The organism is Pseudomonas faucium, assembly GCF_021602585.1.
Classification (GTDB): Bacteria; Pseudomonadota; Gammaproteobacteria; order Pseudomonadales; family Pseudomonadaceae; genus Aquipseudomonas; species Aquipseudomonas faucium.
In genome coordinates this window covers 395,497-451,425 of sequence record NZ_BQIP01000001.1, presented here as the reverse complement: position 1 = coordinate 451,425, position 55,929 = coordinate 395,497, and the positions used below count along the sequence as shown (strand labels likewise).

General features: G+C 52.7%; 53 protein-coding genes and 5 pseudogenes (2 of these 58 cut by a window edge). 28 read left to right on the top strand and 30 right to left on the bottom strand.

The features are described from left to right. From L6D75_RS02155 to L6D75_RS02140, 4 genes and pseudogenes are all read left to right on the top strand, one after another. Positions 1-32, top strand: the 3' end of a protein-coding gene (locus L6D75_RS02155; RefSeq protein ID WP_176515425.1) for a hypothetical protein. 172 nt of this gene lie to the left of the window's left edge; the window shows 32 of its 204 coding nt (coding positions 173-204); its start codon lies beyond the left edge, outside the window; its stop codon occupies positions 30-32. Positions 33-49: 17 nt separating this feature from the next. Next, positions 50-274 carry a DUF2188 domain-containing protein gene (locus L6D75_RS02150; RefSeq protein WP_176515443.1) on the top strand — a complete coding sequence of 75 codons (225 nt, stop codon included), beginning with the start codon at positions 50-52 and terminating at the stop codon, positions 272-274. Beyond that, a pseudogene (locus tag L6D75_RS02145) lies at positions 271-704 on the top strand (HhH-GDP family DNA glycosylase). The gene L6D75_RS02150 and the pseudogene L6D75_RS02145 overlap by 4 nt, the downstream one beginning before the upstream one ends. An 83-nt stretch (positions 705-787) precedes the next feature. Next, positions 788-1,222 carry a response regulator gene (locus tag L6D75_RS02140; RefSeq protein ID WP_176515441.1) on the top strand — a complete coding sequence of 145 codons (435 nt, stop codon included), beginning with the start codon at positions 788-790 and terminating at the stop codon, positions 1,220-1,222. On the opposite strand, the pseudogene L6D75_RS02135 reads toward L6D75_RS02140, so the two are convergent. After that, a pseudogene (locus L6D75_RS02135) lies at positions 1,219-1,607 on the bottom strand (low affinity iron permease family protein). The gene L6D75_RS02140 and the pseudogene L6D75_RS02135 sit on opposite strands and share 4 nt — an antisense overlap. Here L6D75_RS02135 and L6D75_RS27410 point away from each other — a divergent pair. After that, positions 1,590-1,706, top strand: a pseudogene (locus tag L6D75_RS27410) (hypothetical protein); the annotation flags it as partial. The pseudogenes L6D75_RS02135 and L6D75_RS27410 overlap by 18 nt on opposite strands. Positions 1,707-1,721: 15 nt before the next feature. On the opposite strand, the gene L6D75_RS02130 reads toward L6D75_RS27410, so the two are convergent. Continuing rightward, positions 1,722-2,102, bottom strand: a complete 381-nt coding sequence (locus L6D75_RS02130) for a response regulator (RefSeq protein WP_176515439.1) — start codon at positions 2,100-2,102, stop codon at positions 1,722-1,724. Positions 2,103-2,284: 182 nt separating this feature from the next. On the opposite strand from L6D75_RS02130, the gene L6D75_RS02125 reads away from it, so the two are divergent. Further along, entirely contained in the window at positions 2,285-3,832 is a 1,548-nt protein-coding gene (locus L6D75_RS02125) for a sensor histidine kinase (RefSeq protein ID WP_176515437.1), read from the top strand. 452 nt (positions 3,833-4,284) lie between these two features. On the opposite strand, the gene L6D75_RS02120 is transcribed toward L6D75_RS02125, so the two are convergent. Beyond that, positions 4,285-4,668: an NUDIX domain-containing protein gene (locus L6D75_RS02120; RefSeq protein WP_176515435.1), complete on the bottom strand. Its 384-nt coding sequence runs from the start codon at positions 4,666-4,668 to the stop codon at positions 4,285-4,287. A gap of 218 nt (positions 4,669-4,886) precedes the next feature. Here L6D75_RS02120 and L6D75_RS02115 point away from each other — a divergent pair, with 218 nt between their 5' ends. Next, the gene (locus tag L6D75_RS02115; protein WP_176515433.1) at positions 4,887-5,276 is read left to right on the top strand and encodes an NUDIX hydrolase; all 390 of its coding nucleotides are present in this window, start codon (positions 4,887-4,889) and stop codon (positions 5,274-5,276) included. A 69-nt stretch (positions 5,277-5,345) separates the two neighbouring features. Here L6D75_RS02115 and L6D75_RS02110 read toward each other — a convergent pair whose 3' ends face one another. Beyond that, on the bottom strand, positions 5,346-5,504 hold the full coding sequence (locus L6D75_RS02110; RefSeq protein WP_176515431.1) for a hypothetical protein: 159 nt from the start codon (positions 5,502-5,504) through the stop codon (positions 5,346-5,348). Between the two features lie 204 nt (positions 5,505-5,708). Here L6D75_RS02110 and L6D75_RS02105 point away from each other — a divergent pair, with 204 nt between their 5' ends. Further along, complete coding sequence (locus L6D75_RS02105; protein WP_176515429.1) at positions 5,709-6,473, top strand: DUF72 domain-containing protein; 765 nt, start codon at positions 5,709-5,711, stop codon at positions 6,471-6,473. A gap of 42 nt (positions 6,474-6,515) precedes the next feature. On the opposite strand, the gene L6D75_RS02100 is transcribed toward L6D75_RS02105, so the two are convergent. Further along, positions 6,516-7,025 carry an acyloxyacyl hydrolase gene (locus L6D75_RS02100; RefSeq protein ID WP_176515427.1) on the bottom strand — a complete coding sequence of 170 codons (510 nt, stop codon included), beginning with the start codon at positions 7,023-7,025 and terminating at the stop codon, positions 6,516-6,518. A gap of 1,020 nt (positions 7,026-8,045) precedes the next feature. On the opposite strand from L6D75_RS02100, the gene L6D75_RS02095 reads away from it, so the two are divergent. Both L6D75_RS02095 and L6D75_RS02090 read left to right on the top strand, forming a co-directional pair. Next, positions 8,046-8,336, top strand: coding sequence for a hypothetical protein (locus L6D75_RS02095; protein ID WP_236193380.1), 291 nt, complete (start codon positions 8,046-8,048; stop codon positions 8,334-8,336). Between the two features lie 699 nt (positions 8,337-9,035). Next, positions 9,036-9,273, top strand: a pseudogene (locus tag L6D75_RS02090) (MarR family transcriptional regulator); the annotation flags it as partial. Positions 9,274-9,792: 519 nt separating this feature from the next. On the opposite strand, the gene L6D75_RS02085 reads toward L6D75_RS02090, so the two are convergent. Genes L6D75_RS02085 through L6D75_RS02075 form a run of 3 tightly spaced genes read right to left on the bottom strand, consistent with a single transcriptional unit; the run spans position 9,793 to position 12,169 of the window. Then, positions 9,793-10,431, bottom strand: coding sequence for an RraA family protein (locus L6D75_RS02085; RefSeq protein ID WP_176511280.1), 639 nt, complete (start codon positions 10,429-10,431; stop codon positions 9,793-9,795). Positions 10,432-10,458: 27 nt separating this feature from the next. Further along, positions 10,459-11,433: a hydroxyacid dehydrogenase gene (locus L6D75_RS02080; RefSeq protein WP_176511279.1), complete on the bottom strand. Its 975-nt coding sequence runs from the start codon at positions 11,431-11,433 to the stop codon at positions 10,459-10,461. Between the two features lie 10 nt (positions 11,434-11,443). Then, positions 11,444-12,169 carry an MFS transporter gene (locus L6D75_RS02075; protein ID WP_276574723.1) on the bottom strand — a complete coding sequence of 242 codons (726 nt, stop codon included), beginning with the start codon at positions 12,167-12,169 and terminating at the stop codon, positions 11,444-11,446. 5 nt (positions 12,170-12,174) lie between these two features. On the opposite strand from L6D75_RS02075, the gene L6D75_RS27405 reads away from it, so the two are divergent. Continuing rightward, complete coding sequence (locus L6D75_RS27405; RefSeq protein WP_176511278.1) at positions 12,175-12,684, top strand: helix-turn-helix transcriptional regulator; 510 nt, start codon at positions 12,175-12,177, stop codon at positions 12,682-12,684. 116 nt (positions 12,685-12,800) lie between these two features. Here L6D75_RS27405 and L6D75_RS02070 read toward each other — a convergent pair whose 3' ends face one another. Then, entirely contained in the window at positions 12,801-13,277 is a 477-nt protein-coding gene (locus L6D75_RS02070) for a hypothetical protein (protein WP_236193376.1), read from the bottom strand. A 176-nt stretch (positions 13,278-13,453) separates the two neighbouring features. Continuing rightward, entirely contained in the window at positions 13,454-13,960 is a 507-nt protein-coding gene (locus L6D75_RS02065; protein ID WP_176511276.1) for a DUF3015 domain-containing protein, read from the bottom strand. Between the two features lie 800 nt (positions 13,961-14,760). On the opposite strand from L6D75_RS02065, the gene L6D75_RS02060 reads away from it, so the two are divergent. Beyond that, positions 14,761-14,940, top strand: coding sequence for a hypothetical protein (locus L6D75_RS02060; RefSeq protein WP_236193375.1), 180 nt, complete (start codon positions 14,761-14,763; stop codon positions 14,938-14,940). A 325-nt stretch (positions 14,941-15,265) separates the two neighbouring features. On the opposite strand, the gene L6D75_RS02055 is transcribed toward L6D75_RS02060, so the two are convergent. The 3 genes from L6D75_RS02055 to L6D75_RS02045 all read right to left on the bottom strand — a co-directional run bounded on the left by L6D75_RS02055 (position 15,266) and on the right by L6D75_RS02045 (position 17,021). After that, positions 15,266-16,063, bottom strand: a complete 798-nt coding sequence (locus tag L6D75_RS02055) for a carboxymuconolactone decarboxylase family protein (RefSeq protein WP_176511275.1) — start codon at positions 16,061-16,063, stop codon at positions 15,266-15,268. Next, entirely contained in the window at positions 16,032-16,406 is a 375-nt protein-coding gene (locus tag L6D75_RS02050; protein ID WP_236193401.1) for a (R)-mandelonitrile lyase, read from the bottom strand. The genes L6D75_RS02055 and L6D75_RS02050 overlap by 32 nt, the downstream gene beginning before the upstream one ends. Positions 16,407-16,577: 171 nt before the next feature. Continuing rightward, the gene (locus tag L6D75_RS02045) at positions 16,578-17,021 is read right to left on the bottom strand and encodes a (R)-mandelonitrile lyase (RefSeq protein ID WP_176511273.1); all 444 of its coding nucleotides are present in this window, start codon (positions 17,019-17,021) and stop codon (positions 16,578-16,580) included. Positions 17,022-17,124: 103 nt separating this feature from the next. On the opposite strand from L6D75_RS02045, the gene L6D75_RS02040 reads away from it, so the two are divergent. Next, on the top strand, positions 17,125-18,015 hold the full coding sequence (locus L6D75_RS02040; protein ID WP_176511272.1) for a LysR family transcriptional regulator: 891 nt from the start codon (positions 17,125-17,127) through the stop codon (positions 18,013-18,015). Between the two features lie 82 nt (positions 18,016-18,097). Here L6D75_RS02040 and L6D75_RS02035 read toward each other — a convergent pair whose 3' ends face one another. Together L6D75_RS02035 and L6D75_RS02030 are read right to left on the bottom strand one after the other, a co-directional pair. Further along, positions 18,098-18,382 carry a cyclophilin-like fold protein gene (locus L6D75_RS02035; protein ID WP_236193400.1) on the bottom strand — a complete coding sequence of 95 codons (285 nt, stop codon included), beginning with the start codon at positions 18,380-18,382 and terminating at the stop codon, positions 18,098-18,100. 251 nt (positions 18,383-18,633) lie between these two features. Then, a complete protein-coding gene (locus L6D75_RS02030; protein ID WP_176511271.1) occupies positions 18,634-19,581 on the bottom strand; it encodes an AraC family transcriptional regulator in 948 nt (315 codons plus the stop codon). Between the two features lie 223 nt (positions 19,582-19,804). Between L6D75_RS02030 and L6D75_RS02025 the strand changes: the two genes are divergently transcribed. Together L6D75_RS02025 and L6D75_RS02020 are read left to right on the top strand one after the other, a co-directional pair. Then, positions 19,805-20,833, top strand: coding sequence for an alpha/beta hydrolase (locus L6D75_RS02025; RefSeq protein WP_176511270.1), 1,029 nt, complete (start codon positions 19,805-19,807; stop codon positions 20,831-20,833). 79 nt (positions 20,834-20,912) lie between these two features. Continuing rightward, complete coding sequence (locus L6D75_RS02020) at positions 20,913-22,106, top strand: MFS transporter (protein WP_176511269.1); 1,194 nt, start codon at positions 20,913-20,915, stop codon at positions 22,104-22,106. Between the two features lie 220 nt (positions 22,107-22,326). Here the strand turns inward: L6D75_RS02020 and L6D75_RS02015 are convergent, their stop codons facing one another. Further along, positions 22,327-23,019: a DUF421 domain-containing protein gene (locus tag L6D75_RS02015; RefSeq protein ID WP_176511268.1), complete on the bottom strand. Its 693-nt coding sequence runs from the start codon at positions 23,017-23,019 to the stop codon at positions 22,327-22,329. 293 nt (positions 23,020-23,312) lie between these two features. On the opposite strand from L6D75_RS02015, the gene L6D75_RS02010 reads away from it, so the two are divergent. After that, positions 23,313-23,681 (top strand): histone-like nucleoid-structuring protein, MvaT/MvaU family, encoded by a 369-nt coding sequence (locus L6D75_RS02010; RefSeq protein WP_176511267.1) that lies wholly within the window; start codon positions 23,313-23,315, stop codon positions 23,679-23,681. Between the two features lie 197 nt (positions 23,682-23,878). Here L6D75_RS02010 and L6D75_RS02005 read toward each other — a convergent pair whose 3' ends face one another. From L6D75_RS02005 to L6D75_RS01990, 4 genes are all read right to left on the bottom strand, one after another. Then, complete coding sequence (locus L6D75_RS02005) at positions 23,879-26,290, bottom strand: AAA family ATPase (RefSeq protein ID WP_176511266.1); 2,412 nt, start codon at positions 26,288-26,290, stop codon at positions 23,879-23,881. Then, positions 26,287-26,991 (bottom strand): ABC-three component system middle component 1, encoded by a 705-nt coding sequence (locus L6D75_RS02000; RefSeq protein WP_176511265.1) that lies wholly within the window; start codon positions 26,989-26,991, stop codon positions 26,287-26,289. Before L6D75_RS02000 ends, L6D75_RS02005 begins: the two co-directional genes overlap by 4 nt. Beyond that, positions 26,988-28,421 (bottom strand): ABC-three component system protein, encoded by a 1,434-nt coding sequence (locus L6D75_RS01995; RefSeq protein WP_176511264.1) that lies wholly within the window; start codon positions 28,419-28,421, stop codon positions 26,988-26,990. The genes L6D75_RS02000 and L6D75_RS01995 overlap by 4 nt, the downstream gene beginning before the upstream one ends. Before the next feature lie 378 nt (positions 28,422-28,799). After that, positions 28,800-29,018: a hypothetical protein gene (locus L6D75_RS01990; RefSeq protein ID WP_176511263.1), complete on the bottom strand. Its 219-nt coding sequence runs from the start codon at positions 29,016-29,018 to the stop codon at positions 28,800-28,802. A 371-nt stretch (positions 29,019-29,389) separates the two neighbouring features. Here L6D75_RS01990 and L6D75_RS01985 point away from each other — a divergent pair, with 371 nt between their 5' ends. Beyond that, positions 29,390-29,578, top strand: a complete 189-nt coding sequence (locus L6D75_RS01985) for a hypothetical protein (protein WP_236193395.1) — start codon at positions 29,390-29,392, stop codon at positions 29,576-29,578. 60 nt (positions 29,579-29,638) lie between these two features. Beyond that, the gene (locus tag L6D75_RS01980) at positions 29,639-30,322 is read left to right on the top strand and encodes a metallophosphoesterase family protein (RefSeq protein WP_176511262.1); all 684 of its coding nucleotides are present in this window, start codon (positions 29,639-29,641) and stop codon (positions 30,320-30,322) included. A gap of 283 nt (positions 30,323-30,605) precedes the next feature. Here L6D75_RS01980 and L6D75_RS01975 read toward each other — a convergent pair whose 3' ends face one another. Further along, the gene (locus L6D75_RS01975) at positions 30,606-31,535 is read right to left on the bottom strand and encodes a HEPN domain-containing protein (RefSeq protein WP_176511261.1); all 930 of its coding nucleotides are present in this window, start codon (positions 31,533-31,535) and stop codon (positions 30,606-30,608) included. Between the two features lie 197 nt (positions 31,536-31,732). On the opposite strand from L6D75_RS01975, the gene L6D75_RS01970 reads away from it, so the two are divergent. After that, the gene (locus tag L6D75_RS01970; protein ID WP_236193374.1) at positions 31,733-33,568 is read left to right on the top strand and encodes a DUF4209 domain-containing protein; all 1,836 of its coding nucleotides are present in this window, start codon (positions 31,733-31,735) and stop codon (positions 33,566-33,568) included. 49 nt (positions 33,569-33,617) lie between these two features. Here the strand turns inward: L6D75_RS01970 and L6D75_RS01965 are convergent, their stop codons facing one another. Continuing rightward, positions 33,618-34,313, bottom strand: a complete 696-nt coding sequence (locus L6D75_RS01965) for a DUF4145 domain-containing protein (RefSeq protein ID WP_176511260.1) — start codon at positions 34,311-34,313, stop codon at positions 33,618-33,620. Positions 34,314-34,626: 313 nt separating this feature from the next. Between L6D75_RS01965 and L6D75_RS01960 the strand changes: the two genes are divergently transcribed. The 4 genes from L6D75_RS01960 to L6D75_RS01945 all read left to right on the top strand — a co-directional run bounded on the left by L6D75_RS01960 (position 34,627) and on the right by L6D75_RS01945 (position 37,995). Further along, positions 34,627-35,052 carry a hypothetical protein gene (locus tag L6D75_RS01960; protein WP_236193373.1) on the top strand — a complete coding sequence of 142 codons (426 nt, stop codon included), beginning with the start codon at positions 34,627-34,629 and terminating at the stop codon, positions 35,050-35,052. Then, positions 35,037-35,996 (top strand): MvdC/MvdD family ATP grasp protein, encoded by a 960-nt coding sequence (locus tag L6D75_RS01955; RefSeq protein ID WP_176511259.1) that lies wholly within the window; start codon positions 35,037-35,039, stop codon positions 35,994-35,996. Before L6D75_RS01960 ends, L6D75_RS01955 begins: the two co-directional genes overlap by 16 nt. Next, positions 35,983-36,663: a UbiA prenyltransferase family protein gene (locus L6D75_RS01950; RefSeq protein ID WP_236193372.1), complete on the top strand. Its 681-nt coding sequence runs from the start codon at positions 35,983-35,985 to the stop codon at positions 36,661-36,663. The genes L6D75_RS01955 and L6D75_RS01950 overlap by 14 nt, the downstream gene beginning before the upstream one ends. A gap of 117 nt (positions 36,664-36,780) precedes the next feature. Continuing rightward, entirely contained in the window at positions 36,781-37,995 is a 1,215-nt protein-coding gene (locus L6D75_RS01945) for a HEPN-associated N-terminal domain-containing protein (protein WP_236193371.1), read from the top strand. A gap of 247 nt (positions 37,996-38,242) precedes the next feature. Here L6D75_RS01945 and L6D75_RS01940 read toward each other — a convergent pair whose 3' ends face one another. Beyond that, positions 38,243-39,184, bottom strand: coding sequence for a tyrosine-type recombinase/integrase (locus tag L6D75_RS01940; protein ID WP_176511257.1), 942 nt, complete (start codon positions 39,182-39,184; stop codon positions 38,243-38,245). A 205-nt stretch (positions 39,185-39,389) separates the two neighbouring features. On the opposite strand from L6D75_RS01940, the gene L6D75_RS01935 reads away from it, so the two are divergent. The 3 genes from L6D75_RS01935 (at position 39,390) to L6D75_RS01925 (ending at position 43,548) form a co-directional block, all read left to right on the top strand. Then, complete coding sequence (locus tag L6D75_RS01935) at positions 39,390-40,376, top strand: DNA-binding protein (protein WP_176511256.1); 987 nt, start codon at positions 39,390-39,392, stop codon at positions 40,374-40,376. A gap of 241 nt (positions 40,377-40,617) precedes the next feature. Continuing rightward, positions 40,618-41,448 (top strand): hypothetical protein, encoded by an 831-nt coding sequence (locus L6D75_RS01930; RefSeq protein ID WP_176511255.1) that lies wholly within the window; start codon positions 40,618-40,620, stop codon positions 41,446-41,448. 117 nt (positions 41,449-41,565) lie between these two features. After that, the gene (locus L6D75_RS01925) at positions 41,566-43,548 is read left to right on the top strand and encodes an ATP-binding protein (protein WP_176511254.1); all 1,983 of its coding nucleotides are present in this window, start codon (positions 41,566-41,568) and stop codon (positions 43,546-43,548) included. A 152-nt stretch (positions 43,549-43,700) separates the two neighbouring features. Here the strand turns inward: L6D75_RS01925 and L6D75_RS01920 are convergent, their stop codons facing one another. Further along, positions 43,701-45,869, bottom strand: coding sequence for a KAP family P-loop NTPase fold protein (locus L6D75_RS01920; protein WP_176511253.1), 2,169 nt, complete (start codon positions 45,867-45,869; stop codon positions 43,701-43,703). Positions 45,870-46,301: 432 nt separating this feature from the next. Here L6D75_RS01920 and L6D75_RS01915 point away from each other — a divergent pair, with 432 nt between their 5' ends. Continuing rightward, complete coding sequence (locus tag L6D75_RS01915; protein WP_176511252.1) at positions 46,302-47,297, top strand: hypothetical protein; 996 nt, start codon at positions 46,302-46,304, stop codon at positions 47,295-47,297. Positions 47,298-47,775: 478 nt separating this feature from the next. Here the strand turns inward: L6D75_RS01915 and L6D75_RS01910 are convergent, their stop codons facing one another. From L6D75_RS01910 to L6D75_RS01885, 6 genes and pseudogenes are all read right to left on the bottom strand, one after another. Further along, positions 47,776-49,146 (bottom strand): hypothetical protein, encoded by a 1,371-nt coding sequence (locus L6D75_RS01910; RefSeq protein WP_176511251.1) that lies wholly within the window; start codon positions 49,144-49,146, stop codon positions 47,776-47,778. A 246-nt stretch (positions 49,147-49,392) separates the two neighbouring features. Beyond that, positions 49,393-50,247: pseudogene (locus L6D75_RS01905) on the bottom strand (IS5 family transposase). A gap of 561 nt (positions 50,248-50,808) precedes the next feature. Beyond that, positions 50,809-51,738, bottom strand: a complete 930-nt coding sequence (locus L6D75_RS01900) for a hypothetical protein (protein WP_176511250.1) — start codon at positions 51,736-51,738, stop codon at positions 50,809-50,811. Further along, positions 51,722-52,552: an ATP-binding protein gene (locus tag L6D75_RS01895; protein WP_176511249.1), complete on the bottom strand. Its 831-nt coding sequence runs from the start codon at positions 52,550-52,552 to the stop codon at positions 51,722-51,724. Before L6D75_RS01895 ends, L6D75_RS01900 begins: the two co-directional genes overlap by 17 nt. A 14-nt stretch (positions 52,553-52,566) precedes the next feature. Beyond that, positions 52,567-53,472, bottom strand: a complete 906-nt coding sequence (locus L6D75_RS01890; protein ID WP_176511248.1) for a TniB family NTP-binding protein — start codon at positions 53,470-53,472, stop codon at positions 52,567-52,569. A 105-nt stretch (positions 53,473-53,577) separates the two neighbouring features. After that, the gene (locus L6D75_RS01885) at positions 53,578-55,410 is read right to left on the bottom strand and encodes a Mu transposase C-terminal domain-containing protein (RefSeq protein WP_176511247.1); all 1,833 of its coding nucleotides are present in this window, start codon (positions 55,408-55,410) and stop codon (positions 53,578-53,580) included. Between the two features lie 285 nt (positions 55,411-55,695). Between L6D75_RS01885 and L6D75_RS01880 the strand changes: the two genes are divergently transcribed. Next, a protein-coding gene (locus L6D75_RS01880) for a hypothetical protein (RefSeq protein ID WP_176511246.1) crosses the window boundary here: on the top strand, positions 55,696-55,929 show its start. 555 nt of this gene lie beyond the right edge of the window; only the first 234 of its 789 coding nucleotides appear in the window; it begins with the start codon at positions 55,696-55,698; its stop codon lies off the right edge, out of view.

The window sequence follows — 55,929 nt, the reverse complement described above, 5'->3', positions numbered from 1 at the left end:
AAGATATCGAGGATGACGGCCAATCCATTTAAGCCGGAAGGAGCACACGATGGACAACTACCACCTTAGCCCGACATCGGATGGCTGGGAGCTGAAGAAAGCCGGTGCCGAACGGGCGTCCAAACGAGCTGCGACGAAGCAGGAACTGGTCAGTGCCCTTGCAGATTTCTTTGATGGCAAGACAGCGTCTGTGAAGATACACAAAGCGGACGGCACCCTCGAAGAGGAACGCACCTACCCACGCTCAGCTGACCCGCGCCGTAGTATAGGTTGAAGACCGTAACTGCCTGTGATCTCGGCATCGAGGTTACGGATGTCGGAGGTGTGTTCAGATGGTTGCTGGCCAGCTTTCTCATGGGCAAGCGCATACGTTCTTCGGTCGCCCTGAGGGCGTATCGGATACTTGTCGATGAGCAGGAGCTAGATACGCCGCAAAAGCTTGCGCAGGCTCCTCATGCGACTCTTGTGAGTTTTCTCGGCCAAGCTGGATATGCGCGATACGATGAATCCACTGCCCTACGATTGCATGCCCTTGGCAAGAAGGTAGACGCGGAACTGGGTGGTCAACTTGAGGCGCTGCGGGAAGACCCAGGTGGTGAAAGCTTCAAGCGCTGGCTGCTAAGCTTCGAGGTATAGGCCCTAAGACGGTGGAGATTTTCATGCGAGAGGCACTTGTCTATTTGTCTGTGTCGGGCAGCCATTGAGCGAATGATGGCCATTGGCTTCCGTCGACGCGCGTCCAGATGAGTGGAACACTCGAAAAATCAGTTATGGACTGGAGAGGGTGATGAAGCTCGACATCGAGGGTTTGTCGCTGTCAGGGAAGACAGTAGTTGTCGTGGAAGATGATCCAACGCTTCAAACCCTGCTGGTGGATATCCTGATCGAGTTGGGCGCTGCCTGCGATGCGTTCGATAACGCCGAAGACGCCTTGATTCACCTGATGGGGCTCAAGAGCAACTGTTCGTTGATCGTTGTCGATCACGGTGTTCCTGGAAGTATCAAAGGCATGGAGTTCATCTCCATGGCCCACGAAAGGTGGCCTGGACTGCCCGCCATCCTGACCTCTGGTTACCAGCTTGATGCTTCTCAGGTCACACCACCAGTTGCCTACCTTTTCAAGCCATGGTCAATAGACGAGCTCGCTCAAGCTATTGGCCAGGCGCTTCACCATGCCAATGTACCTTCTACTCTCCCGCCGTTCGACCAACAAGGTCTCTAGCGCTGGTAGTTATCCCGAGCAGCATCGTCCGTCTCTTGCTTACGAGGCGTCTGGTGGCGAGTGTCGTATTCGCTGCCCATCGCCTGATACTCCTTGCGAAGTTTAGGATTGCTCGGTTGTCGAGCGCTTCGAGATCGAGTACCGACTGCTCTGCTGATTTCGTAGCGCGGATGAGTTCGTCGAGCTTGACGTGAATGATGTCATTGTCCCGGTTCTGGGTGTTCTGGATCAGGAAAACCATCAGGAATGTGATGATGGTGGTCGACGTATTAACGATGAGTTGCCAGGTGTCGTTGTAGTGAAACCAAGGCTCGGATGCAGCCCATATGGCAATCAGTACCATGGCGATTAGAAAGGTACTCGGTTTCCCACCTTGGCCGCACAGAGCATTAGCTTGGTTTTGTCGGTGGTGGCGTTGAGCATTCTGCTACATGGATTGAGCGTTCAAACGCTGCTAGCCAAATACGAAGCATGGACGGGGTAGGCAGTGTTCTTTGGATCAAGCTTCTACTTGCGGCGGGAGCGTTACTAATTTGTTGATCAGCGAGGCGAGATCAGAAATCTCCCAAGGTTTGGGGAGAAATGCTGTCCGAGCAGGCAGCAAACCGGTGTCGATTACTGCGTCGCCCGAAGTCAGAATCACTGGCAGGGTAGGCCATCGACGCCAAATCTCATGTGCAAGGCCAAAACCGTCCATGCTTCCAGGCATATGGATATCGGTCATCACCAAGCTAGGGACTTCCTTATTGCAAAGGTAATGCAACGCCTCGTCAGCATTTGCGCAGCACGTCATAGCAACGGCGTAGAGTGACGAGAGGCTTTCGGCAGTTAGGTCTCTTAGGAGGTCGTCGTCTTCCACAATGAGGATGGTTTTCGGCATGTAGGGTTTGCTCGCGGGTCATATGCATTAGGGCTCTGGGCCTCAACGCCGTTGCTCCGGAGCGATGAGTGGTGCGCTAGGCGCCGTCATGGATTAGCGGCTATGGTAGGAAACGGTAAGCGAACCGCCTGTACGCCCTGAAAGGATTCTGGGCGTTTCCCATTAATCCGGAAGGGAAGACTATGCAGCAGCTACCAGTGGACGAAACAATCCGAGCGGCCTTGAAGAAAACTCATGCGCGCTTGCACCGCCAACATGAGCTCGTGGTCGAGTTTGGCGTAGAGTCCCTGAAGGCTGCGGACTTAGATCTGTTGCTGACCCGTGCATGTGAAGTAGTCGCTGAAGGGATGAGCACTCGTTTTTCCAAGGTGCTCCAGCCAGCAGAGGACGGGGAAGGCTTTGTTCTGACCCACGGCGTTGGCTGGGATGCTTCTGACATCGGGCAGGCAACCGTGGGCGGCGATGTGGCTAGTCCCGCTGGCTATGCATTGGCCACCTACAGGCCTGTACTCTCGAATCATTTGGGTATGGAAAACCGCTTCCGTACGCCGGAGCTGCTGAAAAAATATGGAATCGAACGGGCCATCAATGTCCCGATCCGGGGTGTGCTGAGTCCGTTTGGTGTACTGGAAGCCGACAGCAGCAACGGGGACGATTTTGTAGAGAGCGATCTGGTATTTCTGGAAGGCATCTCGAACGTCATTTCCATGGCTGTCGAAAGAATATCTGCAGGCGTGGATGTTCCAGTTCCCGACCCTTATTCCGAGACGATTCTGAACGCAAGCCCTGATTGGGTGGACATCCTGGCCCCGAGCGGTGAGATCGAGTTCATGAATGAAGCCGGGCTGACATTCCTGAATACCCAACTGACCAGTGTTAAAGGTCAGCGATGGTATGACTTGTGGCCTGAGGAGTCGCGATCCCTTGTTTGGGAGGCGGTAGCTAAAGTTAGCGCTGGCGAAACCATGAGGTTCGAATCGTACTGCCCAATCGCTCCCGATGAACCCAAATGGTGGGACGTGACTGTCGCACCGATCATGGGCTCAGATGGCCAGGTGGAACGGATCATAGCTGTATCGCGGGATATCACTGAGCGGCACCAGTACGAAGCTCAACTGCTTTCCCTCATCGATGCACAGAACACAAAGCAAAGCCGGAGCGACTTATATCTCGAAGAAATCCACCATCGCGTCAAAAATAGCCTTCACCTGGTAAATACACTGCTGTTACTTCAGGCCAATCTCACGCCAGATACGGCAGTGAAGTTACAGCTTGAAACTGCCGCAGGACGCGTGGTGACCATTGCCAGTGTTCACGAGCGGCTTTATCAGGCCGCCGAAGACCAAGAGGTTCGCGCTCGCGATTACCTGAATGCTCTGTTGGGTGATCTGGGCAAGGCCTTGGCCGACCGACAAATTCAATTGGAGGCTGACGACTTCGTCCTGCCACCAGAAAGAATGGCGCCTTTGGGGTTAGTGATCTCCGAGTTGATCACCAACTCCCTTAAGTACGGCAAAGGCTCCATCGACGTGATCGTCAAGCATGTCGGCGATCATGCTCAGCTTACCGTCAGGGATGAGGGCGACGGCTTTCCTGATCATTACCCTAAGCCGACAGGAACTGGGCTTGGCATGCGATTGGTCAAAAGTTATTCCGGTTACGGCAGCGCGGCAGTAGTGGTTGATCGCCAAGATAGTAAAAGCTGCATCCATGTCCGCTTTAAGCTCTAGTCGCGAGAGGGGCCGATGGCACTTTGCCAAATGCGTATGGTCTCGTATCAAGTCGAATTGATCTCGAGTATCAACATTGAGGAGTCGGGGATGCGAACCTTGGGTTGGCTTATGACTGCTTTGGGCTGTGCTGGGCTTTTCGGAGCGTTAGCCTTGATGGTCGTTGTGGCTTTAGGGTTACATGATCGCTTAGGGATGAGCCTCATCCTAACAGTTGTTTCATCTACGCTAATGTTTATCGGTGGGCGGCTACGAGCGAGAGGCAAACCTTTGTTGCCCATTTTGCTGTCTCCCTGAGACAGCTCGACTCGTCCGGAATCATAGGCTTAGCGAAGTCTTTGGCTCGCCCAACCAGCGCTCAAACTTTCATGGGTGCTTATTGAGGATGGGCGGTCGTTGTTCCGGTAAAGCAGGTGGAACCCTCATTTTGGCAATGCTACTGACTCGGGCAACTATCTGTTGGCGGCAATAAATCCCTCCCGCCTGAGCAGTTCTATGTTCGTAGGTTTTATCAAAATGCGGGAGATCTCATGGGGCGCGAACCAGCGACACTCGACTATTTCGTGCGAAGGGCGGGGTATCGTAGGGTCAGCTAACGCCATCCGATACAGCCAGTGCTCTTCAGCTTGAAGAACGTGATGCCCTAGGAACTGCGCGTCGATGAGCGCCAGGCTGGTTTCTTCCTGTAGCTCACGACGTGCCGCGTCAAGTTGAGTTTCGCCTGGATCAATTTTGCCGCCAGGGAGAGACCACTCTGGGGCCTCCTTTCGCACAAGCAATACCTTGCCAGCCTGCAGGCAGATGACGGTGGAATGAAGCTCTCTCGATGGATTCATCACGTGTCCTCCCTTTGACGGAAGGCTCTCATGATCTGATGAAGTTCACTTGAGGCGTCGAAAGGCGTTCGACCTACCCGAGCAGGGTATTACACGATTCGGCCCCGATAACTTGAACGTTGCCATCGTTATGCTGGTCATCTAACCGACACAAGGACGATCTAATCTCGGAAAGGAACCTGCCGGATCTAGGCCAGCCAATTACAAAAGGGCAGCGCATGAAGGCAATGGACACTGCTACAGCCAAACGCAAAGGCATCAAATTGCGCGCAACGGTGATCTACCGCAAAGACGGTGAGGTATTGTTTGTTCGCAAACGCAACGCCAAGTGGAACTTGCCAGGGGGACGCGTTGAGCGAGACGAGACGCCGCTCGAAGCGGCAATGCGAGAGATGGCCGAGGAAACTGGCCTCGCGTTCGATGAGCTTCGCTACCTGACAATGTACCGGGAAGACAAGGTCATCCACTACCTGTTCGAAGCTCGCAAGGCCTACGACAAGCCGCGCCCCCGAAACGAGATCGAGTCTTGCCGTTGGATCAAGGCCCGAGATGTTTCAAAGCGCCGGGTGCGGCGTCCGATCAAAACTATCCTCAAGCGCTGCGCCTGATCAGAGCAAGGCCAGCTTACCCTCGGCCAGAGAGTCGACTGGGCTGCAGTCTCCTCGTGTCACGAAATCTCATTCAGCTTTTTCGTCATGGGTATTTACGTCTGGCTTCTGCATTTGCAGCGAAGCTTTGCTGCGGTTGGTGTCTTCATCGACATGCTTAGGCTCATCAAAACAACCCTGCAGGAGCAGAAGGCTCAAACTCAGTAGAAGAGGGCGACCGAATGTCATGGGTGTTTCCTCCTGTCGATCAGGCGAGGGTGCCTGATACAAGCAGAGGCAACCGACCTTAGCGCGAAGTTCACCCGAGTTCGCTTATTGGTGGCCGTGTCCAACTGGAACCTTCCCTCAAGACGCTTTCTCGAAGGGTTTAAGACCGATTGGATATCTTCCGGCTGACTAAACCCGAGTGCTAGGTGCGACAGGAGAAACGCAATGATGTACCTCGGCTGCGCTGGCTGGAGCGTGCCACGCCCCTACGTCCAAGACTTTCCGCACCTCGGCAGCCACTTGCAGCGTTATGCCGTCCGCTTTGGCGCGGTAGAAATCACCAGTTCATTCTATCGACCACATCGGCCTCAGACATATGCTCGCTGGGCTGCTTCGGTGCCCGAGGGGTTCAGATTTGCGGTCAAACTGCCGCAGGCCATCACACACGAATGTCGTTTGAGCGGATGTGAAGCACTGTTGGATGCGTTCCTTGAACAATGCGGCCAGCTACAAGCTCGCCTCGGTTGCCTGCTGGTGCAGTTGCCCACATCGCTGGAATACGAGGAAAAAGTCGCCCAGCATTTTTTTGAATCCCTGCGTATACGCTATCCAGGGCCTGTGGCAATTGAGCCAAGGCATTCATCTTGGCGGGCAGCACATTCCATGCTTGTGGAATTTCAAATAGCCCAGGTAGCCGCTAGCCCGTCACGTTTCGAAGTCGATGCGCTGCCGGGTGGCTGGCCAGGGCTGGTTTATTGGCGGTTGCATGGCGTGCCCCGCATTTATTACAGCGCCTATTCCGAAGAGTATCTTCACCGTCTGGCAGCACAGCTCGAGGTTAGCATCACCAACAACGTGCCCGTCTGGTGCATTTTCGACAACACCGCTTCAGGCGCTGCGCTCGGGAACGCCCTAGCTATACAGAGCTACCTCATGCAGCGAACTCAATTTGCTCCGCATCACATTGAGGTAGACCCTATGAGTGACTAAGACGATAAGGTGCGGCTGTTGCCAACCGCACCTGTTCCAAACTTAGATCTGATGGCTATAGAAGAGTGCATAGGACTCAATGCCCTCGTTCGGCTGTTTGATACCAGCGTTGGAATAGTGGATTGCCCGAATTCCTACACGCTGTCCCTCGCCGATCTTCAGGCCAACCCCAATGCGATCCTCGAAGTTGAACGATGACCCCAGTTCCTGATCTCCGGCTTTGGTGCCTGAGAAGAGGGCAATGCCGATACCCGCCTCAATAAAGGGCTTAACATCGCCACCGGTAAATTCATACACGAACACAGGCGAGAACGAAATGGAATGAGCTCCGCCTGCAGCGTCACCAGCTTCCCAATAGGTATAACCGGCATCCCAGTAACCGGTTAGCTTTCCAGTGCTCGACTCCCACCAGCTTTTATTCCAATCTAGCGCCATTCCGAGCCTAGCTGTAAGCCCGCCTTGGCTCGTCGCGCCGATAGAGCCTGATATCTCCGCAGCTGACGCTGCGACTGCCGAAAGTGAAAGCAGGGCACCAAGAAATATGTGCTTCATGTTGTGTAGTCCAAGGTTGTTATTTGTTAGCAACCTATGAGAAGCAAAGTGATATCAAATCGTTCCCAGCCTCCGCCCATTTTTTGTTAGTGATGTCCATCAGCCGGCCCGGAACTCGGTCAGGAGCGAGCTGTTCACCCACTTAAGGAAGGTCAAGACATCGTTTAGGATATCGCGCGTTGGTCAGGTAGGATCGTCATGAACGTCATCAGAATGCCTCGGGCAGCTCCGCGCAGCTGAACGGCGACTTTCGTTAATGCGACAACAGTCGCCCTAAAAATTTTAGAAATGCGACAGTTCACAACTATTTTTTGTATATGCCCCTTGAATTTTTTTTTCCGAAACGGAGTATATTATTTGAAATCAAAAATTAAGCAGCAATCCTCCTCGCCTAGCTGCCTAGCTGCCTAGCTGCCTAGCTGCCTAGCTGCCTAGCTGCCTAGCTGCCTAGCTGCCTAGCTGCCTAGCTGCCTAGCTGCTACCGCTTCTGTCTGGAATCATTTTCTTCCCGTGAATTGTCTAAGGGTTGAGGGCTTATGAGCTAGCTCAGGAGATTATGCCTAGGCATAAAGTCGTTTTTTCGGCCGCCAGGCCGGCTTGCTCTTTTTGGCAGTGAAATATTGAGCTGCCGCCATTTTTTCCAAGTATCACCACTACACCTCGTTCTGAGTAACCTCCACTGATGAATCACTGCGCTGCTGGCAAATTCGTGTGCACGGTCATGGGGTTCAGCTCGGGAAATTCACCTACCCAATGCTGAGGAGGCGAGCTTGCTCCTGGCGGGGGAGCCGAGAACTGTGATGAGAAAGCGCGGGCGGCAAGTGGAGCTGGATCCTGCCAGGCCCAGATCACATGGAGCGCTGATTACACCTGGTAGGTGGGTCGCTTCTCCCTTTTCACCACAATTCACATCCCGTCATATTTCGGATTCATAATCCGCTCGGCGGTGGTTTCGTCCCCGCTTAGCTACGCTATGGTAGAGGCACCCCATATATAAGACTAAAGTCGTAGGAGGGCGGCATGCGGATTCGCGGTGATGTGTTTTGGAAATGGGCAGATCCATCGCTCCACCATAGAACTCACGATGAAACCCTGGACGACGGCACGACCATGGATATCCAGGTGCGGCTGTCGCGAACGGGCCATACACAGTTATTCATTGGCGTCTACGCCGGCTCAGGGATGGCTATTCATGAAGTGGCCTACGACTCTCGCCCCGGTGAGTCGATGACTCGTGCGTTGGCCTGGGGGGTAGGGCGCGCCAGATGCCTGGCGACCGAGCAGCGCCCTGCCCAAAAGCGTGTAGCGTAGAGGCTATACAACGGATTGGTGGTCGCTGGCAGTAGTATCAGCGACCTCCACCGTGATGAATCCACGCTGCATATGCCAACTTCAACGCTTGGGGAAGGTGGGGGAGCTCCCGCTTCAATTCTGCCTGTCCGTCAGGGCCTGGTGCCCACTCCGTTAGCCACGCGATCAGCATTGGCCGAGTAACAGGGCAGATAGCTACTTGGCGTTCGAGCTCGTCGGCGATCTGACCCAGCCGCTCGAACTCAGCGTCCAGCTGCATGATCGGATCTATCATGAGAGTCCCTCCGTCGATCTAAGCAGTGCCTACTTTGCTGCTTTTGTAGCCTGTTTCAGCGAGTGTCCGACCTCTGCTAGCGCCCCACACCATTGCTCAAGTTACTGTTTCCCCGCTTTGAGTAGGCCTCCTCAATACGGGCCAAGCCAAGTAGCTCATAGAGTCCAATGAAAACCCTACTTGGATATCTATCCGAGCTCCGATCTGCCTAAGCCCGAAATACTGCTCCTCGATGACGCATCCTTACCCTAGTCACATCTCCATGCTGCAAGCCTAGCTCGTTTCATCTACTCCGGAGCTTTCAAACGCTTCGAGAAATGTCAAAGCCGCTAGAAATTCGATCTGTCGATGTAGCGGTCGGAACCGACTTCAATCCGTCAGGTCATCCATTTATGGAAGTTCACATCAGCGTTCAGGATGTCGCGCGTCGGGGCGGGGTGCATCAGAGGATCGTCTTGTTCATAGCCCGGTACCCGAACCTCAACGCCATACAACTGCTGGCACTGCTCGGCGTGACCAAGCGGGTGCTGAGCATACCGTTGTGGCAATCGGTAGAAATGGGACTGGTGGATAGCGTGGCGTCGCACAACGACAAACGCATGCTTCAGCTGACCAAAGAAGGCTCGCGAGGAAATGCTGCGGTGTGAGCAAGCAAAGTTGCTTTAACGGGCATTTAGTGAGGCCGGAGTAGCAGCGTTATGGGGGTGGCTGTCAATTCGGCATTGGGGAAGTTCCAGAACTCAGCGTGAACCTCAATGCTCGAAAGTAGGCTCTTTAGAAGCGACTTCACCACGAGCATGGGCATGGCGAAAGCCACCCAGGCCAGAGCTGATTATCCGCTAAGGGCCAATGTTGTCGGTCGTGGATGGCGCTTTCGACCCATCGCGGCATCTGGCGTTGGTCAGCAATCGGCCTCCTGCGCCAATGATCAGTGCCTGGATTTCAGTGACCTTGTGGACACTCAAGGCCGACAAAACCGGGGGCGATTCACCGCCCTCAGGTGAGCGTGGTTTACGACCTGTTTGATGTGGTAACTAAATAAGATCGTGTCGGGATCGACCGGGCAATTTCTCGTTATCGAAAGCTGATTCACTCAGCAGAGACCGAGGGTGTAGATAGCGGCCACTCGGAGCGAAAATGCCGAGGCGTGGGAGGCCGCTATCTACGAAGGGCTATGTGCGTTTAGCGCACGCTTGCCCGCACTTTCTCGCGGAAGCTGTTTTCGTAGCCGTCCTGGAGTTTCACCCTCTCGGCCAAGCTTGGCAGGAGGCTGCGAGCAACTACGATGATGCCATCGCGGTCACCGATAATGGCATCACCTGGATAGCAAACGACATTACCGCAGGCGACTGGAACGCCGACCTGGCCTGGGCCCCATTTTGAGGGGCCTGCTGGGTTTACTGCACGGGCGTAGATAGGCAGCCCCATGCTATCGAGTTCTTCAATGTCACGTACCGCGCCATCAATGACGACCGCTGCAACTTTCTTCGCGAGGCAGATCTCACCGAGCAGATCACCGAACACGGAGCGGTTCACTTCACTGTTGCCGTTGATGACCAGCACATCCCCTGGCTGCGCCTCGTCCAAGGCACGATGGATAGCGAGGTTGTCACCCTCGCGAGTGTTCAGCGGCAAGATGGTGCCGAAGAACGTAGATTTGCCAGCGGTGTGGCGAATAGCCGAAGCCATCATCCCCATGCGATTTAGTACGTCGCCGATGAGTGCCACTGGGTAGTGCGAGATTTCCTCGATCAACGCCAGGTCAGCTCGCTCCCAAATGGCGTTAACGCTGACCGACTCATCGGATACATTGATGAACATTGGATACCTCCAGTTTCGGAAAAAGGCTTAGCTGTACGATTTCGGCACAGGCTGGTTGACTGGGTGGGCAGGTGCCTCGCCATTGAGTACGGCGGTAATCGCCTCCAGTGCGCTCATGCCTACGCGCATCAGCGACTCATCGGTCTGGCCGGCGACGTGGGCCGTGACGATCAGGTTGGGCGTGTTCGCGATGTCCGGCGTGGCATGGTCGAACGGCTTGATCATGTCGATGTTCTCGGCAGCGAGTACATCAGCCCCCGCGCCAGCCAGCTTTCCGCTTTTGAGGGCGTCGACCAGTGCTTGCTCGTCGACAACACCACCACGACTGGTGTTAATCAGCACTGCGCCGTCTTTCATTCTGGCGAACTCAGGTGCCCCGATCAGGTTGCGAGTGGTTTCCAGCAGAGGGACATGCAGGCTCACGACATCAGCCGTAGACAGGAGGGTGTCGAAATCTACCCAGCGGCTGTCTGAGCTCGGGTCGATGGCGGGGTCGGTAAATATCACTTTCATGCCGAAGGCTTCAGCAACAGGTGCAACGCTGGAGCCGATGTTGCCGAACCCCACAAGGCCCAAAGTGCGTCCTTCGAGTTCGATACCGGTCAGCGAAAGGCGGTCTTCTGTCCAGACCCGATTGCGGGTTTGTTCGGATGCCAGCTGCAGCTTGCGGCACAGCGACAAGAGCAACGCGAAGACATGCTCAATCACGCTGCGCTGGTTTGCACCTGGAGTGTTCGTGACCCAAACCCCGTGGTCGGCGGCTGCTTTGTAGTCGACGTTGTCATAGCCGGCGCCATGGCGAGCAACAATCCGCAGCTTGGGCGAGGCAGCGATCATTTCAGCGCTGATGTGGCCGCCACGCAAAAACACGGCATCCACCTGATTACGGATTTCTTCATACCCAACGGCATTAGGGCCGTAGCCGAGACGCATCTCCCCGACATCCGAAAGTCGGCTGAGGATTGTTTCGTGAATGGGGCTGGTGACGTAGATGAGAGGCATGCGGTTGTACTCAGGCGAATTGATGTTTTTTGTCGTCGGCAGCTGCTTGGCTGCGGACAGTCCACAGCACGATCAGGCCCAGAACTCCGGCACCGCTCAGGATGAAAGCGGGAGCCGTCTGGTTGCCGGTGGCGCCGATCAGCCAGGTCGCCATGAAAGGCCCAATGCCGCCGCCGATAACGGCACCGACGCTGTGGCCAAAGGCGACCCCGGTGTGGCGAACGTGGGTAGGGAAGAACTCAGGCATGACCGAGTAGGTGCCGGCCAGGCAAAGCGCGTAAGGAATCATTCCCAAGGCCAGACCGGCCATGGCCATGCTTACCTGGCCTTGCTGCATCAGCAGGAACGATGGAACGGAAAGAACGGCGTAGCCGAGATAAGCAAGGTGGAGCACGGCTTTACTGCCAATGATCGACCCGAGGTGACCTGCTAACGGAATCATCAGGGCTGCAAAGCTGACAGCCACCAGAACGATGGTGGAAGCCTGTCCCTTCGAGTAGCCGAGGATTGAGCTGAAGTACGCTGCGATGAAAACGGTGCCGATGTAGGTGCCGATGTTCTGCACCAGGGAGATCATCATGACCTTGGTGAGCGGGCGCATGTAGTCGCGCACGAGCTCAGCGAAAGGGCAATTGCGAATAGGCGTTCTGTGAGCGTAGCTTTGTGCAAAGCCGGGTGGTCGATTGCGGATGGTAGCTATCGACACAGCGAGGCCCGCCGAAATGACCGCTTGCATTCCATATGAGTGACATTCTCAAAAATCCTGTCTTTACTGTCAAAGATAAATTCCAGGATGAGATCGCACCACGGCGACTAGGAGTCTTACCGGTGTGTAAATTGCTTACAGATAGGTCTGAGATCGTCACTTATGCTCCGCCAGATTTGGCGATTCGTCCGCTCGACGGGATCGGTTTAGATTTTTCGCCCGAGAATTCGCTGAGTCAAAAGGTTATAGGTTGTATCAATAACCTACTTTCGGAAAATCGCTGCACTTTAATACTTGTTGCAGATCGATTAAGTATTCACCCTAGGACTCTTCAGAGGCATTTGGCAAAACTCGGGCTTGAGTACGAGGAATGCGTGACTAATGTTAGACGTTCCCGGGCAAGGTTGCTTCTTTGTGAGTCTGAATTGACGATTAGTGAGATCGCCAGAGAATTGGGCTATCTCCGTGTTACCTCATTTTGCCGTGCTCACCAGCGTTGGTTTGGGATTTCTCCGCTTGAGCACCGGCTCCGATTAAAGAGCTGAACGTCCACTGGAGTCGATAGCTGCTCTTTACCAACGCACTATGGATCCGAAGCTGACGATCAGCCCTGTTGGGATTGGCCACGGCCACCGGGGAAATCAGCATCGTCTAGGAAGCTTTAACGTTGCATTGGCGGGAGAGGGCCTATGAACATTACCTTCAGTCGATCGCGTCCAATAACACGTGCCAACTCGGCGATGATGCAATACATGAAAATCAAGGTGATGAGCAGAATCTGCACCGCCCAAAAGCGCGGCCAGTTCATTGAACTCCACAGTAGTGAGTTGGCATCCATAAAGCTGGGCGCCTCCTTCCAGTAGTCATATAAGCGCTCAAGGTAATGAACAATAAGTGCTACTACTGCATACATTAGAGTTTTCCAGGTGACGTTCCAGATCAGCGGTTTATCGGGGAAACGGTTGATGAAAGGTAGCATGTCGGCTACCAATACCGACTTGCCGAGAATCATGGACGCGATCAGCACCGAGGCCGAAACCGGCAGGTCAACACCCGATCCTTTAATCATTAGTCCACGGATAAGGGCGACAATATGCAGTATAATAAAAAAGTACAGGGTCGGCGGCAGTACTTTCATGAATTCATGTTTGATCTTGTGTATCACTGAGCTCATAATTAGCACCTTCCATTGAGAGTTTTCGTGACCTAACATCCTCGTTACCGTCGCGAAGATGACTAAAGTTCCACGACTAGCACTGTGTAGCGCATTGGAAAACCCTTAAGGAAGGGCTTTCCAATCCACGCTTAAGGTATTCAACTTGGCTGTTTTACATAACGCGCCAGTTGCTGGTCGCGACTCATAACATCCAATGTCGCGGATAGAACTTGCTCCCCCGTAACATCCGGGGCAGAGAAAATAGTGGTGAAATTAGCACGAGCGACTTCGGCAAAATGCGCTCGGTCGTCCCGTTCTATACCCAGTAAAGTCGCATAAGCCTCCAGGGCCTCGCCACGGCCTTGGGCCATATCTTCGGCAACAGAATCGAGCATTCCATTCATTGCCAACCACGAGCGGCCTCCATAGCCGAGCCTTACGCTTGAGTCGCAACCATTGGTGCCAGAAGTAAGGCCGAAGGTAGCGTTGCCGGAAGTGCCATTAGTCGTGGTGGCCAGCAAATGAGGCGCAAGCCCCCTTTTTCCATCAAAGACCATGTTCCCCCAGCCGCAGCCGCCTCCGCCAGCCTGAGCGGCATGAGCCATGGCACCGGCCATACTGAAAACGCTGAAAATCAAAATCCTGCCGAACCGATTAGTAGCCATATTGTGTATACCTCGGGCATGTCTCATTGGCTGACATCGACGAGACGGCTCGCACGACTTCTGGACTGAGCGACTCGCGAACTCCTTTGGGTGTAGGTTAGGTGGCAAGGATTATCAAATTTGAAGCGACAGGGTTTAGATAGGGGACGCCAACTGGAATCTTCAGAAATGCGACGCTGGAGATAACTGAGGTATCGAGCGTCGTCTTTTCGCCCACCTCGCGGCTATCGACATTCGACCCGGGTGGGAACTGGCACACAGCGATACCTGGGGCGCGATGAGAATTGGTGACACGCGATTGCTGACAAAAGCAGCTCAGCGGAGCGTGGAATGGGATTCCGGGATGGTTTTCGCTACAGCAAGTCTGAGGTGCTGTTGCTCGACCCTGGTCAGCGGAACGATATCAAAGGCGACCTGTTCGCTGCTGTTCAGACGGGGACAGGTGGAAAGCTAATGGGTATGCTGTGAATGCCAGGTGGGAAGGGGAACGCGTCTGACCAGCGTTCCGATGGATCCGCTGTGGGGTATGCGCTGGGCTGATGAGCCAGAAGTATAAGATGCCCATTGATGAGCTCTGGACGGTGTACTGCGAATAGGAAGTAGTCGGGCGCACTGTTGATGCGAGCTGAAGAGAGTTTGCGGGCAAAAGAAAGCCCGCTGGGGGCGGGCAAGGGAGCTTCTATCACACGCAGGGATAGCTAACGCTCCCATACTGCATGTGAACAAGCCGTGAACACTATCGAGGCGAAGGGCTAGCAACCACCGTTTGGTTCGTAAAACGAGATCTGATCAAGGTGCTCATGCCTGACCACTCCCTGTATCCGGAGGCCGTGGAAGCCCTGACGCTGTACCATCAGGCCCAGGCTCAAGGGGTGGTTGGAGCTGAGCTGGAGCGCCTCAGGCTGTTGGCTGAGCATCGCTTTCAGACCGTTACCGACTATCAGATCCGAGCCCTCGGCCCCACAGAGAAAGGCCATTAGCAACCGGCCTTCCGAGATCGGTCACCAACATGCAAGGTGCAAAAGTTGCGCTCTGCTACCTAAAAATTCATCACTGACACCAGCTGTTTAACCATTAGTCGAACAAGATGACTCGTGGTACTCGGGCAGCCCCAGAAAAAGTGCCGGCTCGGGCCTTTGATCACAAGATGGTTCGGCAACGCCCTGCATTTCTGAATCAGGAAACGCTTGATAGCGTTGCTCGCGAGCATCACCTTCATCTGCAGAAACTGAGTGAAGAGATTCAGCTGGAGGGCACTTTTGATTACCCAGAGCGTGCCACAGATGATCATCTGTCCACGGCTAATCATCCCTTGGCAGTGCTTGCCACGTGTTTTTCTAGAGCATTTGCAGCTCGATCACCGGTCTGAGTGTCCACACGGTGACTCAAGGTTTGACAGAGATGGCGTAGCTGCGGAGTCGTGACTCCTGTATTTGTGCTGATTCGCATGTGTGCCTGAAGCTGTGGCTCTACCCCCGCAAGCGCGGAAAGCATTCCCACTGTGGCCAGCTCACGCGTCTTCCAATCCAAGGTATCTCGTTCGAATATGTCACCAAACAGGTGAGTGCGGAGGTATTGGTTAGCTATCGGGGCAAAATCGAACAGGGGCCCCTCAACCGGTGAACCCGACAACTTTGTCTGGTTAACGGTACCTGCGGCCAGCAGGGCGTCACCTTGAGGTATTGGACGGCTAGGTTCGCGACCTGGATCGTCAAAGATGCCGCGCTGTTTGCGTGATTCCAGCACCTGCATCAGCTCCGTCAGCGCGTTCAGAGATCGGGGGAAGCCGGCATAGGCGTAGAGTTGTACAAGCACCTCACGCAGTTCGCTGACCGTTAGTTTCAAATCCAAGGCCTGATCCAGAGCAGTGTTCAAGCGGGGCAAGTCACCAATGGCAGCAAGCGCGGCTACGACGACAACCGCTTGTTGTTGCTCGCTCAGCGACTTGGAATTTGATTGGGATGAAATGGGGTGGCTCATGACATTGCCCGTTCCGAAGGGATCAGACGAGGCCATCTCCGTAGCGCCTAGTCCAATCATGATTGTGGTTGCTATCCCGGCATTGATCCACTTACTTAGCACGCGGCCCGCTGTATTGTTCATCGGTCACTTTCTCCAACCAGTGGACATTTTTGCCTTCAGCTGTCGCTGTAACAGCAAGGTGCGTCATGCTCGTTGTGGGGGCAGCTCCATGCCAATGCTTAATGCCTGGAGGGCACCACACGACATCCCCAGGACGAACCTCCTGGATAAGGCCGCCCCATTGTTGAGTCAGGCCTACCCCCGAAGTGACCACCAGCTGCTGGCCAGCAGGATGGGTATGCCATGCAGAACGTGCCCCCGGCTCGAATGTCACGAAGCTTCCCGAGGCGCTAATACCCGAGTCCGCAGGCCACACCGGATCAATCCGCACGTCACCGGTGAAGAATTGAGAGGGGCCAACCATAGAGGCCTGTTTACCCGCTCTGGTTATTTCCTGTTGGCGGGGTGAGGCATTTTCAGCTGCTTCGCTCGATGCGAGTTGCAAAGCAGAGAGGCATATCGCAGCTGTAATGGGGTGAGCATTCATGTTGAAAACCCTCATGGTCAGAGATCTTGGGTAGCACGTGACCTCAGCTCAGCCTTTTTCCAGCGGGCCACTCAGGTAGACAACGTCAGTCACTGGCTCCAGCCAATCGACGGCCTTGCCATCCATATACTCATTGATCGCGACATGCTGCATAGCCGTAGTATCGGTCGCGCCATGCCAGTGCCGGCGTCCGCAGTTGCACCAGATCAGATCACCTGCGCGGATCTCGGTCTTCGGGCCATCTTCACATTGCGTCCAGCCGACCCCATCGGTCACTAGCAAGGCTTGGCCCAGAGGATGAGTGTGCCAGTGGGTACGAGCACCTGGCTCGAAGTTGACCACCGCAACGCCAACTCTAGCGGGGGCAGGGGCTGTGAAAGCGCGGTCGATGCGTACTCGCCCCGTGAACCATTCAGCAGGCCCCGGGATCGCATTGGCCGAGCCGGCACGGTGGATTTGCATGGCCACGCTGGAAAGGTTGTTGTCCGCCATGGTGTTTCAGCCTCTCAAAAATGTAATTGAGACAACTGTAGCGACCGCGCTTTAATTCGAGTATTAGCAAAATCAAGAATTCGGTTTGAAGCTGGGCTTAACAATGAAAGCAGACAATCTGAGTGATCTGGTGGTCTTTGTGGCTGTCGCCAGGGAAAGTAATTTCACCCGGGCAGCGGCACGATTGGGTGTGTCACCTTCAGCCGTCAGCCAGACAGTAAGGGGCCTTGAGGAGCGTCTCGGTGTTCGGCTCCTCACCCGCACCACCAGGAGCGTCACGCGGACGGAGGCAGGGGAAAAACTGCTTCATGATATCGCGCCGCTATTGGATCAAATCGATGGTCACCTTGGTGCCCTGACCGAATTTGGGCAACACCCCTCAGGGACGATGCGGATCACAGCCGATGAATTCGCCGCCCGCCATGTTCTATGGCCGAAATTGAAGCCGGTGATCGAGTCCTACCCAGATGTCACGATTGAATTGATGACCGATTACGGCCTGACTGACATCGTTGCCGAGCGTTTCGATGCGGGTGTACGTTTGGGCGGCATCATCGATACAGACATGGTGGCTGTGCCCATTGGGCCGCCCATGCGGATGGTTACCGTAGCCTCACCCGCCTACTTGAAGCGGTATGGAGTGCCCCGCCAACCCGAGGAGTTGATGGCCCACAGGTGCATCAACCTGCGGTTGCCTACGCACGGCGGCCTTTATCCTTGGGAGTTCACCCATGATGGCAGCGAGTTCCGCGTCCGGGTACAAGGGCCGCTGATCATGAATAGTTCGTTGCAGATACTGGATGCCTGTCTGGCAGGGGTGGGTGTGGCCCAGGTGACTGATCTGCACGCTCAGGCGCACATCGACAGCGGTGCCCTTGAAGAGGTATTGGCGGGGTGGTCAGAACCCTTCCCTGGTTATCATCTTTACTACCCCACGCGCCGGCAGCAAACCGCTGCTTTCAGGGTTGTTCTTGAAGCACTCCGAAGCGAGTAGGAGCTTGCGTGATGCAGATGTCCAGCCGGCTTTCAGTGCTGGGAAAATTCGACTCGGATAACGTCACTGCCAAGCATCTGCATCAGTCCATCGGGGTTTTCAATGTTTCAGATAAGGGTGTAGGAGTAGGGCGTTTTGAATGTCTTGTAGAAGACCACCAGGGTCTTCGATCCATACAGCATGACGTCCCTACCTTGATCGTTCCTGGAACGCTCGCATCCTTAGGGAGTGATACCGCGAGATCCACATACTTTTCGTTACTGTTGAGATCGGCCATTTCGAGCGTCAGCGGTATCAACGAGGAGAAGGCACGAGCTGCCTCAGTGTCAGCCAACCTGATTTTGTAATGTCGCTCGCCTACTGACATCTGCATGCAGGGTCTCTCCTGTTGAGCTTTCGCTTTGCCGGACTTCGCCGTTTGGAAATCAGATGCGCTGGCCGGAATTGTGTGAGCTAAACCAAGTGCCAGTAGTCCACCCACCCAAGCACGGTGCTGCAGACCAGACCATCGATAGAAAGCGGCCTTTTCGGTTCCTAGAGGTAAAGCCTTGTGGGGTGTGCTCCTTCGCATTGCATCTCCTAGCATCCTGGGTTGGGCGACGTCTTATAGGCTGAGGATCAGGGTACGTTGGGCGTGGAGGCAGCTGACCTTTCCGCACCTAAACGCAGCTCCGCGATATCGCGTTTTGGAGGCGTGCCGAAATGGCGCCCGTACTCACGGCTGAACTGCGATGGACTTTCGTACCCGACCTTGAATGCGGCGGTCGCTGCATCGAGGTGTTCGTTGAGCATCAAGCGTTTTGCCTCGTTCAACCTCAACCATTTCTGGTACTGCAATGGACTCATTGCGGTGAGCTGTCGGAAGTGCTGATGGAATGTCGAGAGGCCCATCTGTACCTGAGAAGCCAGTTCGTCCACCCGCAGAGGTTCGGCGTAGTTCAGCTTCATCCAGTCGATGGCCTTGGCGATTCGATGCCCCTTGCTGCCCACGGAGGCGATATAGCGCAGGAGAGGGGCTTGGTCACTTAGCAGCAACCGATAGTGGATCTCTCGCTGAATCAGAGGCCAGAGCACCGGGATGGCATCGGGCTCCTCCAACAGCTCAATCAGGCGGGTGAAGCTCTCCAACAGCTTCGGGCCCAGTTCACCAACTCCAGCGCTGGTGTGAAAGTACTGACCGCTCACTGGAGGGCGACCATCTTGCGCGATCAATTCAGCCAGCGTGCGCAAATCGAGCTTGAACACCAGGCCAAGACAGGGGGCTTCCTCACTGGCCAATGTCACCGCCGAGTTGGCGGGGATGTTTAGTGAGGTGACTAGAAAGCGGGTCGTGTCGTATGGGAATACGTCACCGCCGATGACCATTTCCTTTGCCCCTTGCGCAACCAAAACAATGCTTGGTTCGACAATGCACGTAATCGGTGGGGCTGGTGCGTTGCGTCGATAGACGCTTAGGCCTGCAATGCTCGTCGCGAAATCTCCAGCGGTGGGCGCGTGGGCACCGATGACCCTGCACAGTGTGGCCATTGGGTTCGTGCGTGAAGGCGGCAGTGCGGTTGCGGGCATGGTGAGCGTTCCGATCAGCGTTCAGCGAAACACTACTCGCGCGTCGCTTTCAGTGTCCATGCCCAGCCAACCAGGTCTGGACAATTGGGCAAGAAAACTACCGGTTTGCTCTACTGATGTGCTGGTTCACGCGAGGAACATAGGTGGCAGGTGAGATGACTCTAGCGTCCGTGAGCGATGTCCTCTCACATTCCTTCCATTTCGAGCAGACAGGAAGATGTGCATGAAGTCTTTGTTCGTTGCGTTTGCCTTGATGGCCAGTTCACTCACTGCGGGAGCCGCCGATATGTCCCATGGGGCCAACAATTTCTACCAGAGTGAGCAGGTTTCACTCGAGCGTGTCAGCTTCAAGAACCAGTTCCAGATGACCACTGTCGGTAATCTGTATCTGCCCACAAAACAGAGCGTCAACGCCAAGCATCCCGCAATCATCGTCGGGCACCCGATGGGGGCGGTCAAGGAGCAAAGCTCGAATCTTTATGCCCAGAAGCTGGCAGAGCAGGGCTTCGTCACCTTGGCCATCGATCTGTCGTTCTGGGGTGAAAGTGACGGGCGTCCGCGCAATCTAGTGTCGCCGGACATCTATGCCGAAGACTTCAGTGCGGCGGTTGACTATCTCAGTGCTCAAGGTTTCGTTGATCGGAACCGTATTGGCGTGCTGGGTATCTGTGGCAGCGGCAGCTTTGCCATCAGTGCGGCGAAAATTGATCCACGCATGAAAGCGATTGCAACGGTCAGCATGTACGACATGGGTGCCGCCAACCGGAATGGACTCAAGCATGGCGTCTCGCTCGAACAGCGCAAAAAGGCTATCGCCGAAGCAGTAGCCCAGCGTGATGTCGAGTTTGCCGGAGGCGAAACTAAGTACACCAGTGGCACGGTGGATCAGCTAACTGAGAGCTCTAATGCCATCGAGCGGGAGTTTTACGACTTTTACCGCACACCTCGTGGTGAGTTCACTCCCAAAGGGCTGTCGCCGCTTCTGACGACGCACCCGACGCTAACCAGTAACGTCAGGTTCATGAACTTCTATCCGTTCAATGACATCGAGACGATCTCGCCTCGTCCCATGTTGTTCATCGCAGGAGAGGAGGCTCATTCCCGGGAGTTCAGCGAAGAGGCGTATCGCCTTGCCGGCGAACCCAAGGAACTCGTGATTGTCCCGGGCACTGGCCATGTGGATCTGTACGACCGCGTAGAGATGATCCCCTTCACCAAGCTGACGACTTTCTTCCGCGAAAACCTCAAGTAAAAGGGTGTTGTTTCCAGGCCCAGCACCACGCAGGGCGTGGGCATCCGTGTCTTTTGAAATTGCTACAACGAGAATTGCCATGAGCAGCCCAGCAATACCCCTTCAACACTCAAACCGTCAGGTCTGGAGCGCTGTCCTGGCGATGTCGCTCTGTGCTTTTGCCTTGGTGGCTTCTGAGTTTCTGCCTGTGAGTTTGCTCACACCAATTGCATCCGATTTGTCACTGACTGAAGGCCAGGCCGGGCAGGCCATCTCTATTTCGGGTTTCTTTGCTGTAATCACCAGCCTGTTACTAGCCACCGTAACCCAAGGGATCGACCGCAAGCCTGTGCTGCTGGCCACGACGGCGCTTATGCTAATTTCCGGGGGCATGGTGGCCTTTGCCCCTGACTACCTGACGTTGATGGTTGGGCGTGCCGTGCTTGGGATTGCCATTGGTGGTTATTGGTCGATGTCCACCGCAGTGATGATGCGCATCGCGCCCGAGGCACTCGTTCCGAAGGCTATTGCTGTGATGCAGGGCGGTACAGCCTTGGCTACGGCAATTGCTGCGCCAGTTGGGAGCTATCTGGGTGGCATGGTCGGCTGGAGAGGGGCATTCTTTTGCGTGGTGCCTTTGGCTGCACTGGCGTTGATCTGGCAAGCCTTCACGCTGCCGGCAATGCCGAGTGAGCGGATTCAAATATCGGCCACTGGCTCGCTGCGCCTGCTTGGGGATAGCAAGGTCGCCCTTGGCATGGCCGCAGTTGCGTTTCTCTTCATGGGGCAGTTCACACTCTTTACGTATCTGCGGCCATTCTTGGAGACGGTCACGCATGTAGATGTGCCCACTCTCTCGCTCTTGCTCCTGATCATCGGTGCCGCAGGCTTGGTAGGCACCATGCTAGCCGGCTCTCTTGTTAGTCAAAGTCTGAACAAGGTTTTGGTTGGAATACCGTTGATCATGACTGCCATCGCATTCGCCATAGTTGTCGTTGGTAGCTGGCTTGTTCCAGTCGCCGCAGTGCTGGGGCTGTGGGGGCTGGTCGCGACCTGTGCACCGGTGGGATGGTTTACCTGGTTGGCCAAGGCATTGCCACACGATGCAGAAGCTGGTGGTGGGTTGATGGTCGCAGTAATTCAGTTGGCTATCACTGCTGGTGCAACTGCAGGAGGGATGCTGTACGACGGGATGGGTTATCAGGCTACCTTCATCGCCAGCGGCATATTCTTGCTCATTGCAACCGCACTCAGTGTTGTCACAAGCCGTTGGCGTGGCGCGGCATGCACGTAGAACGGTGGGCCAGCCTACTTAAGCGTGCAGCAAAGACGACAGTAACAATCAGGTGCCATGAGTCGGCGGATAAAAGAAAGCCCGCTGCTAGGCGGGCAAGGGAGCTTGTATCACACGTAGGGAAAGCTAACGTTCCCACCCCGCATGTGAAAAGGACGTGAATAAGCCCGGCGGTGAAGGCTGTACCTGTCAAACCCCCGCGCTCTTGAGTGGATGTGTTCTAGCGGTTGCGTAAGGTATCCAGTGCAGGTGACCAGACTTTATGTCCGCAGCGTTCACACACGACTGAGTCTTGAGGTTCATGGAAGGTTGGGAAGCCGCAGCTGACGCAACAATGTAGGCCAGCGTTCGGCGGTGCCAGGTACTCTGGACGATGTTCAACTGGCAGCACCGATAGCCCAGGCCGGGTGTCATCAGGCCCATAGAAATACAGACTGATATCGCCATCGGTTTCCAATAGGCCGAGTCGAACCTGGCCGAGATGCTCCACGCCTTGTTGGCGCAGTTCCATGAAGAGCTCGTTGGACGAGATGTTCAAATTGCGCAGCGAATGGATCTCGTACATGCCATCCTTTACGACCGTGATGGGCAATCCATCGATCCAGGCCTCACATGTTCTGCTGCGCCTCATCATGTAGACGGTTCCGCGATAGAGCAGCAAAAGCGTGAGGAAAACCAATGCGACCGGGAGGATGGGTACATCTTCGTAGAAGGTCACATCGCCTGCGGCTGAGCCCAAGGTGAGGATCACCACGAGCTCGAATCGGGACAGCTGCCTGATTCCACGGCGACCACTGAATTTCAGAAAGAAAAACACGGCTAGAAAAGCCACTGAAACGCGGAGGGCGACCTCCAAGAGAAAGGTCAGCGGGAACTCGCCAATGAGCATCCTTTGCAGATCAAATGTAACCATTTGCTGTTTCCCACCTGTTGCTATCTCCTATTTCAGATTGACCGGCAATTTTCGGTCTAAGTTCATGCGCTGGGGTCAGGGAGACAAGTATTCATGTTCACCGGGAGCCAAGCCGCTCCCTCGTGGCGCTGGTAGGCTCAGCTATTCGCATTGCTGATTCAGGCGCGTGTACTTGAACGCCATTGCATAGAAATTGAACAAGAATGGAAATGCATACTCAAAATTTAAGTAGGGCGAGCTGAAAATGGTTTACAGTAACCGACTAATTTCATCCGGTATTTGAGGAAGCATCTATGTCCCGTCTCGCAGAATTCCGTAAGCTCGAGCAAACATTGGCCGCACAACTGGCCGAACTGGAAGCTATGAAAGGCTCCTCCGAGCTGCAGGCGGAAATTGAATTTGAGACCAAATTGCGTGATCTGCTGAGCAAATACGGTTACAGCCTGCGTGACATTATCAACATCTTGGATCCTCAGGCCAACCGTCGCGCTGCCGCTCCTGCAGTTGCAGAGAAAGCCCCACGTCGTGCTCGTCAGGTCAAGCAATACAAAAATCCTCACAACGGTGAGATCATCGAGACCAAGGGTGGCAATCACAAGCTACTCAAAGAGTGGAAAGCCAAATATGGTTCGGATGAAGTGGAATCTTGGCTCGCAAGCTGAGGTAACGATTTCTCAGAAAGCCATCCTGCGATGGAGGCTTTTTTGAGCACACATCAGCATCAGGCCCGGCTGAGTACGCTAGACCGCCCCGCCCATCTGGGCGGGGTTGTGCGTACAGGAAGCGCTGATCAACCAGTGTTTCCTGAAAGTTGATAACGGCTCGTCTCTTTCAATCTGATTGCTCATTCTCACTCTTATTAATCGCGCCTCGGTTTCTGATTCTGGTTAGGCGTTGGAGACTTTACGAGCGCACGGTACACATAACTGTTGGTAGGTTCATACTCTTTGCGCTGCATAAGATTAATAATTTTCACCTTTCCACTGTGCTTGATGTACTTGTAGGTAAAATATCGCGCAACCTTATCTTCATGCGTGGACATGATAATTTGTTTGTCGCTGAAGTCATTGCGTAAAAGTTCTACAAGCGACGACATATTTATGTCATCCATTGTCTGCACTGGGTCATCTATGAGTATCGTGGAGAATCGCCGGGCGTAGACGCGGTTTAGGGCGAGGGTGAGCGCGATGACCACTGCTGAGATTTGGCCAGAGCTCATAGTGTTTATAATGTCGTGGTCTGTCGCCCAATCTGACACCAACCGAACATTTTTAAGTACATCATGACCCTGCGGGTCTTTGATGAATACCCCTTGCCCATCCCCAGCTTGATGGCTTTGAAGGATTTTACCGGAATATATGAAAAAAGGGATTTCAATATCGGTAATCAGTTTTTTTCGATACTGTCCTATTTGTGTGCCAACAACATCTATGAGTTTTCCGGTGTCAGTCAGTGCTAGGTCAAGAAGCGTTTTTTGATCTTCGAGCTTAAGCAGTCGCGCTGCCACTTCAGTGAGTGAGCTGAAATATTGAGATTTAATGAACCGCTCTTTTCGATCAAGCTGAGCTATGTCGAAGCTGCGAAGTTTGTCACTTTCACGTTGGAAGTAATCTAAATAAATCCGTTCGTAAATATCAGTGCCAAACGACTCCGTGTAACCGTCAGGTGACGGGCCAATCCGTCCTCGGATTCGTTCAGATAGTAAGTCAGCCTTCTCTGAAATATAGGTCTGTCCGCCTGGTACAGGGAACGCCGGCGCGATGAGATCTAAGTCATGAATACCTTCGCTTTCCAGCCAATTGCGTAGACGTTCCACTCGGTCTTTGTTGGCCGCCGCTTTCGCGATTCTCGACAATTCGTCTTGCGACGGAGGTTCTCGCAGCTGTAGAAAATCATCGCACGCCTTGAGCAGAGGTTTGAGTTGATTGTTCTCGAATTTTTCCCGCGCTATAACCAATTCCCGGTCTTGGTCGCCCAGCTGGCTGCGCAAAAGATACCCATGGTCGGTAATTGCTTTATCCAATGCATCATGAGTTGCATAGTCATGGCCACAAAGACCACACGTAGTCTCTGTCGGGTGCGCCTGCATACTTTCATGCATTGCCGTATGATGCTTCATCAGTTCAGTATAAATGGACGTCAGTCCCATGAGCTTGTCTGTGAGGTCGATCAATAAGCCTACATCATTGATGAACGCATCAGGGAAGTCGACGTTCAGAATCTGAAATAGCTTAGTCGATTCCAGGTTTTGCTGTATGACTTTAAAGTCACCACTATTGAGTATGTCGCGTGATCGCTTGACATGTTGATAAGTGCTATAGTCCTTTTCGATTTGCCCGTAATGCTGGTAAGTGCCTGCATAACCCACGTACTGCTCCATGAGCTCACGCTCTTGTGCTGCTCGCTGATACCGTCGTGAGCGCAGGAAGAAGTCTCGATGAGTAAACAGACCGTATATCTTTTGCAGTTCAGCAATCGCCTTGTTCATGCGATCTTCGTTGAGCTGGGTAATAGTCGGACGATCCCAGAATGGTGACTTTTCACCGGTCAGCCAAGGCAGGGCATAGACGTGTTGCTCGGTTTCTCCTGCCGAGAGGTCATTGACTGCCTCCAAGTTGTGCAGGGTTCGAATGTTATCTATCTTGGTGTTGATGTCTCGGCGTGCTGTAAAAAGCCGTCTCTTGACGTCCGTAAGCTTTTGAAGTTTCTGCTCTGACTCATAAGTGTCGCCAAATAGGTTGGCTAATTTTTCAGCCCGCTGCGCTTCGTTATTAGATTTAAGGAATCGAGAAGTATCTTCTTGTTCAATGTAGTGAAATAGTAGAAAGTCGCGCGCAAAATCCTTGCTGTTGAAGAGTTGGTCGAACTCCCTGTTGTCCACAGGCTTCTCTTGAGAACCAACAATCTCATGAATTTCCCATAGAGCCGAAAAATTGCCAATACGTCTTGCTGAGTTTGCGAGGTTGCGCTTGAGCTTTCTCCGAAACGTTCGTCTTTCCTCGTCTTCGTTCAGAAACTCTATGGTGATCTCAACGTCGCTTTGGCCATTATGGGCTACAACGATGTCAGCAGGATTTTGCCGACCTTCCAGCACAATCAGTCTACGAATGTTACCAGTGATGGCCAGCTCAATAGCGTCGAAAACCGTTGTTTTCCCGTAGCCATTGGGGCCGTCGAGCAAAACAAGGCGATTATTATCGAAGTTGACCGTGAAAGGTTTTCCCCCATATATCTTGAAGTTCTTAAGAGTTAACTTGCTTAATGTAATCATGCTTTATTTCCCCAGATCGATTCGACGTACCCGATGACCGAATCGTCTGTCCAGTCGGCTGCCAGAATCCGCTCATACGTTTCGGTCAATTCGTCTGGAAGGGCTGACTCGATCTGTCCTGTGAGATTTTCTAGTTTTTGTTCTTGGGGGTGGTAGGAGAGGAAAGATAGCTTCAGCATTACCCTTACGATCAGATCATATAGACGGTGTCGATCTCCGTTTTGGTGCTTGAAAGCCAGGAAATCCCTTCCGTTATTGGCGTTCAGGATATCGTTAATTATGTCGTTCGTAAGTGCCTGGATGGCATTGCTGGTCAGGTAAGCGTTGAGCGCGGCTAGCTCTGATGAAGAGAACTTGATTACATTTTTTTTGAAGTTATAGGGGTCTTCTTCAAGGGCGAGTACCAAGTCATGATTCAAGTCTTGGGAATCGAGGCAAATGAGCATGGTGCAATTTTTCTCGAAGTACAGTTCAACCTTGTCCGCGCTTTGAATGTCCTCAAATATTTCTTGTGCCGTGTTATCAAGAAATTGTTGTAACGCTTGGTCGCTGTTGTTGTCGAGGTGGATGGTTAAGAAATATTCTTCTCTCAGGCTGCTTTCGGCTTTGTACAGACTGAAATCAATAAATTGGTTGGACAGGTCAACATCCACCAGCGTGAATCGGTTACTTGCCATGATGTTGTTGAGGATTGTTATCATTTTGCAAGCTCGCCTTTAGCTTGTTCTAGAGGAAGGAGGGTAATCAATGGCAATATATCGTCACGCTTGGCACGTTGATCCTCACCTGCTGCCCGTGGCGGGTTTGTACTTTTGTCGAGATCCGGTGCGAATGGATGTACCACAGTGCCACAATAAATGAGATTATGAACCTCGTAGAGTAGCTCGCCAAGGCATGGATTAGTGCTGAGTTGCCGGATCGTATAACTGATCTTACCAACTGGTAGTATGGTCGTCGGAAGATAATTTTGTGGTGGGGTGGTGGTACATTTATATGAAAATCGAAAACGCTCCGCCTCTTGCGCTAAACGAGAGAAGTCTATTTCGTGTAGGATCCTCAATAGGCACAAGCGAATACCCTCGCTGGACGCATTGAAAGCGTTGTCGGTGTTGTTGCCACTATCCAAATGCAGTTGGGGTGAAAAATGCCTGTAGTGTTCCCAGAGTTCTAAAGGAGGAAGAGAAAGGAGCAGTTTTTGTGCAGCTTTCAAGTTGCACCATTCCGGGGCAGGGTGCGGATAATATTCTTCATCCCCAAGATAGTCGTCGATCAACTGAGAGAAGAGATCCTTGAATCGGCAAGCGATATAGTGTTTGCTCACGTCCTCATGGTCAAAGCTAAGCGCATCAATGATTTCTTGAAATTTGATCGGCTTGGCGAGTGCGTCTGTTTTCGTCTTGTGACGATCAATGATGTAAGTGTCAATGACGCCGAGAAAGTAATCGAGTGCTTTTTCCAGTTGCTCAGGAGTTATCGGGATTCGCCGATTTCCTAGCGCAATTGAAATTTGATTTTTTATTTTAGTGTTGATGTCGCTGAGATCGCAGTATGCTTTACCGTCTTCATAAATGAAACTTGCTAGGCGGTTAAGGGCGTCACTTTTTTGATTGGCGATGTTTTCCATAACCCTAGCTAGGGCGTCAGCATCTAAGCCTGGTAGCGATGCTTTGAGGATCGACGCTTTTTTTTTGAGGTTGGTTCCACCTGCGGCAGCGGTTTCAAGAATGGTAGTCCCTTTCTTGGGATTACTCTTCCTGTACTCTGTTAGCACGATGTTGAAGTCGTTTTTTACCGATGCCTGTAGACCTTTGAAGTTTGGGCGATCATTAATCTTTCTCCAAGTGTGGATATAACCCAATATTCCAGTATTTTTGTGCAGTTCTATAGTTAGGCCAAATAGGGCGTCTGAGTAATCTTCAAATGTACTGGAATTGTACGCCTTGACTTGATGGAATGAGACGGACTGCCCATTAACCAAGATCTCAAAGTCCTCGTTGGCTTCGAGCATCAAGTCTGTTGTAGAGAAATCATGAGCGGCTGGCTGAGCATTGATCAACGTCAGCGCATAATGGAGAGCGACTTTTCCCTGGTAGTTGAAACCGCTCCATGAGGGTGAAGCATCGAAAGCCATCAGACAATCTCCAGCACCATCACCAAAAAATTTGCGAGGGTAGGGAGGCCAATTGGCGAACGCTGGCGTTTCCCTACGCTGCTATAGATCATAAGAGAAATCCATGGCAATTTGCCATCTTGCCAGACAGCGAGTGACGGCCTACCCGGCAGAGAAGCAGAAATCTGAGATTGAGAATAATTATTGCTAAACCATAATTTTTAGTAATTTCTTAGCCTTGGATCAGTCTCTACTATTTGGCTGGTGATCCTATCTACAAGGGCACAAGCAATTTACGTGGTGACGCGATAGCCGGCTTCCTCCCGATTTTTCGATGGGGCTGTAGCATCTGCATCCTTCCGCCTCAGCACAGCATCGGTTGTTCGGGCAGGAGCCCGCCTATCGCTTGACGCTCGCCGCTACCAGTTCCGCTATGCCTTGCCGCACGGCATCGATGTTGTCGTCGAGGGTCGTCAGAGCACCGTTCACATTTCCTACCACACTGCTTGCACCTCGATCACCAACCCATTTGGCCAGCTCCTCGACGGCGGCGCGTAACGCATCCTGGTTATGGCTGAGGCGTTCGAGCACTTCAGCAGCTGTCCGTAGCTCTTTCATGATTAGCGTGTCCTGGTGTGGTTTGCAGCAGACCTTTTATCACGACCTCCGTTAGTAAAGCTGGCAACTGATCGTTACGAAACTAGATTTCGCAACAAGCGGAGCGCGTAGGCGTGACGGATGGACGCCCGCAGGGCCGAGACCACGGCGCACGCCGGGGGCTTGGTTCACGACAGCCGGCTCCGAAAGGGCACGCCCACGCTACCTGGACAATAACGTCAGCAACTGGTGCGTGATTTGATAGCTTTCATGCCGAACCATCAGTTGCTTGCACCGGAGCTGCCTGAGTGTCAGTTTTCAGCGATGGCGCTTGTACTGGTAGGAATGGAGAAATACCTGCGATGTCTGAGTTGAAGCGAACGCTTTTGGGTATGGCTGAAGCAGGGGAGCCGCTGCTGAGGCAAGCGCTTGAAGCGATCCGAGCCTATAACGATGCTGTGGCTCACAGTCGACCCCCATCGGAAATTGAACGGCTACGCCTTGAGGCACACCATCTCTACCAGACAGTGATCGACTACCAGCTCCATAAAGCCGGTGCCTTGGGCGAGCTGGTACATTAGTGCGGCCTTCACTATGCCTGTGCGGCATCATAGATGGATACGATTGCGTGAGGGAAACGAGTGATTTGGTTTCTGGGTGATGTTCATGGGCGCTTTGATCATGTGATCCGGCTGGTGAAGCTCCATCGCCCCGAGGCAGTGGTCTTCTTGGGTGACCTCGAATGCAGCTTGCCCCTAGATATGATCCTGCGCCCGATCCTCGACATCACTGAGATCTGGTTCATCCACGGCAACCATGACAGCGATCGTCCAGCCTACTGGCATAACCTCCATGGCTGCGGCCTCGCTGAGCGTAGCTTGCATGGTCGGGTAGTGGAGATTGCGGGCCATCGTATAGCAGGGCTGGGTGGCACCTTCGAGTCGCAAGTCTGGCTACCAGGTAGCCCTGATACTGGCATCCAGAGTTACGGTGATTTCCTCGAGCGCCTGGCGCTAAGGCCGCTGCACGCAGACATACTCGCGACGAAAAAGCAGCACGCGCTGTCAGCGATTTACCCGGATGACTACTTCTCGCTCGCGATGGAAAAGTCGGACATCCTGGTCTGTCATGAGGCTCCCAGCTGCCACCCTCACGGTTATTCAGAGATCAATGAGCTCGCCCAGGCAATGGGAGCAAAAATGGTCGTGCATGGACACCACCATGATTGCCTGGATTACAGTCCTGAATGGCCAAAGCTGGGCTTTGAGGCTTATGGAGTGGCGTTCAGATCCATCATGGCCGTCGATGGCTCAGTGATCAGCTGATGGGGCGATGTCGACGCTGGCGCTCTGCGACCAGAATTCATGTCGTTCCAATTGCCCCAGCCGCCCCTACTTGGTCGTTGACGGTGACGGCACTGACAGGCTTATTGGAAGCCAAAGACATCCCAGTAATTTACCCAGTAATACTACTGCTGGAATCCACCAGGCTTACCGAAACTGGATTGGGCAAGTGTAATCTCACTGACTGGCAGCAAGCGGAGTGCGCAGGCGTAAAATACATTTGCGGCTGAGTTTCTTTTGCGGGGCGGCACGCCAGCGGTATCAATCACTGCTCGGCCGTTTCCTGACTTACATCACTGGGTGCTTCATCTTGGAACTTCAAAGCTAGCTGTAGAGCTAGGTTGAACCCAATTTCAGCATCCTTTTCAACCTCTGAGTGGCCATCAATGTCAAAGGTCAGCCGTGATAGGTTGCCATGAACGAGCTCCGATCGAACATCATAGAGTCGATAGAACTCTTTGGCTTGGCGACCACCAAGGTACTCCTTTACAACTCGCTTACCAGCTTTAGAGATAGTCTCTCTTTTAGCGCTCTCTAACATCTTCGCGAGCACGTCTTTCGTCGCGTCTGTGGCCTTAATCAGATTAATCTGGCCTTTCAGCGCGTCGAGCGCATCTTTAATTTCCTGATCGACTTCACCTCGATCACTGAGGACTTCTATCGCCGTCATCGACAAAATTAGCTTCGATTTGGCGTGGGTTGATGCCAGGGCTAGTCCCAGGACGCTCAGCGCCTCCAGGATTCGCACGGTATCGTAATTGAAGGAGGAGGCAGGAAGGATGATGTCCGTAAGCGTTGCCAGCACAAAGGCTTCAGCTACGGCTTTTGCTCCCGGCCAATGCTGATGACGTGACGACTCATAGGCTTGGGGTTGGAAGCTGAGGGGAACAATGTTGGCTTTCTCAAAAAAGCTGCCGACAACGCTCGTTGCAAACCGCTGGCCGGTACTGAATGACAGCCAGTCTTCGTGTGGAATTTTGAGCTTGAGCAAAGTGACCTTCACCTTCATGAGCAAGGTGACGAGCTGCTCGAGTGCTTCTTGCTCCGTTGCATATCCCTCCGATGAAACCAGAAAGACGTCATCCTCCTTTTGCTCGATTTTGATGTCCTTGCTATCGAACTCGAACACGGCAGGGGAGGAAGAAGCGAGGATACTACGATCTGTCAGCTTTATTGCGAATGAGTACGAAAACACCTTGATCCCTCAATCAATGATCCCACTAAGGCGCGCGCAGGCAGTTTAATGTCGAGGCCTCTAGGATGTGGTTTTGGACGCTTCCCTCATTCTGTAGCGATTGGCCGTCGTCTCACAATGCTCTTTCCTGAAATTCCTTGCTTTTGTGCCAGCCCCGTCGTAGACATTGCCCTCCCATTGTCCCGTGTAAGAACGTAATGTCAGAGCATAAGCCCCGTTATCCTGAAGCTATTCCGCTGCGCGTCGACGCTTTTTGTCAGGCCGATTTCGAGCAAGCCACATCCGGAACTGAACCGACTTACTCAGCCCTCTCCGGAGCGATGACAGGACTAGCAAAGGCCGCCTCGGAGGCCCAGGAGTTTGAGGCAGCGAGGGTATGGTGGCTGTTGGCGGATCTATGCACGATGATGCTGGACACTACCAACAGAAATGAGCCCTTCAGGCCCTACCTACTCATCGGCGACCGGCATTCAATGTCACCGGCAAGCATGGTCGACGAAGAGTATGTGTTCTTTAACGACTTGGTTGACAGCCTCCCGAACGGCCTATTGAAGGCGAGGGTCTCCGATCTCATCTGGATTACTCCTGGCCTCAAGCACATTCGGCACGCCCGAGCCGCCATTGATGGCTATGCGACGGTGCCACTGAATGATGAGGTTTGGTACCAAGAAGGTAGAGAATGTTTCCAGAGGGCGTTGTCTCTGGCCAAGATGATTGGAGCAGGAGCTGAAGGACGGCTAACGATCCTTACCCAGGCAATCATGGACGCAATTGCGCAAGCAATTCACCAAGAGCTGCCATTTGCCGTGGGGTTGGTCGAGACGGTCATTGAGTACCGGCTTGAACATCCGGAAGTGCGGGAGTTACCTGAGGCGCTGGCTGAGCTCGGCCGTTGCTTCCTGAGTAAGAATGATGTGTCTAGGGCTCGGAAGTGTTTCGAGACAGCGTGTAAAGGTTTTGCCTTGTCTAAGCGTCACTTGCAGGCTGCAAAAATGACAGTGGCCGTTGCTGAGACATGGGTATCTGAGGCCGAGGTAAGAGGGGAGCAGACGCACCCGATTGTGGCGCAAAATGCCTTGGAAAATGCTCTTCAGACCTACCGATCTGTTCCGGGGGCATATCGCGCCGAACTGGATGTCGACAAGATGCTACCTGTACTGCGTCAGAGAATTGCTGAGGCGGGTGCCCGGGTGGTTGAGCAGATGAGTCTGATCACAACGCGGACAGACATCACGATATTGGTAAAGCGTACCAAACGATTAATCGAAGGTCAGTCGTTTGGTACTGCCCTCTATCATCTCGCCAATATGTACCCGTTTTGCTCGCCCGCTGAATCCCGTCAGGGAGCGCTGAAGTCACTGCGTACAGGGATAGTCAGCTCCCTGACAGAGGCAGTTTTCTTTGATGAAACTGGCAGAGTGATTGCGAAGCGACCTCCACTGTCCTTCGGTACCGAACTGACTGAAGAAGATGAGTACACAGTCCAGGCCAAGATGGTCAGCGAACACTTGCACACCATCAAGCTTACAGTAAGGGGTGGGGTTTTGCCGGCGCTTGCGATCATCTCGGAAGCACACTGTGTCAAAGAGGTCGACATGGTTGAGCTGGCTAAAGCATCGTCACTCGTGCCTCCAAATCGAGTGCACATGGTGGGGAAGGGGTTGTACTGGGGGTTCGTAGGGGATTTTGGCATGGCCGCACATTTCCTCATTCCTCAGATGGAGGCACTGATCCGACACCGAATGAAGGAGGCAGGTCTCAACACTTCGACGTCCAGCGCTGACGGTATCGTTACCGAAAATGGATTGAGCACCCTCATGGATGTCGAAGGGGTATCAGAGCTGCTTGGCGATGACGTAGCTTTCGAAATCAAAGCGGTGTTCTGCAGCCCATATGGCCCAAATCTCAGAAACACCTTTGCTCATGGATTGCTTGATGACGACCAGATCTATGCAGAATCTATCGTCTACGCTTGGTGGTTCATGCTCAAGTATGTCTCGGGGCCATTCTGGGAGACGGTACCGAGGGCGTAGCCCTGATCGTCTCACCAAGCTTAAATCTGACGGAGCGTTGAGGCAGAGGTCACGGCGTAGGCGTGGTGGGGAACTGCTGCTCGTACAGCTTCGGGTTGATGTAAACGTCTCTAAGCAAGTGCTCAAGAATGTTCATGGCCAAGCTAAGCTGTGAAGCCTTCTGTGCCGTTAACTCATGTGCAGCCTCGTTTCCCAGCGCTCTAACCTTGTGCAGGATCTTCGCGTTCTGAGGATTCAGAATTCCTCGGAATGCCAGGTCTTCAATCTGATGGTAAAGATCTTTCCCTTTGGCCTGTTTCTCCTTGCACACGCCTTCCAGGAGTGCGCGCATCCCGACAGCGGCTAGAACGGGCAGACCACCAGAGAGAGCTTTTAGTGATTCGTCATAAATGGCTTTGAGGGGTGGGGGCAGCCACCAGAGGTCAAGCCCTAACTTGCCTACCCCTTCCATGCGAGGTGGGAAAAGAGTTTCAGTGACGAAAAGGTGCAGCTGACCTTCGTCATCATAATCCTGGTCTTCTGAGTTGCCAGATGCCATGCGAAACGAAAAGGTCTTGCATCCTTGGCACTGGACTATTTGATAGTCGGCCCACCACTCATGGTAATTGTGCCGGTCTTCACGAGAGGATTCAAAACCGGCTGAGCAGACCACACGATGGAAGGTCTTCGCGCAACATTTACCGCAAGGCAGCTCGAGTTCATGGCCGTCAGCAGCGTGCAAGGTGTATTTGGTCGAAGTCATCATCGTGACGAGTTCCTAAGGGATCGCGCAAAACATACCCCGACACCCGCCGGAGGGCTAGGTTCATAGGCGTAGACAGAACCTAACGACACTACCTGACTGAACTTTGCTCTTGGGTTCTCCGCGCCAACAGCCGTCATTTACCGTGATGCTGGCGAAATGGTATTGTCGGGAGCGTTGTCGCCCTAAGCGACTTGCCGGCATAGGAGGCGCCAGCGTGGGAGCTCAGCAAAAATCGTCGCCCTTTCTATCTAGGTTTGCGACGCCTAGGACAGGAGAGGACAGTATCCCTGGCTTCTATTCTCGTGAGCTCCAGATGTGGGCCGTTGAGGCTCCGGATGGTGAAGTCCCGATTATCGCCGATGGGGCACTGAACGAGCTGATGACCAAAACCAAGGTTAACGCCGAGCAAGATGACGAGGCGTCCTGGCAGATGGAGCTGTTGACCAAAACCTACCAGAGAGTCGAAAGCGATGAGGACGATCCCAGTCCTTATCGAGGTCAATCGGCTGACTCAGGCCACCTGCATCGATTCGACTCCTGCAACCACATGCTGCAGCTCGTGACCAAAACCGATGCGACCACTGAGCGCGATGATCGATGCAATACCAACCACATCCTTGAGCTGATCACCAAGACCAATGTCGAGCTGGAGCGGGACGACAATGGTGATCCTACCTTCGGGCTAGACGCTCGTTACTATTCGGACTTATCTGGACGCACGTCATGTTGCTGTTGGTGACAAATCGTCGTGACATCACGATGGATTACGTGGTTGCTGAGCTCCATCGACGTGGCCAGCCTTTTGTCCGACTAAATACCGAGCAATTGCCCCAAGCGTTGTGTTCTATGGGCGGCTTTCCCCGGGACGCCTGGTCTATTTCGCTGGACGGGGAAGTTGTCCGTGGGCCGCAGATAACAGGAGCTTATTTCCGCAGGCCGGGAGCTCCAGTCGTACCGGACACGGTAACGGATCCTGGAGAGCGGGCCTACATCGAAGCGGAGTGGAGTAGCTTCCTCAAAAGCCTTTACTCCCGCTTGGAAGGCCGGTGGCTGAACTCACCTATCAAGATCTTCATGGCTGAGGACAAGCCGATGCAGCTCGTTCTCGCCCAGGAGCTTGGCTTCCACGTACCTCAGGCATTTATAACGAACGACATCTCATGTGCCAGGGCAATCTCTGCCCTCGGCCAGGTGATTGGTAAGCCTCTTCGCCAAGCGGTGTTAGCAGGCGAGGCGGAGCGCGTCATCTTCACCTCTCGACTCGCTGAGATTGAGGATGATCAAGCGGAAGCGATCAGACTGACACCATTCATTGTGCAATCAGAGATCTTGAAACAATACGATGTCCGAGTGACTGTCGTAGGCGAGCAGGTTTTTGCGACGGCGATCTGGTCGCAAGATAACGAGGAAACGAGCACAGACTGGCGCAAGGGTAGTCGTCCTGATCTTCGCCACGAGAAGATTGTTCTTGAGCGACGTGTTCAACGTCAGTGCGTGAAGCTCGTACAGCGCCTAGGCCTTCGTTACGGCGCAATCGATATGGTTTGCGATCGGTCAGGCAAATTGTGGTTCTTGGAGATCAACCCGAACGGGCAGTGGGCCTGGATTGAGAATCTAACGGGTTACCCTATTGCAGCAGCGATCGTAGACGAGTTGACGGGGAACGCAATTGCTCCAGTTTAAGGGCTGGCTCCATTGGGTGTGGCCGACCCTCAACACATTATCACCTGCTCAGCAGGCCGAGGATGCGGAATGGAAGGAGGGGATTGCTGCATCTGTTCGAGAGGGTGATTGGACGACAGACAGCGACGTGGTGCTGGACGAGTCACGGCGTCTTTTCGATGCAGAGGTTGACCGCCGCAAGGGTGCTGACGCTAAGGCGGGTATTTACCTGGCGGCAATCACGGCACTCATACCCGTCTTAGCCTCGCTATTGCCCACGCTGTGGAGTGACAAGTCGAGCAAGTGGCTAGGCTGCATTGGCCTCGTCCTTTTCGGATTCGCAGTGGCCTTCCTGCTACGTGCAGGAGCTTGGGCGTTTAGCACGCTGAAAGTCGCCGGGTTCGCTCAGTTAGGCCCAGGTGAGCTAGCTAATACCTGGAAGGAAGGGGCGCCTAAAGCGAGCTTAGCCAAACAGCTTGCCCGCGCCGTTCTCCTTAACTACTCGCTGGTCAACGAAAAGGTGACCGGCATCAAAATGACCCATGAGTACCTGCTTCGGGCCTTCTTGACCTTCACGATTCTCCTAGTGCTCCAAGTGATGTGGCCGGTCGGTGCCTGGGGCGTCGAGGAAATCACAAAGCTGATGGGTACTCCTGCCCCGGCTCCCTTGACCATGTGCTATTCGTGACGGCATGACCCTAATGGTTGGTCGCTAAAGGTGCTATGTCACCCCAATGTCCCGAAAATTTTTGATCCTGTATTTTGTTGAGCATGGGGAGGCCTTGGTATGGGCGGAGTCAAGAGAATGATGGAAGAGGACATGGAGCGGGGTTTCTCACGAGTCGAGGACACGTTCGTATGCTTACGCTGCATCGAAGATGACGGTCTCAAAGACTTCATCAGGAAAAGATCGGTGCGAGGAGCTTGCAGCTATTGCGATGAAAACCGACGCGTCGCTGACATGAATGATGTGATCGAGCACGTTGTCACTAGCCTCTCATTAGAGTGGGGCGACGCTGCAAACGAGGGGCTTGCCTACGAAACCCGGGAAGGAGGATGGCAGGGGCGGGTTTACGGCACCTGGGAGCTTCTCTACAACTTTGGCCCCGAATGCTCGGAAGAGGTGTTCAATACTCTCGCTGGATCCATATACGATGTGGCATGGTGCGAGAGAGACCCCTATTCATTACCTATAGATCGAACTCTGGTTTACGGTTGGCAGAGCTTTAGTAATTTCATCATTCGCACGGCACGATTTGTGTTTTACAAAGCTGTGAACACCTCGTATGCGGCTGACCAGCACGATGAGATGAACCCGGTCGACATTCTTGAAACGCTGGGGAGCGTGGCCAAAAAGCTCGACCTGATTGGAACAGTGCCCGCGGGCCAGCCGATCTTTCGCGTTCGCATCGTCGATCCTGAAACTCAACTCATCCGATCTAGTGAACTTGGGCCGCCACCAGCGGCGCACGCGACTATGCCGAACCGGATGAGCCCCGTCGGTATACCCATGTTCTACGGTGCGTTCGATCAAGACACAGCTATTCGTGAAACCTACGATCCTGCTGGTGGAGCCCTAAAGAAGGCAGCGACCGGCGAATTTTCGCCTATCAGAGATCTCCGGATCGTTGACCTATCCCGAACTTTTTTTGTGCCTAGCCTTTTCGATCCTGAACTGCAAACACTCAGGCCATACTTCAGCTTCATGCGAGACTTCGTCGAGGATTTCACCAAGCCGATCGAGCGAAGCGATCGTGCCCACGCGGATTATGTTCCGACCCAAGTCGTGACTGAGTATTTCCGGCACGTTTACCGCACCGACGATGATCATCAAATTGACGGCATCATCTACCCGAGCTCAAAGACTGGGGACAAGGCGATCGTTATTTTTGCTGATGCGACAGGGTGTATCGACGCTGGGGATGCGCCTAATGATCGAACGCTTTTGCGGCTCGACAAAGCATTCGACGTTGATCTGTCTGGCTTCGACGCGGCCCATGATGACGATAAGATTTTCTGACCATCTGTACACGCCCTGGTTTTTTCAGGGCGTGTGTTCAGCGGCTTGGGGCAGAGTGCATGCAGGCAACCTAGTCCATCTCTAACTGGTACCTGCATTCATGGAACCGAAGCCTCATTGTGCATAAGGTTAATCAGACGCTCAGCGGCGAGGTGCTAGCAATCAGGCTGTCTCGTCCCTGCCGCTGAAATGGCACGCGGTGCAGCCAAGCCGAATGGAGGCGGGCTGCCCGCCAGATCCAGCCACCTCATCGCTCCAGCTTTCTAATGAGTCCACCGAATTGTTGTGCGGGCTCCACGTAGCGCAGTGCTGACTTCATGTCACTCCACCCCACGTATTCCATGAGCGTCTTGATGTCCCAGCCTGAGCTTGCTGCCCACGTGGCAAACCCTCGCCGGATCGAGTGGGCGCTATAGATTTGAGATGGCAAGCCGCAGCGCTCCAAGGTGCCGCGGAGGAGAGGGATCAAGCTATGTGCGGCGATCGGACGATCACTGATATTTCCCCAGCGATCGATTCCGCGGAACACAGCCCCACCGGTTATGCCGGCGACCTCAATCCAGTTCATATACGCCTCTACGGGGCAAAGCTTGCTCAGCGATGGCGTCCTGTACTCGCGCCCAACGTTCTGACGATCTCCTTTACTGGATCCCAGGTAGAACCTGATACCTACATAGCGTTCGGCATGAGTGTTTTCGACCGTCAGCCTGGACAGCTCATCTCCACGGAAGCCCCGCCAAAAACCAATTGTGAGCAATGCAATATCCCGTGTCGCTTTCAGCAGGGCAGCCATGTCGCCGGCGGCTCTCGCCTGAGCAACCAGGTCTTCAAGGTGAGTCACTGCTTTCTCGAGCTGCAGTAGAGGGAGAGGGGCGGCTTGCTTCTGCTGTACCGGATGCAGTGCTCGGATGCCTTTAAGCAACTGCCTAACTTTGGGGGCCTTGGTCGGATCCGGGAAGCCGTTGCTTTGATGCCAGTTGGCGAGCGCAGCCAATCGCTGCTTAAGCGTGCTGAGCGCAAGCTGATCAGCGTACTCGGCGATGTATCGCACGACTGACTCAGTCGTGGTGGGGAGGAAACCGCCCCAGGTCACTTCGAAGTGGGAGAGGGCGGCTGCATAGCTCTTCGACGTGTTCTCTCGAACGCTCGCCTCCAAGTACTTATCTGCCTTGTTAACCACATCAACCACGTCTTTTCCCCGTTTTGAGCCATCGGTGCCTCTCTTTTGCCATTTGTACCGACTTACTGGCCATTTTACCCCCGCTCACAAGCCTGACAAGCCATAAACCTCGATTATGTCTTGCCAGAATTTCATAATATTCTTCATTCTAATTATGATAAGATGCTATGTAATTACATGTAACGTAAAACAGTACGAAATCGTAGGAGTTGAAATGGCTAGAGGCGGCATTAACCTGGCACTGGTGCGCAAAGCTCGCGAGGCGCTGCTGTCTAGAGGACAAAACCCTAGCATCGACGCCATTCGTATTGAGCTTGGAAATACAGGCTCAAAGACGACAATTCAGCGCTATTTAAAGGAGATTGAGTCACATGATCCCCGTCCATCGGCTTCACCTTCGCGTCTAAGCGATGAGCTCACTGAATTGGTTGGCAAGATGCTCGAGCGGTTATTGGAGGAGGGGAACGAGGCTCTCGCGCATGAGCGCGCGGAATTTGAACTCGAACGCAAAGCTATGAAGGCCGAAGGCAGTACACTTCAGGGCCACCTAGAACAGGCTCAAATGGAGATCACCAAACTGCAATCAGCCCTGCAAAGTCAGGACGAAGAGCTGAGAACCGTCCAATCCAGTCTTCAAACCGAGATCACCCGCAACGCCCGGATCAGCCAAAGCTGCAGCGATCTTGAGGTTCGTGTGCAGGAGAAGGACGCGCAGATTCAATCCCTAGAGGAGAAGCACGCTCATGCTAGGGAAGCCCTTGAGCATTACCGCGTCGCGGTTAAAGAGCAGCGCGACCAAGATCTAAACCGCCATGAGTCTCAGATCTACCAGATGCAGCAGGAGGTGACCGTCCTCCAGCAGACGCTGATGGTTAAGCAGGAAGAAGCCACCCGTATGATCCGCGACAACGAACGCTTGATTGCCGAAAACCGCCAGCATGCCAAGGAGGCTCATCAGCATCACGATGCTATCGAACATCTGAGGGGCGACTTAGGCATCGCTAATGCTGCTACTGCTCGCGCGGAAGGTGCCAAGGAGCTGCTGGCGCACCAGCTCGAAGTCAAGACCAAAGAGGGTAGCGAAGCCCGCTCCGATGCCACCGCAGCACAGCAGAGGGAAGCTCAATTGCATGCGCAGCTCGCAAAAGCTGAATCGGAACTACAAACCCTACGCCAATCAATCGAATCCAACGGCCATTGAAACGTCAGCATGACTCATGCAGCGTTCAACATATTGTGGGGTACAAATGTACTCCAGACACTCGTCGGGCATTTGAGTCTCTCTGAGCTTAATACTATGCCAGCTATGACTCTCGATCAGCGGCTTTCCATAGCTTACTGTGGTGCCAAGCTCAGGCGGTTTGTCACGGGTGACTACTGCGCAGCTACTCGAAGATCCGCATCCATACCGTTTGGTTGTGCAATGACGTCAGGAGTTGTGCTTGGATATCCCAGTTCCGTTTAATTTCGTCGCAAAGGCTGCAGGCTGGATATGGCAGCGAGTTACCAAGGCTTTGCTGTACAAAACCTATGCCGCGTCCCATAAAAAATGGGCTATACGCCACCGCCTGGGCGCACGGTGGGAACCTTTGGGAAAACATTTGGAGTACTCAGTACGCCTTGCGATGCTTGCAGATCCGGAACCACGGATCTCCCGTCTAGCACTCCGCTCTACTGGGGAGAGCCTTGCTAACGTTGACTTGTATTTTGAGGCGATCGGCGCAGGCATTCGCTATCAGGAAAAAGTATCGGTATGCGACGTAGACCAACGTCCCATTGTCTGGAACCTCACAAATATCCCCGTTCAGGCATTCGTGGGCGGTGAGGAGTACGGCATTGCATTTTCGGTCGAGGAGATTCAGTTGCGACAGTGTGTGATCCAGCAATCAACGGGTACTGTGTTACCTGCTCAGGATTCCGTACAGTCCTATATGACCCAGAGCTGGCTCCTGAACGATGAGTGGAGATTCCGTTGGGGAAAACGGTGGAATTGCAATGCGATCAAATTTGCCAAAAGCGAAATCGCACTTTACTGGCGCTTCAGATTCGGCCTACCTGAGTACCGGGTTTACTCACCCTCTGCTCACCTAAAACGGAAAGTCAGCATCCGCCCTGCATTGCAAGCCTTTGGTCAGCTAATGGCCATGCCATTCTTTGTGACGGCGCAATTCTGGCTGGCAATCTGGTCAGGGCTCTGGGTCATGAACGTAGATGACAGACTCAGCTTCCGCTGGAATAGCAACAAGAAAGAGAGCGAGCCACAGGACGGGTGAGTTTGCATCAAAACGGAAACCGTTCGGATTCAGCAAATTAACCCATTCAGGTAGGATTGCTAAAATTTGCTCCGATCTGGCAATTGGCCAGTGAGCACCTATCCATGGAGGGAATCGATGACCGATCAAAACCGGCACCTCTCACTGTTTGAGGAGGATTATCTTCTCCGTGAGCTGGGCCCCGTCGCGCATGTGCCGCAGGTGGCTCTCACAGAGCTTGTAGCAAATGCGTGGGATGCTGGCGCGAGCAAGGTGGACTTGATTTTACCCACTGAGCCGGGTGGCACCCTGACAGTGGTTGATGACGGCCACGGTATGTCAGCTCAGCAATTCAGCAAGCGCTGGATGACGCTACGGTACAATCGCCTCAAGCATCAGAGCTTCAAGGTTGAATTCCCAAAGGGCAAAAACGCCAAATTCAGGAAAGCGTACGGCCGCAATGGTGTTGGTCGGCACGGTCTTCTGTGCTTCGGAGATCAGTACCAGGTAGAAACCTGGCGCGACGGCAAGCTCAGTACCTTCATCGTGGGTACTGAGTCCGGCCCAAGTCCTTTCGTGGTGCGCTCGGAGGAGTTCGCTGAACGAGAAGGTTCGGGGACGCGGCTATCCGTGTCGGTAACCCGCAAGTTGCCGGACGTGAAAGAGATCATCACGGTTCTTGCTGCACGTTTCATCCATGACCCAGGATTTCAGATTCGAGTCAATGGCACCCCTTTGACCCTGGCAAAACTTGAGCAGCATGCTCGCACCCACAAGCTGGATCTGAGTGATGGGCGCACCGCAAAAGTCATCGTCATTGACTCCACGCAACAGAACCATTCTTCTATCCACCAAGGCGTAGCGTTTTGGGTGGAGCACCGACTCGTAGGCAATCCTTCCTGGGTTATCGGCCAGGTCGCAAACTTCGATGGACGCACACGGTTCGCCAAGCGCTACAAGGTCATCGTAGACACCCAAGGCTTTGAAGGGCATGTGATTCAGGACTGGACAGGGTTTCAGTCAACACCTGCTGTCGAGGAACTGTATAAGGCTGCTGCAGAATGCATTGGCAAGGTGGCGGATGAGCTGGCGGCCGAGGTTGTTGAAGCCACCTCAGAGGATGCCCTGGTACAAAACCGATCAGAGCTCAAATCGCTGGGGCATGGCGCTCAACTCGAAGTCACAGAGTTCACGAAAGCTATAGCGCAGGCCCATCCAATGGTCTCTCCGGAGTTCCTGGCTACAGCGGTGAAAGCCGTGATCAACCTGGAGAGATCCAAGAGCGGGGCATCCTTGCTTCAAAAGTTGGCCAACCTGCCTGCGACGGACATCGAGGGTTTGGACTCGCTCCTAGCGGACTGGTCAGTCAAAGACGCACTACGCGTGCTCGACGAAATTGATGGCCGGCTGAGTGTTATTGAAGCTATCACTAGGCTTGCTGAGGATCCTGAGACGGATGAACTCCACACACTGCATCCGCTCATTCTGCGATCTCGCTGGTTGTTCGGGCCAGAGTTTGAGTCGATGGAGTACTGCTCGAACATGACCTTGAAAAGCGTGGCGAAGCAGCTCTGGGGGGATGGCGACGCCTCGTTCATCAACGAACGAAAACGGCCTGACATTGTGGTACTGCCAGATCGATCTACTGCCCAACTGGTGGGTATTGAACAGTTCGATCCCCAGGACGCAACAGTCGCCCAGATGCAGAACATCCTGCTTATCGAGCTCAAAAAAGGGGGCTTCAAACTCAATCGAAAGGAAGTCAACCAGGCCGATGGGTATGTTCAGGACATCGCCGCGTCGGGCTACGTCAACGGCTCTCCATTCATCACTGCTTGGGTAGTTGGCCAGTCGATCGCTGCCGGGGTGAGTACCTCCAAAACAGTGGGTGATGAGTCTCGTAACTACGGTCAAGTAAGGGCCACCACTTATGGCGCGTTGGTGAGTACTGCCAACCTTCGCCTAATGCGCTTACGGAAAACCTTGGAAGACAGGTACGGCAAGCTTTCTACAGACACGCTGCTGGCCAAGGTACTGGCGACTCAGGAGCAGGGCAATCTCGACCTGGTCGCATCCAGTTCCGCCAAAGCAACGGATGAGACGATCAAGGAAGCTGTTTGACAAGCAGCAGAGGCATTAGCGGGGCAGCTTGAGGCTTAAGGCGGTGAATCGACTTAGGCCGACGCATCGGCTCGCACGCACAGATGCCGTGGCTTGACGGCAAATCAACGGTTGCGAAGAGACTCCAGGAAACCTCGAAGAAAGGCGGTTAATCATCTGCTTGCGTCGGTACCGTCCACGCCATATAGAGGTTTGTCGTCTAGCACCGATTGCCATGCTGCGCGCGCTGGATAGGCCAGTGTTTGATCTGCGAGTCGCTTGGAAGCATGCTGGCGCAAGGTCTTCAGTGGGCAAAATGCTTTGGTCACTCCCTCATCACTTGGCAAGGCGTAGGCCTGGCCGTTGCTCGAATCCCAACTGTTACGTAGGAAGTGGAGAGCGAACTGATCAAGAGACTCTTCGGACGGCTCCACGATACGGAAGATTTTCCTGCATGCTTGAGAATCAAGGCGCGCAAGTGTCCAGAGAACGCGACTTGGAAGGTTGGCCTCAAAAAGACGCTTCTCCTCTGTCGCATTCAACACGTTTTGAGCAAAGGCTTTTATGACAGCGTCCTTGTTGTCTTGCTCAAGCAAAAGATCGCTGTCGTACCTCCTTTGATTCGGTACGTAGCTCACTCGAAGCAACTCGGCTGCGCAGCTCAGTGCGTATGGGTCAATGGCTACTTGGCTGTAGATTACTGAAGCGCTCATGGAGTCAGAGGAAGCTGTAAGCAGCTTAATCTGTCGCAAGGCGAGGTCGTCAGGGCTCATTCCGAAAGCACCATCACGGTGTCTTCCACGCTTTACAAAAACGGAAGAATCAACAAGCCGAGCGAGCGATACACAAACGCTTGAAATATCTTCGAGTTGATCGCTCGGCAAAGAGGAACCGATTTGGCCGAGCATGTCCATAAACTCATGGCAAACGTCAGGAGTGAGAGCTGCAACTATGTGCTCCCGCTGGGCGGGATTTTCTAGATACTGTCGAGCCGTCTTGATGCTCACATCCCCATCTGTTATGCCCAACTGCAGCGCGATGAGTAGCCGTGAAGGATCTGAAATCACCCCATCAGTGTACTTACCGTCGCCCATTGAGAAGCCTTCCTCTGCCGCTGCCACCTCGGGAAACAGGAAATGAACGACTTTACGAATTGCGTCAGCGCGTCCGTGCGCATAAGCATTTGTCCGTTCAGGTGAGCCGTCAGCGATAAGCTTTGTAGAGTCACCAGGCCCAACCTCACTTGGCAGGCGCCCCACGAAGAGCTGTGGCTTAGTCCTCAACAGCTCATACACCTTCGGGGCTTTCACTGATAATGCTGCTAGCCCAAGGATGTCAGCAAAGACAATCTCACCCCGTAAAAGGGGCTCAATCATTCTCACCGCATTGAATACCCGGGCAAGATCACGGGGTTGCTCCAACAAGTCGCGTAACCCTAGCTGATACAGGAACCCCAGCCGCTTGGTTTGCCCCTCGAAGTACGTTTGGATCGCCTTCGGATCAAGGCTCCCGACAGCCGAGTCAAACAGTTTTGCCCGGGCGCTCAAGGATAGGTTTGGCAGTGGCATCCTGACTTGAACGATCTTGTCCAGGTACGAGCTCGATTGAGGAACCTTGACGCTTGAGAGGGCTGCAGTAACATACGCGGAATCCCAAGCCACGACATATCCGACCCTTGGCAATCCCCCGACTGCTTTGATGATTCTAATCATCTCAAATACTTCAGCAGGGAAAAGGCGGTCGACATCATCGATGAAAACTATGACAGGGCGATCAAAGCTCCTGAGCGCAGCCTCGACCCGCTCCTTTTGCTCCTCAAGGTCAGGCGCCTTGTACTCTGCAATGGCTTCACTTGCATCGCCCGCAGCATCCATCACCGATTTGATCAAAGATGCCCATGGCTCGACACCTGGTATCAGTTTGAGGACATCAAAAACCTTTGAATATGCCTTAAGCTCTTTGGCTACCTTCCGGCCATCCTTGCTGTGATCGCTCAATTTAACGGCCTTAGCGATGCTAGCTAGGAACTGGCGAAGCAGAGCAGCCTTGTCGCCAACCAGCCAGGGGTTGAAATGCACAATCACTGGCTGGCGCTTCTTGTCCTCACGGTTGAGCAGGGCCTGAATCATCGCGAGAACTGAGCTTTTTCCGCTTCCCCATGGGCCTTCGATTGACAGCACGAAGCCCGACGTTGAAGGCACTTTACGAAGCGAGGAAGTAGCGATTTCAGCAAACCCGACTCGGGATAGCTGATCGGTGTCGATAGCAGATTCGGGTAGGAGAGGGGTGTCGAAATCAATTCCCTCAACATGCGAGGCTAATGCTGCGAGCTGCTTGCCCATATTTGCTCCTTTCAGGAGCGCAGAGGCCCCATGCGCGAAATCAAAAGGCCAGCATAGGGTATTTGGGAGGCCGTCGAAAGTAGAGCAAAGCATACTACCTATGCCTAATGTTCAGGCGGCCGAAGGTTGGATTCCAGATTTCGGCGTTATTGCGGGCTGCTCCGAAGTTCACAGGAGAGCGCCTTGCTGTAGGATATTTCGTGTCTATCGCATCTTCGGGCTCGTAGAGACCGGCTGACGAGCATCACCATTCGTCGAATCAACCTAACGAGGTATTTCGCCTCATCTAGAGTAAGAGGAGGTTACCTCGCCTAAGCTCTGGCCGACTTAAAGAGGTTGTTCATTCATCACATCCTTCCAGCATCTTGTGACTCAGCTGTCTTGCGACAGATAAAGCGACCAGCAGCAAAGACGGCGCTTGAGGATCATGAGATGGCCAACATTCTTACCCATGCTACTCGACATGCTAAAGCGGAACTCCTCGCTGCAGGCATTAAGGAGGGGCACGCGAAACTGCAGGAAGTCCTGGCTGCGCTCCTTGGCTACCACACCTACAGTGCACTCAAACACGAAGAGGATGATCAGGAGCTTGAGCATCATCTGTCCGATGCAGAGTTCATCATTCTCGACCAGGAGCTAGGCAAATGCCGTGCTGCCGACCTCTTCGAGCTTCCGGGAGAGGTGTTGGCCAAGTGCATGGCGGCGCTGGAGGAATGTCTGCCAGCTCAGGTTCTCTCAAGCGCGGCCGCTTACCTTGAGCGTCATGGAATGAGCGCAGTAGTCGCTGCTTTGAAAAACCATCCGCCACAGGGATTGCATTTGGGGCCAGATTGGAATTCGAGGTATGAGCTGAGCCCTAGCCAGTGTCTTACATTTCATGAATCAATCTGGGAAGCTCGTCACCTATGGCACGTGCATGCCGAAGTCTCATTCCAAAGCCTTGCTCCTGACGCTGGGCTGCAGAAAATCAATGTGCTGCTCACTCATGAGAAAGCAGGCCGCTCTGGATTAGTCTTGAGGGAAGTCAAACGAGTCGAGGACAACACAGCGGTTATTGAAAGCACGCGAGTGGATGTGCTGGTTCAAAGGAATGACGGTTCAATGGTACGCCCTTGGGTAGCTGTTGTTGTCCATACAACCTCTGGTGCCGTCCTTGGAAGCGCCGTTTCATTTGCAGACAATCCAGAAGGCGTAGAGGTCGACGCTTTGACCGATGCGCTCGATGCGGCTGTACATGGTGACAATGATGGAGGAAATGGAACCAACGGTTACCAAATCTTCCAGCTTGATGTAGATCACGACTTTACGTCTGCACGGCTTAAGAAAATGGCCCTAGAAGCGGGGATTGAGATCATTCACCGCTCCAATCGCCCTAATCAAATGGGCGAAAGAATAGAAGCTATTTTCACAAGATCTCGAAGTCAATGATCATGAAGCAGACAAGCCTACACACCCTGAAGCGTATCTCGGATGTGGAAATAATGTCGTCTGAAGAGTTCGAGAAGCTCTTCAAAAAGAGCTGAAGGCTCACGACCTTAGCAAAGAGGAGGGCACACGCCTTCCTTCTTCCGGCCATCCTTCACCACGGACTTACAACGTTCATCGGTTCAAGTAAAATAACTCAGAGAATGCCATGGTGTAGAGCTACGCTAACAGCATTAACCACATCACATGGATGAGTACAGATATGGCACAATCTAACAATCCACCCGTCGAGCGTGTCGAGATCGACCACACCCCGATCGACGCCTTTTTTCGATCAAATGATGATAATTCCCCACATCGACCAATTCTGCCCGAAGACTTAAGCCTCGATCCTAACCTTAACGATTCGGATGATGATCCCGACTAATGTCGAAAATTGGATGGTGCGTTACACCCGCACGGGGAATATCACCGAGGCCATCTAGGTAATTTTCGGCTTCTTACCTGCGAGTTCCAGATCTGCGCGCGCCGAACGACGTACCTGGCTGAACGTCAACTGGGCGAGTTTAGCCGCAGTTTGTGATGCATCTGGCAGCATCTCATCGTTCCTAGCGGCATTCGCAATAGCCGCCCGATGCCGTCGAATCACGTCATGGGCAGTGCCGGCAGTGATGCCATTCGACTTCCGATTTTCTTGCAGCGTGCAAACATCAGGAAGCGCATCTTTGGTCGTCAGTCCTCGAGATTCGACGTAGTCGTTCAAAAACGGAATGAATTGAGGGCAAATAGGGCGCTCTGTTTCCAGAGGCGCTCCTGGGTTGTCAATGAATACCCAATGGCTACAGCCAGGCGGATCACCAAGCTTGGCCGACCGTGTATAAGTCATAAATTGGCTTAGCAAACCTGCATACTGACCGTCCCGGCATAATCTAGCCAGTGGAATAGTCGTAAATCTCGCCACAGCTAACATGAATCGGCACATCTCGTATTCGGGGCTGGTATGGCGCCAGTACTCGAGGTGTGCGAAAAGCCATTCCATTTCCTTATGCGAAAGATTTGCAGCGGCCAGCCCCTTATCTGCCGGGGTTTCCGGAGTCTTAGCCATGACCGGAGCCGGCTGCTTCCGAACGCGGATACGCCACAAATAATTGAGAAAATGAAAGGTGATACCGTGTACCTTGCGCATGACTGTGCTGACGATCGGAGCCTCAGGGACGGGTCGATAGCATGGGCGCCATGCCGGGTTAATGGGCTGCTTTGTGAGAATCGGATGGCCTCTGAACAGGAAGCGACATCCAGCCGTACTCTGACTGATCCAATTGTCGTCAGGCTGCTTTATGAAGTGCAAAAATCGCGTAAGGGTCTCGTTATCCCATTCCGTCATGGGCCGCCGATCAATCAGAAAACTCCAGTTCAGCGCCATCTGTAGCACAGACGTGTAGTCCAAGTATCGACTATCCCAAGGTGTTGGCTTGGTCTGCATTGACTCAATGATGAAGTCCGCGGCGTGACGACACATTTCGACTGGCTGGCAGGATGGGTCGACATCGGATAACCGTCGCTGTACGTGGACATTTGCCGGGAAATCCATGCCTTCGTTTAAGCAGCGGACGAACGTCGACATCGTTGGGAAAATTGGGAACGGGTTTGACGTCCAGTTCATGAGAAATGCACGGTTTTGTGAGTTCAGGATAAGTGTAGCCGGGGCAGCTTCACGGATGTGGTTGGTCGCTTGTCGGATGCTGACGATGCGCCGATAGGAGGATGTTTGACAACCCAGTAGAAAGAGTACGATTGAACGACTGGAGGTTCGGAGGGTTAAAACTTCTGCGCAAAGAGCGTCCAGAATCAAGAAACGATCCAGATGGACACGGAATCGGGAAGGTGGGGGCAAGGTTTGAATTTCCTACGGTTCGAGCGTCCAGATTTAGAAAATTTCCGTCCGTGTGACCATCAGAGAAAAAGTGGAAATCCTCAAGCTGTTGATTTTAAATGCTTTTCCACCGATTAACTGTTAAAGAGTGGAAAATTTTTCTTTGAATCGTGGGAAATTCCACTCATTAACGGTTATTGATGCCTCGGTCTTCACCACTTGCGCCTAGGCTCTGTACGAAAAGAGATGTCGCAAACACCGCATGGAACAAGCCAGTGAGACCATGGCGGCATAGCTTTTCGCGAGCTTGTCGAAGCGTGTCACGATGCTGCGGTTCCCTTTCAGCCAGCCAAACATCCGCTCGATGATGTTGCGCTGTCGGTATTTGGGCCGATCAAACAGTCTGGGTAAGCCAGGCTTGGGTTTGCGCTTCATCGGGCGCATCGGGGTGACGTGCTGCACTCGATATTGGTCGCAGTAGCGGCGTAGCGCTTCGGCGTCGTAGTCCTTGTCAGCAAGCAACCATTTGCAGCGTTTACGCGGGCGGCCAGGTTGGCTTGATGGAATGGACGTCGTCCAACAATGGCTGGGCATAGCTGATGTCACTGGCTTGACCGCCAGAAAGGAGGAAGCGCAACGGTGTCCCGATTGCATCGCAAAGCATGTGGATTTTGGTTGCCAGGCCACCGCGACTGCGACCTAGAGTGTGATCGGCAAGCTCGTCAGGCCCCCTTTTTTCCGAGCGCCAGATGAGGCTCGGGTTGCGCGTACGGCGGTTGAGTCGATCATCCAGGTTTGCAGATCGATCAAGCCTTGCTCATTCAATCTCAGGTGCAAGCGTTTGAACATCTGATCGAACGTCTTCTGATTTCGCCAGCCGCGAAACCGTTGATACACCCTTGACCATGGGCCAAAGCGCTCCGGCATATCTCGCCACGCAGCACCCGAGCAGAGCACCCATAGCAGGCCATCGAGCATCAGACGATCGCTCAGGTGCGGTCGCCCTCGACCATGAATTTCGATGAAGAGATCGGAGACCTCATCCCTGGCCTCGTCCGAGAGCTCGTAACGCTTTGCCATCACAGAATTCCTTTCCGTCGATGGCGGGTAACTCTACAAAATCTCAGCGTTCAAGAGGCGGTGATTGGGTCGGGATTTCGCACAGAGCCTAGTGTTGGGATGTCGGAAACTGACATTTTTTTATTGTGCTGTCTAAGAATGCTTAATGCAAACCTTTCTAAATGAATGGGCTTTAAGTTGCGATCTAGCAGTAACCGTAGATAGTAAAGTGGTAATCGCTGTAAAGATTCGCTCAAGTCCAAGTCCTCAATCGATGAAATTGGTTTTCGTTGTATGTTTTTGATTGGGGTTGCTGTGATCCCACAGTATGAAAACCAGTGGAAAGTTAATGAGTTGGCTGATATAGAGGGGTTGCGGGTTATCGAGAAGTCGCTGCGCAGACAAAGTTTTATTTTGTATGCTAAGTCGTGAATGGTTTCGCGTCGTGTGATGCCGGCAGCTATTATTATTCCCAGGTACACATCACTGCAAATTATTATTTGCGGGGTGAATGTGGCCATTTTGAATTGGTCGTAGACCGGGAAGCCTAGGTCTAAACAATTGATTCGAATATGTGTAAGCCTAACATTTGTCATGATGAAACCCTCGAAGAAAACTCTGGTAAGCAACACAATTCAGTATTTCGGAATAACTGTACAATCTTGTTGTGACGGCTGGATTAACCTCGCTCATTACCAATCTACTCAAGCTACCGATTGATTCGGGTGTAATAGGATAGTGGTAGCCGAAGCCGGTAATTCGGGCGGCAATAGGAGCGATTGATATTTGCGAAGCGTCTGAAGTGATAGCGTGAAACATAATAATTGCACACGCGCGCTCCAGCGCGTTGCTAATCACCGCACCGGTTTGAAAGCTGGACTGCCAACTGAAAGGCTGCCATTGGCTATTACGGGGTCTCGGGGCACTCATATAAAAAGACGCGATGCCTCCGGAGTCGGACTGTGCATGAAGGAATAACTCAAGTAGAAACCTGAAAGCACTGAATCGCTTCTGGGCGGCAGCGGGACATTCAAAATGCATTGTTTCAATCAAGTCTTCATATGTTTTGATAGCGGCGCAAGCAATCATCTGAAGTACATTTTCTGGTAGGGTAGTGCGCAGCGAGCTGGGCTTCAGTACTAGGAAATTCATTAAGTCGCTGTTTCTGGGCGGGAAAGAATCCAGCAATTTATTATGTGATTGACAAAAGGGCTGAGCTACTTGACGCCAGGCTTTCTTAAACCTCAAAGCGTGATGTTCCTTCAACGATGACGCCAAGCACTGCATGCAAACAAAATCAGAAACGGTGTGAGGAATTATCCAGCAGTCATGAGGCTTAACCCTGTCGTAAACAGCCGCAGAGCCTGATTGAGTGTAAGTGTGATCGAAATCGGGATCGCCTTCGAGTGTGAAATCTTTGATTTCATCGTCGAAGGTGTGAACCACCGGGGCCTTAAAGACATCCCTCATTACCAATGAAGAAAAAGATTCATCGTCACATAGCGATTTCATAGAAGATCCTGGCATTGTCTTCAATCAATTCCTTTAGTTTTTTTGTGGCAAAAACTATTGTCATATCTGACTGATGATTTAGCATTAGATTTATAACGAGCTGCCGCAAGTGGCGGATCAAGTTTCCAGTGTTGCCATGGGAATGTTGATAGAGCTGGCTCTGGAATTTTTGCAGTTCCATTTTCAGACCATATTTCGTCAGTGCTAGATCGCAAAGTTGATTGAGGTAAAGGTCGAATGAGGGGCCTAGTGACCACTCATCTATATAGATTGATCTGTAGTTCGGGACGCCAGATAACCATGTAGGTGTAAGGCGACCTGGATTTCCGAAAATTATCGATGTTTTCGGTATTGCATTTGCCATGTTAGTCCACTGGGCTAAATGCTTGGATATATCTTTTTTTTCAATAACTCCATTAAGAAAATCATCTAAAATAATAACCTCAGGTTCAGCCATAGCCAAAAGCTTGGTGATGTAATGAGGCAAATCGTATGATGAGCCGAGTCGCGCACTGTCGGCCGGTCTGAAGCCATAATGGTGGAGCAGCATTTGATACGGTGAGTAGAAGGCAAGATCTTGACGTTGCAATAGTACAACACCTGTGCTCGTTAATTCGAGTTGGTGAGCTGTTCGAGACATTACCGTCGAAATTCCGCTTCCAGAATTGCCGCACACTAAAACAGGCATGCGTTGGCGGCGCTTACTCTGAGACTTATGATGCAACTGGATTTCGTCTATGCACTGCATTACCTGCGGGGTTAAAAGCTGCACGTCGTCATGGATGGACTGCGTCAGCAAGCTGATTTCATTCATAAGCTTCCCCGAGCTCAGTGGGATTTCATTAGCGAGACTCCATAGTGTGGAGCAAGCCGGTGCACATGTTCTATGATTTCTGCGCTAATTTGTTCTTCTCCAGTACGTATTGCTTCCGCAGCCGCAACCTGAATAATTTTCGCAACATTGTCCATAATTCCTGAGGATGTTTTTAGTATCATTCGCGCAATTACCTCATCCCATATTCGTGATTGATTTTTTAGCGGTAAAGTGCGTTCATAAGCAAGAAGGAAGGACCGGAAGTTTTCGTCGAGCTCCCATTTTGCTAGAGGCCACTGTAGGTAACGCCTTTCCAGTTGGGCGTCGAGTCGGAGTGCTTCGCTGGCTTTTTCTGTACCAGACGCAATCACGCTCAGATTGAATTGCTCTCCAGAAAGATTTTTAAGTAGCGATAAATTTGCGCGTTGCTGAAAAGGGGTCAGCGTGAGCGCGTCATGAATTTCGTCAATAACGATGCCTTTGATATTGTTATGAGCTACTGTGCGTGCGAACTCCTTCGAGGCATTAAAGCCACTAAATTTTTTGGTTAGGGGAATCCCGAACGCCTCAAGCAGGAGCTCGCGAAAGTTGTAATTTTCTGGCGTCTGCCGCATACTCATGAAAACAAGTTTATTGGTTTGCTCAACGTTTCTTTCCTTGATTTTCCTGATCAGGCTGGTTTTGCCATATCCGCCTTCACCCCATATTAGCATGCAGGGTGCTTGCACTTTGTTTTTTGACTGAAGCATGTAGTCTATTGATTTAAGAATCGAGTCTGCGATTGGGTAGTCGAGAAATACATCTTCTAAACAGATCGCCATTCGCTGCTCAGGTTCAAGTAGCAGCAAAGGCCTGCGCGACTCCCTTACATGTGCATCTGAATAACTGTTGCTAGCTTGATTTGCGAATGTTTCAGTCATATCGAATTCCCTGTTGATTGAATCTATGAGCACGCGATGGGTCGCTAACAACAAAGACAATCTAAAGTTAGAAGCCGCACGTGTATTTTGCACTGATCGAGTTGATCAGTCTGTCAAGTCGTAAAGCGTTGGCGGCAATGAGAAGTTTACGTTGCGCTGAGCAGAGTCTTGCGGATTTTCGATCGAGTCAGGAAAATGAGATTTAGGCAAACCGGATTTTATTGCGCGGTTGTGCTGACGCCTAGCTTCATCTGCATTGTTCATCGCGCTGGCAGCCCGAGTGCGCTTCCGGCTAATTTTAACAAGGTCATTATTTTTCAAGACCTGACGAAGAGCATCCGGATCAGTGATTGTGCCAGGCGGAGCAGACTTGTTAAATTTACGGTTGCATCGATAGCTTTCATAGTTTATGAAATCATGCTCGCCGGTTATTTTGGGTACTTGGACATAGTTATCGCCGACTTTAGCCCAAATCTGTTCTAGGTTGTAGGGATCGAACTTGATAGTGATTTTTCCCCGACCTTGAACTTTGTTGATACCCTGCGAATGGTATCTATTGCCATTAACTTGGATGCCGCTATTATGCACCGGCCTCTGTAGCTCCGGCATAAAGTCGATAAAAAACTGCTGAGGGTTAGTAATCAGCTGTGGAGTTGCTCCTTTAGAGTTGAAATACCCATTCCAGGCGTCTTTAGGTGATTTCTTTAACGCTGAGTGCACCGTTCCATGATAGATCATTACCTGGCCAGCGAACCACGTGACAAACTCGCTGAAGGTCAGCGACGATAGTTTTTCGCTGTTATAATCGCCGCGATGTTGAGGATTAGAATATGTTGTACCAGGGAGGAAATGTACTGCAGTAGTCATGAACGTACCGATCAAGCGTTCGATGTGTCCTCCCATATGCTTTTTATACGGCTTCCTGTACTCTGGTTTAACGTTGTACTTGCTCATGGCTGCACGCAATGTCAGACATCTGAATTCTTTGGCGTTGTCCATGAGAACTATTTGGGGGAGCCCGTAATAAGGATACTCTACATAATCCAGATCGCTAACAAAGTAACCCATCTTTTTCGGAAGCGCGGCCATCCCTAAACTTTGCTGTACCGAAATTAGGGACGGAGGAAACATTGAGATGTAGTAGCCGAGAATAACACGGCTATATATGTCAATGATTAGCGTTACCCACGGGCGGCCGACAATTATGCTTCTGTCGTGCTCAGCACGCAAAAGTAGATCCACCATTGTGTGATCTGTTTGAGCGATACTTAGTGGGGCACTTGCTTCAACGACTCCAGGCCTTGGCTCATATTTTTGGCGTGCTGCATCTTGTCCATTTTTTTTGAGCTCTCTTTCTTTTGGATCGTGCATCTTGATTAATCGGGTAACGGTCCCAAGACTTGGGCATTGCAGCCCTTCCTTGAAGCACTGCGCCTGAACCTGTCTCCAAACTGCTGAATAACTTGCTGCTGGCCCGTTGTAGTATTTATCAAAGCATTCGTCCACGATGCTGGATATATGCTTGCTGATTCGGGTAGAGCCAATTTTCGGTCCAGCGGTTTGGCGTACTATGCTAGATGGACCAAAGTCTTCGCTGTAGTTTTTGTTGAGTTTGTAAAATTGGCTTTTCTTTATACCGAGCAACTCGCCGCTTTGTTTAACGTTTAATTCGCCTCTCCTATACTTCATGATCACTTCTGCTCGCTCAGCAGCTTGCACTAAGGACTGTGCTGTAGCAGGATCTGTCGGGTCTAGTCGGAAGATCTCGGATTGTTTAGAGGATTTCGGAATCGCTCTGATATCACCTACATTCACTGTATATAACAAACCCGACTCGTGCTCTCTCACCTTCAGGTTTTCAGAGCCGATGAGTTCGGTAATAACAGCAATCACGCCGTTTACGATTACGTACTCACCAATTTCCAGAATCTGGTCCATTGCTCAATTCTCTTATCTCTCCACCTGGCAAGCTCCGCAGATCCGCATTGGGTCACGAACAGCGGTACACTGAAGCCGATGTGTACCATTCTAGGGGGGCAGGAATTGAGCAGTCACGAGGCAAAAAATCTGAATTTACGAACAAAAAAAACGATAGAAATCAATGGTATATAAGATTTTGTATGCCGCGCATTGAGAATCGGTGCGAACCGTAGGGTCCCGATTTAGGAGTACGATGTGGCACGACCACGTAAGCAGCCCGTTGATTACCTGAGGGTGAAAGCGATGGCCATGACCATTGCAGACGAGGCGAGGATTGCTCGCACTGGCTACGCAATGGCGAGGTGGTTTGAGCAAATCCATGGTATGGAATCAGGGACTCTAGATCCAAAACCATGGAGATTGTTTTTGAAAGGGCATCAGCCTCAACACAGCACATTCAACCAATTACTGCTTGTATGCCCTCAAGCATCTGATGTGTATCACCATCCACTGTGGAAACTTCTAAAGGAAGACTGC

Excerpts from the sequence above, each read along its gene's own strand:
- L6D75_RS02150 (WP_176515443.1), top strand. The coding sequence starts at position 50 with ATGGACAACTACCACCTTAGCCCGACATCGGATGGCTGGGAGCTGAAG.
- L6D75_RS02140 (WP_176515441.1), top strand. The coding sequence starts at position 788 with ATGAAGCTCGACATCGAGGGTTTGTCGCTGTCAGGGAAGACAGTAGTT.
- L6D75_RS02130 (WP_176515439.1), bottom strand. The coding sequence starts at position 2,102 with ATGCCGAAAACCATCCTCATTGTGGAAGACGACGACCTCCTAAGAGAC.
- L6D75_RS02125 (WP_176515437.1), top strand. The coding sequence starts at position 2,285 with ATGCAGCAGCTACCAGTGGACGAAACAATCCGAGCGGCCTTGAAGAAA.
- L6D75_RS02120 (WP_176515435.1), bottom strand. The coding sequence starts at position 4,668 with ATGAATCCATCGAGAGAGCTTCATTCCACCGTCATCTGCCTGCAGGCT.
- L6D75_RS02115 (WP_176515433.1), top strand. The coding sequence starts at position 4,887 with ATGAAGGCAATGGACACTGCTACAGCCAAACGCAAAGGCATCAAATTG.
- L6D75_RS02110 (WP_176515431.1), bottom strand. The coding sequence starts at position 5,504 with ATGACATTCGGTCGCCCTCTTCTACTGAGTTTGAGCCTTCTGCTCCTG.
- L6D75_RS02105 (WP_176515429.1), top strand. The coding sequence starts at position 5,709 with ATGATGTACCTCGGCTGCGCTGGCTGGAGCGTGCCACGCCCCTACGTC.
- L6D75_RS02100 (WP_176515427.1), bottom strand. The coding sequence starts at position 7,025 with ATGAAGCACATATTTCTTGGTGCCCTGCTTTCACTTTCGGCAGTCGCA.
- L6D75_RS02095 (WP_236193380.1), top strand. The coding sequence starts at position 8,046 with ATGCGGATTCGCGGTGATGTGTTTTGGAAATGGGCAGATCCATCGCTC.
- L6D75_RS02085 (WP_176511280.1), bottom strand. The coding sequence starts at position 10,431 with ATGTTCATCAATGTATCCGATGAGTCGGTCAGCGTTAACGCCATTTGG.
- L6D75_RS02080 (WP_176511279.1), bottom strand. The coding sequence starts at position 11,433 with ATGCCTCTCATCTACGTCACCAGCCCCATTCACGAAACAATCCTCAGC.
- L6D75_RS02075 (WP_276574723.1), bottom strand. The coding sequence starts at position 12,169 with ATGCAAGCGGTCATTTCGGCGGGCCTCGCTGTGTCGATAGCTACCATC.
- L6D75_RS27405 (WP_176511278.1), top strand. The coding sequence starts at position 12,175 with ATGAGTGACATTCTCAAAAATCCTGTCTTTACTGTCAAAGATAAATTC.
- L6D75_RS02070 (WP_236193376.1), bottom strand. The coding sequence starts at position 13,277 with ATGAAAGTACTGCCGCCGACCCTGTACTTTTTTATTATACTGCATATT.
- L6D75_RS02065 (WP_176511276.1), bottom strand. The coding sequence starts at position 13,960 with ATGGCTACTAATCGGTTCGGCAGGATTTTGATTTTCAGCGTTTTCAGT.
- L6D75_RS02060 (WP_236193375.1), top strand. The coding sequence starts at position 14,761 with ATGCCTGACCACTCCCTGTATCCGGAGGCCGTGGAAGCCCTGACGCTG.
- L6D75_RS02055 (WP_176511275.1), bottom strand. The coding sequence starts at position 16,063 with ATGAACAATACAGCGGGCCGCGTGCTAAGTAAGTGGATCAATGCCGGG.
- L6D75_RS02050 (WP_236193401.1), bottom strand. The coding sequence starts at position 16,406 with ATGGTTGGCCCCTCTCAATTCTTCACCGGTGACGTGCGGATTGATCCG.
- L6D75_RS02045 (WP_176511273.1), bottom strand. The coding sequence starts at position 17,021 with ATGGCGGACAACAACCTTTCCAGCGTGGCCATGCAAATCCACCGTGCC.
- L6D75_RS02040 (WP_176511272.1), top strand. The coding sequence starts at position 17,125 with ATGAAAGCAGACAATCTGAGTGATCTGGTGGTCTTTGTGGCTGTCGCC.
- L6D75_RS02035 (WP_236193400.1), bottom strand. The coding sequence starts at position 18,382 with ATGTCAGTAGGCGAGCGACATTACAAAATCAGGTTGGCTGACACTGAG.
- L6D75_RS02030 (WP_176511271.1), bottom strand. The coding sequence starts at position 19,581 with ATGCCCGCAACCGCACTGCCGCCTTCACGCACGAACCCAATGGCCACA.
- L6D75_RS02025 (WP_176511270.1), top strand. The coding sequence starts at position 19,805 with ATGAAGTCTTTGTTCGTTGCGTTTGCCTTGATGGCCAGTTCACTCACT.
- L6D75_RS02020 (WP_176511269.1), top strand. The coding sequence starts at position 20,913 with ATGAGCAGCCCAGCAATACCCCTTCAACACTCAAACCGTCAGGTCTGG.
- L6D75_RS02015 (WP_176511268.1), bottom strand. The coding sequence starts at position 23,019 with ATGGTTACATTTGATCTGCAAAGGATGCTCATTGGCGAGTTCCCGCTG.
- L6D75_RS02010 (WP_176511267.1), top strand. The coding sequence starts at position 23,313 with ATGTCCCGTCTCGCAGAATTCCGTAAGCTCGAGCAAACATTGGCCGCA.
- L6D75_RS02005 (WP_176511266.1), bottom strand. The coding sequence starts at position 26,290 with ATGATTACATTAAGCAAGTTAACTCTTAAGAACTTCAAGATATATGGG.
- L6D75_RS02000 (WP_176511265.1), bottom strand. The coding sequence starts at position 26,991 with ATGATAACAATCCTCAACAACATCATGGCAAGTAACCGATTCACGCTG.
- L6D75_RS01995 (WP_176511264.1), bottom strand. The coding sequence starts at position 28,421 with ATGGCTTTCGATGCTTCACCCTCATGGAGCGGTTTCAACTACCAGGGA.
- L6D75_RS01990 (WP_176511263.1), bottom strand. The coding sequence starts at position 29,018 with ATGAAAGAGCTACGGACAGCTGCTGAAGTGCTCGAACGCCTCAGCCAT.
- L6D75_RS01985 (WP_236193395.1), top strand. The coding sequence starts at position 29,390 with ATGGCTGAAGCAGGGGAGCCGCTGCTGAGGCAAGCGCTTGAAGCGATC.
- L6D75_RS01970 (WP_236193374.1), top strand. The coding sequence starts at position 31,733 with ATGTCAGAGCATAAGCCCCGTTATCCTGAAGCTATTCCGCTGCGCGTC.
- L6D75_RS01965 (WP_176511260.1), bottom strand. The coding sequence starts at position 34,313 with ATGATGACTTCGACCAAATACACCTTGCACGCTGCTGACGGCCATGAA.
- L6D75_RS01960 (WP_236193373.1), top strand. The coding sequence starts at position 34,627 with ATGTGGGCCGTTGAGGCTCCGGATGGTGAAGTCCCGATTATCGCCGAT.
- L6D75_RS01955 (WP_176511259.1), top strand. The coding sequence starts at position 35,037 with ATGTTGCTGTTGGTGACAAATCGTCGTGACATCACGATGGATTACGTG.
- L6D75_RS01945 (WP_236193371.1), top strand. The coding sequence starts at position 36,781 with ATGATGGAAGAGGACATGGAGCGGGGTTTCTCACGAGTCGAGGACACG.
- L6D75_RS01935 (WP_176511256.1), top strand. The coding sequence starts at position 39,390 with ATGGCTAGAGGCGGCATTAACCTGGCACTGGTGCGCAAAGCTCGCGAG.
- L6D75_RS01925 (WP_176511254.1), top strand. The coding sequence starts at position 41,566 with ATGACCGATCAAAACCGGCACCTCTCACTGTTTGAGGAGGATTATCTT.
- L6D75_RS01920 (WP_176511253.1), bottom strand. The coding sequence starts at position 45,869 with ATGGGCAAGCAGCTCGCAGCATTAGCCTCGCATGTTGAGGGAATTGAT.
- L6D75_RS01915 (WP_176511252.1), top strand. The coding sequence starts at position 46,302 with ATGGCCAACATTCTTACCCATGCTACTCGACATGCTAAAGCGGAACTC.
- L6D75_RS01900 (WP_176511250.1), bottom strand. The coding sequence starts at position 51,738 with ATGAAATCGCTATGTGACGATGAATCTTTTTCTTCATTGGTAATGAGG.
- L6D75_RS01895 (WP_176511249.1), bottom strand. The coding sequence starts at position 52,552 with ATGAATGAAATCAGCTTGCTGACGCAGTCCATCCATGACGACGTGCAG.
- L6D75_RS01890 (WP_176511248.1), bottom strand. The coding sequence starts at position 53,472 with ATGACTGAAACATTCGCAAATCAAGCTAGCAACAGTTATTCAGATGCA.
- L6D75_RS01885 (WP_176511247.1), bottom strand. The coding sequence starts at position 55,410 with ATGGACCAGATTCTGGAAATTGGTGAGTACGTAATCGTAAACGGCGTG.